Origin of the sequence: Streptomyces sp. NBC_00637, assembly GCF_045161545.1 — a bacterium.
In the GTDB taxonomy this organism is placed as follows: domain Bacteria; phylum Actinomycetota; class Actinomycetes; order Streptomycetales; family Streptomycetaceae; genus Streptomyces.
The window spans coordinates 1,601,142-1,658,812 of record NZ_CP109046.1 but is presented as its reverse complement, the minus strand read 5'-3'; the positions used below and the strand labels follow the sequence as shown (position 1 = coordinate 1,658,812).

The window sequence follows — 57,671 nt, the reverse complement described above, 5'->3', positions numbered from 1 at the left end:
CTCCTGGGCAACGAGATCGAGCTCGCCGCGCGGCTCGGCCTGTCCCGGCCGACCGTCCGCCAGGCGATCCAGTCGCTCGTCGACAAGGGCCTGCTCGTCCGCCGCAGGGGCGTCGGGACGCAGGTCGTGCACAGCCAGGTCAAGCGCCCCCTGGAGCTCAGCAGCCTCTACGACGACCTGGAGGCCGCGGGGCAGCGACCGGCGACGACGGTACTGGTCAACACCGTGGTCCCGGCGTCCGCCGAAGTCGCGGCCGCGCTCGCGGTGGCCGAGGGCAGCGAGGTGCACCGGGTGGAGCGGCTGCGCCTGGCGCACGGGGAGCCGATGGCGTACCTGTGCAACCACCTGCCCTCCGGCCTGCTCGGCCTCGACACCGACCAGCTCCAGGCCACCGGCCTGTACCGGCTGATGCGGGCGGCCGGGATCACCCTGCACAGCGCCCGCCAGTCCATCGGCGCCCGGGCCGCCACCAGCGCCGAGGCCGAGCGGCTCGCCGAGGAGGAGGGCGCCCCGCTGCTGACGATGCAGCGCACGACCTTCGACGACACCGGCCGGGCGGTGGAGTTCGGCGACCACATCTACCGGCCGACCCGCTACTCCTTCGAGTTCCAGCTGCTCGTACGCCCCTGAGGCCGTCGCCGCGATCACCCCGGCCTGGTCGCATTGTCCGGACAAGGTGAGTGATAGGCGGTCACCCACGCGACCGGATCACCCCGCCCCGCGGGACCGGCGCTCCGGACGACGGACGGCGACGGCCCGGACGGCCACCACCGCGAGCGCGCCACGAACCCGCCACCGGCCCACGGCGGGCCCGGCGAACGCGGCGGGCCGCGCCGACGCGCGGCCGCACCGGGCCTGACCGGCCACGACGCGCCCGGGCACGGCAGAGGTGGCCGCGCCCGCCGCCGCCCCGCTCGGCACCCGGCGGGACGGTGAGGCAGAATCGGCGGCGATGAGCACCTACGGCAACTTCACCGCCCCCATCGGCTCCCGCCGCGCCCCCGCACTCCGCACCGTGGGCACGAGGGAGCGCCGATCGCACCTCACCGCGCCCCGGGTGCCGACCGTGGGCATCGACATCGGTGGCACCAAGGTGATGGCGGGGGTCGTCGACGCCGACGGCAACATCCTGGAGAAGGTCCGCACGGAGACCCCGGACAAGTCCAAGAGCCCGAAGGTCGTGGAGGACACGATCGTCGAGCTCGTCCTGGACCTGTCCGACCGCCACGACGTGCACGCGGTCGGCGTCGGCGCGGCGGGGTGGGTGGACGCGGACCGCAACCGCGTCCTGTTCGCGCCCCACCTGTCCTGGCGCAACGAGCCGCTGCGCGACCGTCTCTCCGGCCGTCTCGCGGTGCCCGTCCTGGTGGACAACGACGCCAACACCGCCGCCTGGGCGGAGTGGCGCTTCGGCGCGGGCCGCGGCGAGGACCACCTCGTCATGATCACCCTCGGTACCGGCATCGGCGGCGCGATCCTGGAGGACGGCCAGGTCAAGCGCGGCAAGTACGGCGTCGCCGGCGAGTTCGGCCATATGCAGGTGGTGCCCGGCGGCCACCGCTGCCCGTGCGGCAACCGCGGCTGCTGGGAGCAGTACAGCTCGGGCAACGCGCTGGTCAGGGAGGCCCGCGAACTGGCCGCCGCCGACTCCCCGGTGGCGTACGGGATCATCGAGCACGTCAAGGGCAACATCGGCGACATCACCGGCCCGATGATCACCGAGCTGGCCCGCGAGGGCGACGCCATGTGCATCGAGCTGCTCCAGGACATCGGCCAGTGGCTCGGCGTCGGCATCGCCAACCTGGCCGCCGCCCTCGACCCGTCCTGCTTCGTGATCGGCGGCGGCGTCTCGGCCGCCGACGGACTGCTGATCAGCCCCGCGCGGGACGCGTTCAAGCGCCAGCTCACCGGCCGCGGCTACCGCCCCGAGGCCCGTATCGTCCGCGCCCAGCTGGGCCCCGAGGCCGGTATGGTCGGCGCGGCGGACCTGGCCCGCCTGGTCGCCCGCCGCTTCCGGCGCGCCAAGCGCCGCCGCGTCGAGCGCTACGAGCGCTTCGAACGGTTCACCGAGGCGGCCCGCCGCACCCAGGACAAGGACACGGCGTGACCGCCGTAACGCCCCGCCCCCAGGACATCGCATGACCGCCGCACGACCCCGCACGACCCGGGACACCGCATGACAGCATCGCTGCCCCGCCAGGCCGCGCCCCCCGACGAGCCGCACCGTCCGCCGGAGGACCGCCGGCACGTGATCCGCCGCAGGGCGCTCACCCTGCTGATCATCGTCCTGCTCATCGGTGTCCCGGCCGGTTACCTGGTGATCTCCGCCAACCAGAGCCGCGACAGCGGCAAGGACAAGGAGGCGAAGTACTCGGCGACCGGCCTGACCGAGGGCTGGCCCTCGAAGGTCCAGCGCCGCCTCTACCAGGTGCCGATCCCGCACCCCTCGAACCAGGTCGCCTACTACGAGACGAACAACTGGAAGACCAGCCGCCTGTACGCCCAGTTCCAGACCACCCAGCTCGGACTCGACGAGTTCCTCGCCGGCATCGGCGTCACCAGGGCCGACCTGAAGAAGGGCAAGATCACCATCAGCGCCCGCGACCAGGAGGTCACGGGCTGGAAGTTCAGCGGCCCCGGCTCGCGCCCCGGCGACGACTTCGGCATCGTCCACGCGCAGAAGAATCCCGAGCCGACGCTCGACGTGGTGGTGAACACCGGCAACGCGGTCTACCCCTTCGTCTACGTGGTCTCCCGCACGGTCCCCTGACCGGTCCCGACCGGGTTCGCCCGGAGCCGGGACGCCGTGCCCCGGCAGGCCTCCGGGACCGATTGTCAGACCCCGCCCGTAGAGTCGAAGACGACTGATCCGACACGCGGGCGGGAGGTGGACACAAGGCATGAGCGTGAGGACCGACGGCACGGCCGAGGCGGACCCCGTCTCCGGTTCCACCGCCGTCTGCGTGCGACTCGCCGCCGTCTTCCTGCCCGCGCCCCTCCCGCGCGAGGGCCGCGTCGCGTTCTGGGACCCGGCGGACGACCCGCTGCCCACCGCGGCCGACGCGGAGCACACGGAGCTCACCGTCGTCCGGCGCCACGGCTCCGCCATCCGCCGCCGGCAGGCCCCCGCCCTGTCCCTGCCCCTCGACAAGGCGCTGCCGCTGCTCGTGCGGGCCCGGCGCGACCCCGCCGCCCACCCGGCGACCGCCTGCTGGGGCGCGGCCGCGCTGCACGCGCTGCGGCTCACCGCCCGCGGCCGCCTGCTGCCCGGCCTGACCCCGGCGGGACTCGACGCCTGGCGGGCCGGCCCGCTGGACCCGGAGGACGTCGCGCACCTGCGCGCGGTCGCCGCCGCGCTCCCGCACGAGGGCCACGCCGTGCCGCTCCCCGGCCCCGGACCGCTGCGGCTGCCCCGGCCCGAGGCCCTGATGCGGTCCTTCCTGGACGCCGTGGCGGACACCCTGCCCCGTACCCCGGCCGCCCCGCACGCCTGCGGGAAGCCCTTCGCCGACCGCTCGCCCCAGCGGCTGCCCGGCGCGCACGACTGGGCCGCGGAGGTCGCCGCGGGCATGGACGCGGGCGTGCGGATCTCCCTGCGCCTCGACCTGTCCGCGTACGACATGTTCGACCGGCTCGACGACGGCGAGCGGACGCGCCGGGCGGGCGCCGCGATCGTCCAGGTGCACAGCCTCGCCGACCCCACCCTGATGACCGACGCGGCGGCCCTGTGGGCGGGCGAGGCCGACGCCGCCTTCGGGGCACGCGCACGCGTGGACGCGGCCCTCGCGGTACGGCGCGCGGCCCGCGTCTGGCCGCCGCTCGCCCGGCTCGCCGAACAGGACGCGCCGGACGTCCTCGCCCTGTCCGAGGACGAGCTGAGCGATCTGCTCGGGGTGGCGGCCACCCGGCTGGCGACGGCCGGGGTAGCCGTGCACTGGCCGAGGGATCTGGCACAGGACCTCAGCGCGGCCGCGGTGGTCCGGCCCGCGCCCGGCTCGGCGACCGACGGCACCGGCTTCTTCGAGAGCGAGGAACTGCTCCGGTTCCGCTGGCAGCTGGCCCTCGGCGGCGACCCGCTCAGCGAGGCCGAGATGGACACCCTGGCGGAGGCCCACCGCCCGGTGGTCCGGCTCCGTGACCAGTGGGTCCTGGTCGACCCGGCGCTCGTGCGCAAGGCCCGCAAGCGGGAACTGGGCCTGCTGGACCCGGTCGACGCCCTGGCCGTCGCCCTCAGCGGCACCGCGGAGGTCGACGGCGAGAGCGTCGAGGCGGTCCCCGTCGGCGCCCTGGCCGCCCTGCGCGACCGTCTCACCACCGGCGTACAGCCCGCCGATCCGCCCGCCGGCCTGCACGCCACCCTGCGCGACTACCAGCTGCGCGGCCTGGCCTGGCTGGACCTCATGACCTCGCTCGGCCTCGGCGGCTGTCTCGCCGACGACATGGGCCTCGGCAAGACGATCACCGTCATCGCCCTGCACCTGAAGCGGGCCCGCACCGAACCCACCCTGGTGGTCTGCCCGGCCTCCCTCATGGGGAACTGGCAGCGCGAGATCCACCGCTTCGCGCCCGGCGTCCCGGTCCGCCGCTTCCACGGCCCCGACCGCAGCCTCGCGGACCTCGGCGCCGGCTTCGTCCTCACCACGTACGGCACGATGCGCTCGGCGGCACCCTCCCTGGCCGGCCAGAGCTGGGGCATGGTCGTCGCGGACGAGGCCCAGCACGTGAAGAACCCCTACTCGGCGACGGCGAAGGCCCTGCGCACCCTCGCGACCCCCGCGCGCGTGGCCCTGACCGGCACCCCCGTCGAGAACAACCTCTCCGAGCTCTGGGCCCTGCTCGACTGGACGACACCCGGGCTCCTCGGCCCCCTGAAGTCCTTCCGCGCCCGGCACGCGCGCGCGGTGGAGAACGGCGAGGACGACCAGGCGGTGGAGCGCCTGGCCCGGCTGGTCCGCCCGTTCCTCCTGCGGCGCAAGAAGTCCGACCCCGGCATCGTGCCCGAGCTGCCGCCCAAGACCGAGACCGACCACCCCGTCCCGCTCACCCGTGAACAGGCCGCGCTGTACGAGGCGGTGGTGCGGGAGTCCCTGCTGGCCATCGAGACGGCGGACGGCATCGCCCGGCGCGGCCTGGTGCTGAAACTGCTGGGCGCGCTCAAGCAGATCTGCGACCACCCGGCCCTGTACCTCAAGGAGGAGACCGCCTCCGTCGGCGACGCCCTGGCCGCCCGCTCCGGCAAACTCGCCCTGCTGGACGAGCTGCTGGACACCCTGCTCGCCGAGGACGGCTCGGCCCTCGTCTTCACGCAGTACGTCGGCATGGCCCGCCTGATCACCGCCCACCTCGCCGCCCGCGCCGTCCCCGTCGACCTGCTGCACGGCGGCACCCCGATCCCCGAGCGCGAGCGGATGGTGGACCGTTTCCAGGACGGCGCGACGCCGGTCCTCGTCCTCTCCCTGAAGGCCGCGGGCACCGGCCTCAACCTGACCCGCGCGGGCCATGTCGTGCACTTCGACCGCTGGTGGAACCCCGCGGTGGAGGAACAGGCCACCGACCGTGCCTACCGCATCGGCCAGACCCAGCCGGTCCAGGTGCACCGCCTCATCACCGAGGGCACGGTCGAGGACCGCATCGCCGAGATGCTCCAGGCGAAGCGCGCCCTGGCCGACGCCATCCTCGGCTCCGGCGAGTCGGCCCTCACCGAACTCACGGACCGTGAACTGTCCGACCTGGTCAGGCTGCGGAGGGAGGCGTGATGGACCAACCGGAGCCGGCCGAGCCGCAGGAGACGGCTGGGGATCCGGCCGCGCCGGAGGAGACGGCAGCGGAGCCGGCCGAGCCGCGGAACACCGCATCGGAGAGGGCCGAGACCGCCACCGCCGTTCCGGTCGGGGAGCAGGGGGAGAAGTCCGCGAGCCCCGCCGACGAGGTACGCCGTGCGCTGCGGGCGGCCCGGGAGCGCTCGCAGGAACAGGAGCCGCCGGCGCAAGGACTTGCGCGAGGTGCCTCGCACGGGCCGTCGCACGAGTCCGCGGTCCGCCCCGGGCGCCCCGCCTCCCGGCCCGGCGACGCGGCCCGCGCGGCCCTGCGCCGCACGGCGGACCCCGCGCCCGCGGTCACCGCCACCGTCACGGAGTCCACCCCCGGGGAAGCCGCCCCGGTCGCCGACGCCGACCCCACCGCGACTGCTGCTCCGTCGGCAGGGGCCGCGCCGACTGACCCGGCGTCGGCGGACCTCCGTCAGGCGGACCTTCCTCCAGCGGACCTCCCCCCGGAGGCCCCCTCGTCGACCGACGCCCCGCCGACGGTCGGCGAGCCGCGAGCGCCGCGGGCCGACACCGGCTCGCGCCCCGGGGACCTCGCCCGGGAGGCCCTGCGCGCCGCCCGCGCGCAGGCCCGGCAGAGCCCGGCCGAGACCCGGACGCGGTCAGGCCGCGGGACCCCGCGCGGCGACGGCGGTCTCCGCCCCCGCACCGGCGCACGCCCCGCCGAAACCCGGCGGCACCGAAGTCCCCAGGACCAGGTCGCCGACGAACGGGCACGCGTCGTAAGGGAGTTGCTCGCGGGCGCCTTCCGGATGCCGTCGGAGGAAACGGCCCGGCCCGAGGACGGGATCGCGCCCGAGACCGAACCGGAAGCCGCCCCCGGAGCCGAGCCCGGAGCCGAGCCCGAAGCCGAACCCGGAGCCGGGCGGACCGAGCCCGAAGCCGCGCCCGAAGCCGCGTTCGAACCCGAACCCGAAACCGCCCCCGGAGCCGCGTCCGAGGCCTGGCCCGGAGCCGCCACCGAACCCGAGGCCGTGGTCGGCAACGGGGCGGCGGCCGAAGGGAGTTCGCCCGCGGGTGGTCCTCCGACCGGCGCATCCTCCGCGGCTTCCCTCGCCGTCGCCGGCGCGTCTTCCCGGTCTCCCGGACCGTCCCGCGCCCCCCGTTCCATGGCCGCCCCCGCTCGGGACGGGGACCACCGCAGGACCTTCCCCGCGTTCCCGCCGCGTACCGGCGGATCGTTCGCCGGGACCTGGTGGGGCAACGCCTGGGTCGCCGCGCTGGAAGAGGGCGCCCTCGACGCCCAGCGTCTGGCCCGCGGGCGCGGTTATGCCGAGCAGGGAAACGTCGACGCGATCACGGTGACCCCCGGGCTCGTGCTGGCGTACGTGCAGGGCAGCCGCCCCCGCCCCTACCGTGTACAGGTGCGGCTGCGCACCCTCGGCGGCGAGGACTGGGAGCGCTTCCTGGAGGCGGCCGTCGAGCGGCCCGGGCACATCGCCGCGCTGCTCGACAAGGAGATGCCCGAGTCCCTCGCCGAGTGCGGGGTGCCGCTGCTGCCGGGCCCCGGAGACCTCGAGCCGCAGTGCAGCTGCCCCGACCGCGGCCACCCCTGCAAGCACGCCGCCGCCCTCTGCTACCAGACCGCGCGGCTGCTGGATGCCGACCCGTTCGTGCTGCTCCTGCTGCGCGGCCGGGGCGAACGCGAGGTGCTCGACGCGCTGTCCCGCCGTAACGCCACCCGCGCGGCCCGCGCCGCCCAGGAGCAGGAACCGGAACCCCTGCCGGGCGTGCGGGCCGCCGAAGCCCTCGCCGAGCGGCGGCTCCCGCCGCTGCCCGCCCCGCTGCCCGTGCCCCCGCACCCCGAGCAGCCTCCGGCGTACCCGTCCGCGCCGAACGGCCCCGACTCCTTCGCGCTGGACCACCTCGCGACCGACGCGGCCGCCCGCGCCCACGCCCTGCTGACGACCGGGCACGACGAGATCGGCGGACTGGACCTGTGGCGGGACGCCGTGCGGCTCGCCGCGTCCCGCCCGGGTTCCGGGCTCACCGTCACCACCCGCGCCCTCTACGCCGCCCTCGCCTCGGCGGCCGGCCGCACCCCCGTCGAACTGGCGCGCGCGGTGGCCGCCTGGCGACAGGGCGGACCGGACGGGCTCACCGTCCTGGAGGAGACCTGGGACCCGCCCGCCGGCCGCTTCGACCGGGCCAGGCCGCTCCTCCTCGCCGCCGACCTCCCGGCCTTCCGCCCGCGCCGCAACCACCTCACCCACCCCCGGGGTCATGTCCAACTCCGTTTCGGGCGCGACGGGTTGTGGTACGCGTACGAGTCCGAACCGGGCCACGACGACTGGTGGCCCCGCGGCACCCCCGACCCGGACCCGGTGGGCGCGCTGACCGGCCTGGGCGCCTCGGACGAGTTCTGACCCGGCCGCCTCGCCCCTGCGCCTGCACCCGCCCTCGCCCCTGCGCCTGGCCCCGTCCCGCCCCGCCCCCGTCGGCGCGCGGCGCGGCCCGGCCCGCGTCCGCGCCTCACGCCCGCCCTCCGCCCCCTGTCGTCAGGGCACCGAGGCCGTCTGTACGATGCACGCGCATCGGATCTCACGGACCGCCGGAGCGGGCGGGTGAAGCCCGGTGTGAAGGATCTTCGCGGGGCTGCCACAACCTGGGACGGCTTGCACGGGGTTCCGACCCAAGCGCGTGAGAAATGGTGAGATGTGGGAGCGTGAGCCGGGTGAGCGAGAGTACGACCAACACCCTGCAATACCGCTTCGACGGGCCGGAGGACGCCCCTGTCCTGATCCTGGGCCCGTCACTGGGCACGACATGGCACATGTGGGACCGTCAGGTTCCCGAGCTGGCCCAGCAGTGGCGGATCTTCCGCTACGACCTGCCCGGTCACGGCGGCGCCCCGGCCTACCCGGTGGGCTCGGTCTCCGACCTGGCCGGGCGGCTGCTCGCCACCCTCGACCGGCTCGGGGTGCAGCGCTTCGGCTACGCGGGCTGCGCGTTCGGCGGCGCGGTCGGCGTGGAACTGGCGCTGCGGCACCCGGAGCGGGTCGCCTCCCTCGCGCTGATCGCGGCCTCGCCGCGCTTCGGCACGGCCGACGAGTTCCGGCAGCGAGGCGTCATAGTGCGCACCAACGGCCTCGACCCCATCGCCCGCAGCTCGCCCGACCGCTGGTTCACCAGCGGCTTCGCGGCCGCGCAGCCCGCGATCACCGAGTGGGCCGTGCAGATGGTGCGCACCACCGATCCCGGCTGCTACATAGCTGCCTGCGAGGCGCTCGCCGCCTTCGACGTGCGGGCCGAGATCGGTCTCGTCGGGGTGCCCACGCTGGTCCTCGTCGGCTCGGACGACCAGGTCACCGGCCCCGCCGAGGCGCGCACGCTGGTGGCCGGCATCCCGGACGCCCGGCTGGCCGTCGTACCGGGCGCCTCGCATCTGGTCCCGGTGGAGCAGCCCGCGGCCGTGACCGACCTGCTGGTCCGCCACTTCTCCACCGCCTGGCAGCCCGCCTACGACTCCGGCACCGGGCAGACCGCCGTGCCGGGCATCCCCGTCAGGGCGGTCCCGACCGCCTCCCAGCAGCCTCCGCAGCCGGTGGCCATCGCGGAGATCGCGCCCGCCCCCGTCGTCGAACCGGCGCAGGTGATGGGCCGGCCCGATCCCTACGACGCCGGTCTCAAGGTGCGCCGGGAGGTGCTAGGGGACGCCCATGTCGACCGGGCGCTGTCGCAGGCCGACGACTTCTCCGGGGAGTTCCAGGAGTTCATCACCCGCTACGCCTGGGGCGAGATCTGGGACCGGCCGGGCCTCGACCGCCGCTCCCGTTCCTGCGTCACGCTCACCGCGCTGGTCGCGGGCGGTCACCTGGACGAGCTGGCCCCCCACCTTCGGGCCGCGCTGCGCAACGGCCTCACCCCCGACGAGATCAGGGAGGTCCTGCTCCAGGCCGCCGTCTACTGCGGCGTACCCGCGGCGAGCGGCGCGTTCAAGGTGGCCCAGCAGGTCATCCGGGAGGAGACCACCCCCACCGAGTGAGCCGTCCACCGGACGCGGGGGCAGGATGGATCGCATGACGGCTCTGAAACTCACCAAGAAGACGCACGCGTGTGTCCGCCTGGACAAGGACGGGCGCACGCTCGTCCTCGACCCCGGCGCGTTCAGCGAGGCGGACGCCGCTGCCGGCGCGGACGCGATCCTGGTCACGCACGAGCACCCCGACCACTTCGACGAGGGCCGGCTGCGGTCGGCTCTGGAGGCCGACCCGGCCGTGGAGCTCTGGACCCTGAGGTCGGTCGCGGAGAAGCTCTCCGCCGCGTTCCCCGGCCGGGTGCACACGGTCGGCCACGGGGACACGTTCACCGCCGCGGGGTTCGACGTCCAGGTCCACGGCGAGCTGCACGCCGTCATCCACCCCGACCTCCCGCGCGTCACCAACGTCGGCTTCCTCGTCGACGGGGGCCGCGTCTTCCACCCCGGAGACGCGCTCACCGTCCCCGAGCACCCGGTGGAGACCCTGCTGGCCCCGGTCCAGGCCCCCTGGAACAAGATCTCCGAGGTGATCGAGTACGTCCGCGAGGTCCGGCCGCAGCGCGTCTACGACATCCACGACGCCCTCCTCACCGACCTCGCCCGCCCGATCTACGACACCCACCTGGGCAACCTGGGCGGCGCCGACCACGGCCGGCTGGCGCCGGGAACCTCGGCGGAGGTCTGAGGGACGGCGTTGTCGGACCCTCCGGGTAGGTTGTGAGGCATGCGTATCGCGACCTGGAACGTGAACTCGATCACCGCCCGCCTGCCGAGGCTGCTGGCCTGGCTGGAGAGCAGCGGCACCGACGTGCTGTGCCTCCAGGAGGCCAAGGTCGCCGAGGCGCAGTTCCCGCTCGACGCGCTGCGCGAACTGGGTTACGAGGCGGCGGTGCACGCCACGGGCCGGTGGAACGGCGTGGCGGTGATCTCCCGCGTCGGTCTGGCGGACGTCGTCAAGGGTCTGCCGGGTGACCCCGGCTACGAGGGGACGACGGAGCCCCGCGCCATCTCGGCGACCTGCGGCCCGGTCCGCGTCTGGTCGGTGTACGTGCCGAACGGCCGCGAGGTCGAGCACCCGCACTACGCCTACAAGCTCCAGTGGTTCGAGGCCCTCAAGGCCGCCGTCGCGGGCGATGCCGCGGGCAGCCGCCCCTTCGCGGTGATGGGCGACTACAACGTGGCGCCCACCGACGACGACGTGCACGACGTGGCCGCCTTCGAGGGCCTCACCCATGTGACCCCGGCCGAGCGGGCCGCCCTCGCGTCGCTGCGGGAGGCCGGCCTGTCGGACGTGGTCCCGCGCCCCCTGAAGTACGACCACCCCTTCACGTACTGGGACTACCGCCAGCTCTGCTTCCCCAAGAACCGCGGCATGCGCATCGACCTGGTGTACGGCAACGAGCCGTTCGCCAAGGCCGTCAAGGACTCCTACGTCGACCGCGAGGAGCGCAAGGGCAAGGGCGCCTCGGATCACGCTCCGGTCGTGGTCGACCTCGAGGTGTAGCGCGCGCCGGGGCCCGTCCGTCTCCGCGCGATGCCCGCCGGGACGGGCGGTCCGGCCGCCTGTGTATGCCAGCGCGCCTGTGGTGCGTACGCCGGTGTGAATGTCACGCTGGGCTTATGAACATCCCTTTCCTGGGCAACAGGAGCAAGAAGCACCCTGTGGCGGTGCTCGCCGAGGACCTCGAGGGGATCGCCGAACTCCTCTCCGAATGCGAGCTGTTGCGGGCGCACGCGGCCCGGCAGGGGATCGGACTCGACGACACGGCCGCCTCGTTGGAGGCGCTGGACCAGCTCCCGCCGCGCTGGCGCGAGGACGAGGAGACCCTGCCCTGGTTCGGTCACGACGCCGGGCTCTATCTGGGGACGGTCGTCGTCCGCACGGTGCCCGGCGCCGTCTGGGTGATCTGGCCCGGCGGGGAACCGGCCGTCCGGCTGGTGTCCGGCCGGGAGGTCGACGTGGTCACCGCCGGGCGTGAGTGGGCCGCGACCGGGACGCCCGAACTGTCCCAGCTGTACGCCGAGGTGGCCGAGAACTGAATTGCGAGCGCGTAAATACGGCTAATGGCGCAGAAGTGCGTGTCGTGACCCGACTCCGGCCTCGTGTGGATAGTTTGCGGCGACCGCGACACAGCTGAAAGTGAGTAGGGCTGCGCATGGCCGTCGATCCGCTGATCGAGCTGCGTGACGTCAACAAGTACTTCGGGGAGCTGCATGTCCTCCAGGACGTCAACCTCACCGTCGGCAGGGGGGAGGTGGTCGTGGTGATCGGCCCTTCGGGGTCGGGGAAGTCGACACTGTGCCGCGCGATCAACCGGCTGGAGCCCATCCAGTCCGGTTCGATCACGCTCGACGGACAGCCGCTGCCCGAGGAGGGCAAGGCGCTGGCGGGACTGCGTTCCGAGGTCGGCATGGTCTTCCAGTCCTTCAACCTCTTCGCCCACAAGACCGTTCTGCAGAACATCTCGCTGGGCCAGGTGAAGGTACGCGGACGCAAGAAGGACGAGGCAGACCGGCGCTCCCGTGAACTGCTCGACCGGGTGGGCCTCGCCGACCAGGCCGACAAGTTCCCCGCACAGCTCTCCGGAGGTCAGCAGCAGCGCGTGGCCATCGCCCGCGCCCTCGCCATGGACCCCAAGGCGCTCCTGTTCGACGAGCCCACCTCCGCCCTCGACCCCGAGATGATCAACGAGGTCCTCGAGGTCATGCAGCAGCTGGCCCAGGAGGGCATGACCATGGTCGTGGTCACCCACGAGATGGGTTTCGCGCGCTCGGCCGCCAACCGCGTGGTCTTCATGGCCGACGGTCGCATCGTCGAGGACCGCACCCCCGAGGAGTTCTTCACCGACCCGCGCAGCGACCGCGCCAAGGACTTCCTCTCCAAGATCCTCAAGCACTGAGCGACGGCGTCGGCCACGGCCACAGCGCCCACCCGCCCCGGCGACGGCCGGAGATCACTGCTCGCGCAGCGGAACCGACACGTACGACGGGTCGTTCGCCGGCGAGGAGAAGGTCAGCCGCGCGCCGGACGGGTTGTGCTCGATGTAGAGCGGGTCGACCGTGTCGACGACCAGGGCGAGCCGGTGCCCCGCCGGGACGTCGTAGGCCGTGGAGAACAGGTCCAGGTCGAGACCGAAGGGCTTGCCGGGCGTCCGCCCGTGGAACGTGTACGGCGCGTGGGAGACCAGCTTGCCGAGGCCGAGCGGCCCCACGTCGTAGAGGTAGGCGACGAGGGTGCCGCTCTCCTCGGTCGGGGTGACGGTGGTGTGCACCTGCGCGGTGCCGCGCACCCGCTGGGTGGTGGCGTACTTCCCGGACTGCCACACGGCGGCCCAGCGGCGGGGGAGTAGGGGGATCGCGGCGACCGGGGGCAGCCGCGCCACCTGGTCGAGGATGCTGGACAGGAAGACGATTCCGCCGTCCGCGCCCGAGTCCACGTTGGTGTGGATCGTGGTGGAGCCCGCGAGGTCGATCTTCTTCCGGGTCGCGGTCGCCGACTTCCAGTCCGGATATCCCTCGTAACCGCTGGTGGAACGGGACTTGAGGCGGACGGGCTGTTCACGGTCGATGCCGTTGTCCTCGCCCTTGAGGTAGTGGTCGAACCAGCGCTCGGTGTCGGTCCACACGTCGTTGGGCACCCCGAACAGGCCCGTGATCTCGGCGGTCGCGTGGTCGCCGGGGCGGAACTCCAGCCGCTTCGGGCCGGTCAGCCGTTCGTAGAAGGCGGCGGACTGGTTGGGCGGGAAGATCGTGTCGCCCCAGGCGCCGGCGAGCATGATCGCCGCCCCGTTCTTGTTGAGCTGGTCCAGATAGGTCGTGGGGGAACGTTTCTGCCCCCAGGCGACGATGTCCTTCTCCTTCGACAGGTCGGAGGAGTAGAAGGCCGAGAAGACCTCCTGGGACTCGGCGCTGCGGCGACCGGCGACCATGCCGACGGTGTCGAGCACGGCGGCGGCCTGGACGTGCTGGGTGCGGCCGGAGTAGATCGAGTCGATCAGGTCGCCCCAGCCGCTGAGCGAGGCGACGGCCTTGACGCGCGGGTCGTGGGCGGCGGCCAGCAGGCTGATCCCGGCGCCGTAGGAGACGCCCGCCATGCCGACGTTCTCCGGGTCGCTCGGGGTGTGGGCGAGTGCCCAGTCGACGACCTTGGCGGCGTCCGCGACGTCGTGCGGACCGGCCACGTCGATGTCGCCGCCGGACTGCCAGAAGCCGCGCACGTTGTAACTGAGCACGACATAGCCGGAGTCGGCGAGCCGTTGCGCCTGGGCGAGGTACTCGACCTGCGGGAAGCCCCAGCTCGTCGGCAGCACGATCAGCGGGTGGCGGCGGGTGCCGTCGGTGTCGGCGGGGGTGACCACGTTGGCCTTGAGGACCGTGCCTCCGTCCCCGGCGATGTCGACGTACCGGACCCCGCCGGTGGCGGCCTGGGCGGCGGGCGTCAGGCCCAGCACCCCGCCGGCGACCAGGGTCGCGGAGACGGCGCCCATGGCGGTCGTACGAAGGGCCAAGCGCTGCGGTCGTCCCACGGGTCACTCCTCTTGCCTGCGCCATCGCAAAGTGACCTGACCGTAACCGTTCCGCCCCGACGCAGGTAACCGTCGGTAAGTTACGTGGGAGTAACAATTGTCGTGTCCGGCAGGGGAGCCTGCGCCGCCCGGGTCACGTCCTCGACCAGTTCGACCACATCGGGGCCGTATGCCTGGGAGTTGATGACTTTCAGCAGCAGCACGAAGGAGCCGTTCCCGTGTTTGCGTGCCAGCCGCTCGTGGTTGCGGACCAGATAGCGGGTCGCGGCCTGGTTGTTGATCGCGCGCTGGCCGCAGAACAGGAACACCGGCCGCGCCTCGCGCCGGTGGCCCGCGGTGAGCCGGGCCAGCAGCACGTACTCGGTGACGCCCGGGTCCATGCGGTGGTGCTCGCCGCCTATCTGGAACGCCAGCCGGTCCGGGCCCGGTTCGCGATCGGTGTTGACCCGTACCCCGGGCAGCATGGCCTGGATGTGGGCCGCCATCCTCCGATTGGACCCGGGGCCGCCGACACAGAACTCGGTGCGCTCGCCGAAACCCTGCCGGGCCGCGTCCTGGGTGACCACCTCGGCGCCCGCGCCGCAGTCCTTGATGAGCGCGGCGAGTTCCAGCAGCGCGAACACGTCGTGGCGGTGCACCGCGAGGTCGGGGCCGCCCGCGTCGCGGTTCACGACGAGCAGGCACTCCGAGTGCTCGGGCAGCCCGAAGAAGGCCTGCTTGCGCCGGAGTCTGCGCTTCCACAGGTAGGTGCGGGTCAACCAGCCGAGCGCGGCACTGATGCCGGCCGCGACCACGCCCAGGACGATATTGCGCACGTCGTCGTTCATGGGCGCGCATGCTAGCGGGCGGGCACGGTCGGGGCGTACCCGTGTTCGAGGTGTGGCAGTCGTATGACAGTGCCCGGAAGGAGGCTGTCGGGGCCCCCGGAATCTGGTTACGCTGCGCGGACGTTCCCGGACTGGAGGTACGGATGCGTCGCCCTGTCGCGCGGAAACTGGCGGTCCTGGCTGTCTCGGCCGCCGTGGTCACGGTGGGGGCCGCGGCGCCACCCGCCGCCGAGAGAGCCGGTGTCGCGAAGGTCCCGGTCGCCGTCGGCTACGGCGGCGCGGTCGCCAGCGTCGACGCGGACGCCTCCGCCGCCGGCATCGAGGTGCTGCGCAAGGGAGGCAACGCCGTCGACGCGGCCGTGGCCACCGCCGCCGCGCTCGGCGTCACCGAGCCCTACTCGTCCGGCATCGGCGGAGGCGGCTACTTCGTCTACTACGACGCCGACTCCCGCACGGTGCACACCATCGACGGCCGCGAGACCGCCCCGCTGACCGCGGACTCCGGTCTCTTCCTGGAGGACGGCAAGCCCCTCGCCTTCGCCGACGCCGTCACCAGCGGCCTGGGCGTCGGCACACCAGGCACTCCCGCCACCTGGGCGACCGCGCTGAAGGAGTGGGGCAGCGAGAAACTCGGCACGGTCCTGAAGCCCGCCCAGCGCATCGCCCGCGACGGCTTCACCGTCGACGACACCTTCCGCACCCAGACCGCCGCCAACGAGACCCGCTTCCGCTACTTCCCCGACACGGCGAAGCTGTTCCTGCCCGGCGGTCGACTCCCCGTCGTGGGATCGACGTTCAAGAACCCCGACCTCGCCCGCACTTACGAGGAGCTGGCCCGCAAGGGCGTCGGGGCGGTCTACCGCGGCGACCTCGGCGAGGACATCGTCTCCACGGTGAACAAGCCGCCCGTGGACCCGGGTTCGGGCTGGAACGCCCGGCCGGGCGAGTTGTCCGCGAAGGACCTCGCGGCCTACCGCGCCAAACTCCAGGCGCCCACCAGAACGTCGTACCGCGGGCTGGGCGTCTATTCCATCGCGCCCTCGTCCTCGGGCGGCACGACGGTGGGTGAGGCCCTCAACATCCTGGAGCGGACGGACCTCTCGAAGGCGAGCGAGGTCCAGTACCTGCACCACTACCTCGAAGCGAGCCGGATCTCGTTCGCCGACCGAGGGCGCTGGGTCGGCGACCCCGCCTTCGAGGACGTCCCCACCCGGCAGCTGCTGTCGCAGAAGTACGCCGACTCGCGCGCCTGCCTCATCAAGGACGACGCGGTCCTCACCAGCCCCGTGGCGCCCGGCGACCCGCGTCACCCGGCCGCCTGCGGCACGGGCGGCACGGCGGCTCCGACGACGTACGAGGGCGAGAACACCACGCACCTCACCGTCGCCGACAAGTGGGGCAACGTGGTCTCCTACACGCTCACCATCGAGCAGACCGGCGGCAGCGGCATCACCGTGCCCGGCCGTGGCTTCCTCCTCAACAACGAGCTCACGGACTTCTCCTTCGCCCCCGCGAGCCCGGCCGTCCACGACCCGAACCTGCCGGGCCCGGGCAAGCGGCCGCGTTCGTCGATCTCACCGACGATCGTGCTCGACCGGCACGACAAGCCGGTGGTGGCGCTGGGCTCACCCGGTGGCGCGACCATCATCACGACCGTGCTGCAGACGCTGATCGGCTTCCTCGACCGCGGGCTGCCGCTCGTCGACGCGATCGCCGCCCCGCGCGCCAGCCAGCGCAACGCCGCCCAGACGGAGTTGGAGCCCGCTCTCTACGACGACACCAGCCCTGACGGACTGCGGGCCCGCCTGGAGGCCCTCGGGCACTCCTTCAAGCCCAACCCCGAGATCGGCGCGGCGACCGCCGTGCAGCGGCTGCCGAACGGCAAGTGGCTGGCCGCCGCCGAAACCGTACGGCGCGGCGGCGGTTCGGCCCAGGTGGTGCGTCCGGCGCGCTAGACGGCCCCGGCCCTGCCCCGGCCCCCCCGGGGCCGTGGTCGCTTCAGGGTGCTCAGAGTTCGGGGGCGGGCGGTTCGCCGGTGTTCGTACGGAACGCGAGCCGCCCGTCCTCCACCCCCACCGTCACCCGGTCGCCCTCCTCGGCCCGCCCGTCCAGCAGCAGCCGGGACAGCTGGTTGTCGACCTCGCGCTGGATCGTGCGGCGCAGTGGCCGGGCGCCGTACTCGGGCTGGTAGCCGCGCTCGGCGAGCCAGTCGACGGCCGCGTCGGTGAACTCGGCCGTGATGCCCCGGGCCTGCACCAGCCGCCGCGTCCGCTCCAGCAACAGGTCCGTGATCCGCCGCAGTTGCTCACCGGTGAGCTGGCGGAACACGACGATCTCGTCGATCCGGTTGAGGAACTCCGGCCGGAAGTGCTCCCGCAGCGGCCGCAGGATCCGCTCGCGCCGCGCGGCCTCGTCGGCGTCCGCGCCACCCGAGCCGAAGCCGATGCCGGCGCCGCGCCGGGTGATCGCCTCCGAACCCAGGTTGCTGGTCATCACGATCACCGTGTTGGTGAAGTCGACCGTGCGCCCCTGCGCGTCGGTGAGCCGGCCGTCGTCGAGCACTTGGAGCAGGATGTTGAAGACGTCCGGGTGCGCCTTCTCCACCTCGTCGAGCAGGAGCAGCGAGTACGGGTTGCGGCGGACGGTCTCCGTCAGCTGTCCGGCCTCCTCGTGGCCGACGTAGCCGGGCGGGGCGCCGATCAGGCGGCTCACCGTGTGCCGCTCCTGGTACTCGCTCATGTCGAGCCGGACCATGCGCTCCTCGCTGCCGAACAGCGACTCGGCCAGGGCGCGGGCCAGTTCGGTCTTTCCGACGCCGGTCGGACCGAGGAACAGGAAGCTGCCGATCGGCCGGTCCGGGCTGGCGAGCCCGGCGCGCGAGCGCAGCACGGCGTCCGCGACGACCCGTACGGCCTCCTCCTGGCCGACGACCCGCTCGTGCAGATGCTCCTCCAGGGCGAGCAGGCGGTCCTTCTCCTCCTGGGTGAGGCTGGCGACGGGGATGCCCGTCTGCCGGGACACCACCTCGGCGATCGCCTCCGCGGTGACCTCCAGGTGCCGGCCCTCGTCGGAGGTGACCTCGCCGCTCGCGTCCGCGATGCGCTGCTTCAGCTCCACGATGCGGTCCCGCAGCCGGGTGGCCTGCTCGTACTGTTCGTCGGCGACGGCCTGGTCCTTGTCGCGGGCCAGCTCCTCCGCCTCGCGCTCCATGGCCCGTACGTCCGTGCCCTTGGTCCGGGCGCCGAGCCGCACCCGGGCGCCGGCCTGGTCGATCAGGTCGATGGCCTTGTCGGGCAGCCGGCGGTCGGTGAGATAGCGGTCGGACAGCTCCACGGCCGCGACGAGCGCCTCGTCGGTGTACCGGACCTGGTGGTGGGCCTCGTAGCGGTCGCGCAGCCCGCGCAGGATCTCCAGCGCGTCCGCGACGGACGGCTCCGGGACGAGGATCGGCTGGAAGCGGCGGGCGAGCGCCGCGTCCTTCTCGATCCGCCGGTACTCCTCCAGCGTCGTCGCGCCCACGATGTGCAGTTCGCCGCGGGCCAGGGCCGGTTTGAGGATGTTGCCGGCGTCCATCGACCCGCTCTCGCCACCGCCGCCCGCGCCGACGACGGTGTGCAGCTCGTCGATGAAGACGATCAGCCGGTCGGAGTGGGCGCGGATCTCGTCGACGATGGTGTTCAGCCGCTCCTCGAAGTCACCGCGGTAACGGGTGCCCGCGACCACGCCCGTCAGGTCCAGGGCGACCACGCGCCGTGCGACGAGGACGTCCGGCACGTCGCCGTCCGCGATCCGCTGGGCCAGTCCCTCCACGATGGCGGTCTTGCCGACACCCGCGTCACCGATCAGCACCGGGTTGTTCTTGCCGCGCCGGGAGAGCACCTCGATGGTCTGCTCGATCTCGTCGTCGCGGCCGATCACCGGGTCGATCCGGCCCTGGCGGGCCAGTTCGGTGAGATCCGTGCCGTACTTGTCCAGCGTGGGCGTGCCGGTGTGCCGCGGCGGGTCACCGGGGCGGGGGGCCTGCGCGGTGTCCGGGGGGTCGTTCGGCAGGCCCGCGGCGGCGAAGCGGGCCGCGTTGAGGATGTGCCCGGCCGCGGAGTCGGGGTTCGAGGCGAGGGCGCTGAGCACGTGTTCCGGGCCGATGTAGCCGGCGCCGCGCGAACGGGCCAGGTCGTGCGCGTCCAGCAGGGCGCGTTTGGCGGCCGGCGTCAGGGACAGCGAGGTGGGCGGTGGCACCTCGCCCGGCGGGTGCTGGACCGGGCCCGAGCGCTCGTCGATCTCGGAGGCGAGGGCCTCGGGGTCGGCGCCGGCCCGGCTGAGCAGCGAGCGGGTCGGCTCCGCGCCGAGCGCCGCGCGCAGGAGGTGCTCGGTGTCCAGGTCGCGGCTGCCGTGCTCGGCCGCGTACTGGGCCGCTCCGCGTACGAGCTCCCTGGCGGGCCGGCTGAGGAGCTGGCCGATGTTGATCTGCCGGGGGCCGGGGCGGGGTCCGCCGAAGAAGCGGGCCAGGAATTCGCCGAAGGGGTCGCCGTACCCCTCCGGGCTGGAGAAGCCGCTGGTCATGGCGTTCCGTTCGATCGACGTGCGCTGCCGGTCGCGGACGGGGCTCCTGTCCGTGCCGGGCTACACCACGATGGCACGATCCGCAGGGTGTGGCATGTCCTGGGACCTGCCGCCGTACGGGGGCCGCGGACCGCGCGTGGCCGGTCGCACCGGCGGGCACGGAGCGGCGGTTCGCCACGGTTCCGCGCCCGCCGGCGGGACGGTCCTACAGTCGCTCGGTGAGGATCCTCGGTCCGCTGTCCGTGATCGCCACCGTGTGTTCCGCGTGGGCCGCCCTCGACCCGTCGTTGGTGCACAGGGTCCAGCCGTCCGGCGCCTCGTGGTAACCGTCCTGGCCGCCGGCGATCAGCATCGGCTCGATCGCGATGACCATGCCGTGACGCAGGGGGTAGCCGCGGCCCGGGCGGCCCTCGTTGGGGACCCCGGGGTCCTCGTGCATGTGGCGGCCGATCCCGTGGCCTCCGAAGCCGTCCGGGATGCCGTAGCCCGCCGTCCGGCACACCGTGCCGATCGCGTGCGCGATGTCGCCGATGCGGTTGCCGACGACCGCCGCCTCGATACCGGCCGCGAGGGCGCGCTCGGCGGTCTCGATCAGCCGCACGTCCGCCGGACGCGGTGTGCCCACGGTGAAGCTGATCGCGGAGTCGCCGACCCAGCCGTTCAGCGAGGCGCCGAAGTCCGCCGAGACGAGGTCGCCGTCGCGCAGCCGGTACCCGGTGGGGACGCCGTGCACGATCGCGTCGTTCACCGACGTGCAGAGCACCGCCGGGAAGGGCGTCGCGGCGAAGGACGGGCGGTAGCCGAGGAAGGGGGACGTCGCGCCCGCCCCGCGCAGCACGTCGTGTGCCAGCGCGTCCAGCTCCAGCAGGGATACGCCCACGTCGGCGGCGTCGCGTACGGCCGTCAGCGCCCGTGCGACGACCTGTCCCGCCGCGTACATGGCCTCGATCGATGTGTCTGTCTTGAGCTCCACCATGCCAATTACTATACCGGTATTAGAATGGGGTCATGGTACGTACTCCCCTCACTCCCGAAGAGCGCGAACGCGGCGAACGGCTCGGGCTGCTGCTGCGCGAGGCCCGCGGCGGCCGGAGCATGGCCGGCGTCGCCGCGAGCGCCGGCATCTCCGCCGAGACGCTGCGCAAGATCGAGACCGGCCGGGCCCCCACGCCGGCGTTCTTCACCGTCGCCGCGCTCGCCCGCGTGCTCGATCTGTCGATGGACGAGCTGGCGGGGCTGTGCGTGCCCGCCCCCGCGTGACACCCTGGGGGCGCTGTCCGCGCCCCGTTCGGGAGCGTGCGCGCACGTCGTCGCGTCGGTTTCGAAAACCGGCCGTAGCCGCGCTGTAACACGGTTGGTGTTTCCTACGAACCGGAGTGTTCCGGTCGGGCGGGAGTCGAGCGATGGCTGTGGATCAACTCCCGGGCCGGGTACGGGAGTTCGCGAGCTACCTGAACGGGTTGCTGTCGCGCCTCGATCAGGGCGCCGGCTGGTGCGCGGTCTTCTGGCAACGCGATCCCGACGGCATGCGGGCCTGCCTCGACGGACGCGAGGTGCCGCCCTGGGACGTGGTCGAGGCGGTGCTCCAGGACCTCGCCGCCGAGTACGGGACCGCGGTCGCCGCCCAGCAGGCGGAACGGGTCCGGCCGTTGCACGCCGCCGCCCTCGCCGCCCACGACGCCCGGCCCGGTGGCCGCGACGCGCTCGGCGACCGGCTGGACGTGATGCTCCGCGAACAGCGCTACGCCGCCGAACGGGTGGCCGAGCTGGGGCGCCGGCTGCCGTCCGCGGCCACCCACGAGCAGGCCGAGGCCATCCGTCTCGACCTCGCCTGGGCCCACGACGACCACGAGCGGGCCACCGCCCGGTGCGCCGAACTCCGTTACCGGATGGCGCAGTCGGACCGGCTCCGGACAGCCGGCAGAAGCCCTGATCCCGCCCCGGACACCGCTGCCGCCGACGCCGCCCACGAGTCGCCCGCGGAGTACGGCGCTCCCGCGGCGTACGACGCCCCGGCCGGCTACGACGCCGCCGAGCCCCCGGCCGAGCCCCCGGCCGAGCGGCCGGCCGACGGGTACGGGACCGAGGCGCCGGCGGCCGGCGCCCCCGCCCCGCGATCGGCCCCCGCCGAGGACGTCCCCGCCGAGGCCGCCCCCGTTCCGAAACAGCGCAAGCGCCGCCGCGGGAGCGCCCGTTTCGCCGGTATGACCGAGGACGAGGACGCCACCTCCGTCGGCGTGCCGCCCGGCACCGAACCGGTGCGGCCCGCGCCGGCCCCGACCGGCCGCCGCGGCCCGCGCGGCGCCCGCTTCGCCGGGGCCGCCCAGAACGTCGAGCGGCGGTCCGAACCGCGGCGCGAGCCACTGGACACGGCGGCCCGGCGGGAGACCGTCGAGACGGTCGAGCGGCTGGTCCGCCTGCGCGGCGAAGGCCGCAGCGGCGAGGCGCACGGCCTGCTCGTCGAGCTCGCCTACTGGCCGGCCGCCCGCATCCCGCTGCTCGCGGCCGAACTCCAGCGCGCCGGGCTCACCGCCGACTGGACCACCCTGCTCTGGGAGGCGGCCTCGCTGCCCGCCGACCGGCTGGTCGCCGCGGCCGACGCGCTGGTCGCGGTGGGGCGCACGGCCGACGGCGAGCAGATCCTGCGCCAGGGCGTCGCCCGGCCGGCCACCGAGATCGGGCAGGCCGTCCTCGGCCTGGTCGAGGAGGGCCGCCGACGCGAGGTCCGCGCGCTGCTCGACGCCTACGTCCGGGTCCGCACCCCCGAGGAGGCCGCCCGCAGCGTCGCCCCGGCCCCGGAGACCCTCGTCCCCCTCGTGCTGGAGGCCGCCCGGACGGTCTCGGAGGAACGTCACTGGGACCTGGTGCACGCCCTGCGGGTCGCGGGCTTCACCGCCTGACCGGGTCACCCCTTACGCCGTACGGCCCCCGACTCACCCACCTGAGTGTGAAACGCGATCGACTCGGCGGGTTAACGACGATGGTCTTGGCAAGCCCGTCCTGGAGGCTTACGTTCGACCCTCTACGACCTTCGTCTACGGGCGTAGAGGCTCTGACGTCCCGTCGAAGGAGCAGCTCATGGCCAACGTCGTACGTGCCGCACTGGTTCAGGCCACCTGGACCGGCGACACCGAGTCCATGGTGGCGAAACACGAGGAGCACGCCCGCGAGGCGGCCCGCCGGGGCGCGAAGATCATCGGGTTCCAGGAGGTCTTCAACGCTCCCTACTTCTGTCAGGTCCAGGAGCCGGAGCACTACCGCTGGGCCGAGCCGGTCCCCGACGGACCGACCGTGCGTCGTATGCGGGACCTCGCGCGCGAGACGGGCATGGTCGTCGTCGTGCCGGTCTTCGAGGTCGAGCAGTCCGGTTTCTACTACAACACCGCCGCCGTGATCGACGCCGACGGCTCCTACCTCGGCAAGTACCGCAAGCACCACATCCCGCAGGTGAGGGGTTTCTGGGAGAAGTACTACTTCAAGCCCGGAAACGTCGGCTGGCCCGTCTTCGACACGGCCGTCGGCAAGGTGGGCGTCTACATCTGCTACGACCGCCACTTCCCGGAGGGCTGGCGGCAACTCGGTCTCAACGGCGCCCAGTTGGTCTACAACCCGTCCGCCACCCACCGGGGCCTCTCCGCCCACCTCTGGCAGCTGGAGCAGCCCGCGGCCGCGGTCGCCAACGAGTACTTCGTCGCCGCGATCAACCGGGTCGGCGTCGAGGAGTACGGGGACAACGACTTCTACGGGACGTCGTACTTCGTCGACCCGCGCGGGAAGTTCGTCGGCGAGGTCGCGAGCGACAAGGACGAGGAACTCGTGGTCCGCGACCTCGACTTCGACCTGGTCGAGGAGGTCCGCCGGCAGTGGGCCTTCTACCGGGACCGCCGCCCCGACGCCTACGACGGGCTGGTGCGGCCGTGAACGATCTCCACGCCCGCCACCGGAAGGTCCTGCCGGACTGGCTCGCCCTCTACTACGAGGACCCGCTGGAGATCACCCACGGCGAGGGCCGGCACGTCTGGGACGCCGCCGGCAACAAGTACCTCGACTTCTTCGGCGGCATCCTCACCACCATGACCGCGCACGCCCTGCCCGAGGTCACCAAGGCGGTGAGCGAGCAGGCCGGGCGGATCATCCACTCCTCGACGCTCTACCTCAACCGGCCCATGGTCGAGCTCGCCGAACGCATCGCCCACGTCAGCGGCATCCCAGACGCCCGCGTCTTCTTCACCACCTCGGGCACCGAGGCCAACGACACGGCGCTCCTGCTCGCCACCACCCACCGGCGCAGCAACACGATCCTCGCGATGCGCAACAGTTACCACGGCCGTTCCTTCAGCGCGGTCGGCATCACCGGCAACCGCGGCTGGTCGCCGACCTCCCTGTCCCCGCTCCAGACGCTCTACGTGCACGGCGGGGTGCGCGGGCGCGGCCCGTTCGCCGGTCTCTCCGACGCCGAGTTCGTCGAGGCCTGCGTCGAGGACCTGAAGGACCTGCTCGGTCACACCCGCCCGCCGGCGGCCCTGATCGCCGAGCCGATCCAGGGGGTCGGCGGGTTCACCTCGCCGCCGGACGGACTGTACGCGGCATTCCGTGACGTGCTGAACGCGCACGGGATCCTGTGGATCGCCGACGAGGTACAGACCGGCTGGGGCCGTACCGGCGAGCACTTCTGGGGCTGGCAGGCGCACGCCCGCAGCGGGCCGCCGGACATCGTCACCTTCGCCAAGGGCATCGGCAACGGCATGTCCATCGGCGGGGTCATCGCCCGCTCCGAGATCATGAACTGCCTGGACGCCAACAGCATCTCCACGTTCGGCGGCACCCAGGTCACCATGGCGGCCGGTCTCGCCAACCTCTCCTACGTGCTGGAACACGACCTCCAGGGCAACGCGCGGCGGGTCGGCGGCCTGCTCATCGAGCGGCTGCGGGGCGTCGCCGCCCAGGACCCGGGAGTACGGGAGGTGCGCGGGCGCGGGCTGATGATCGGCGTCGAGCTGACGAAGCCCGGCACCGACCGAGCCGACCCGGACCGGGCGGCCGCCGTGCTCGAGGCGGCCCGCCTCGGCGGGCTGCTGATCGGCAAGGGCGGCGGCCACGACACCAGCGCCCTGCGCGTCGCCCCGCCGCTGTCCCTGACCGTGGCGGAGGCCGAGGAGGGCGCCGCGATCCTCGAAGGCGCGCTGAGGAGCACGCAGTAGCGCAGGTCCGAGCCAAGGGAACACAACGCCATGACCATCACCCTGGAGCCCTGGGGGCCGGTAGAGCCCCTGGAACCCGCCCTGTCGGTCCGTCAGGTCCTGGCCCTGGAAAGGGTGCTGGCCGGGGAGCCCGAGGTGGTGGCCGGCGCGGGTCAGCTCGACCGGCCGGTGCGCTGGGTGCACGTCGCCGAGGCCGCGGACGTCGGCGTGATGCTCAGCGGCGGCGAGATGGTCCTCACCACCGGAGTGCTGCTCGCCGGTGACGAGAACGCGCAGACCGAGTACATCCAGTCCCTGCACCGCGCGGAGGCCGCCGCCGTGGTGCTCGGACTGGGACGGGCGTTCCCCGCGCCGCCGGCCGTGATGCGGCGCGCCGCCGAGCGGTGCGGGCTGCCGATGGTCGTGCTCCACCGCCCTTTCCCCTTCGCCGAGTTGACGGAGGAGGTCCAGTCCCGGCTGGTCCGGCGGAAGTTCGCCGCCGTCAGTCTGTCCGAGGCCGTACGGACCGCCCTCACCGCGCTGATCACCGCCGGCGCCCCGCTCCAGCTGCTGCTCGACGAGGTCGCCCAGCACGCCGCCTGTCCCGTCGTCGTCACCAATCTCGCCCACCGGGTCCTGGCGACGGCGGGGGAGCGGTCGGCCGTCGACGACGTGCTGCGGGACTGGGAGCGCATCGCCCGCCAGGCCGGCGGCAGCGAGGGCGACGGCTGGATCCGCGCCGAACTGGGCGGACGCGGCGAGCGGTGGGGGCAGATCGTGCTCTGCGGCCACCGCGGCGACACCGCGGGCGGACGGCTCCTCGCCGACCGGGCGGCCGAGGCCCTCGTCCTGCACCGCATGCTCGGCGGCGTCTCCGCCCACAGCTGGGAGGAGCAGTCCGCGCAGAGCCTGCTCACCGACCTGGTCTCCGGCGTCGTGCCCGCCCGGCAACTGCTGCCCAGGGCCCGGGCGGCCGGGCTCCCCGTCAACCGGCGCACCTTCGTCCCCCTGGTCGTCCGAGACGGCGATCCCGCTCAACTGGAGCGCATGCTGCGCCTGTTGGGGATGCCCGGACTGGTGGCCGAGCTCGCCGACGGGGCCACCGCCGTGCTGCTCAGTCTCGCCCGCGACCAGGACGCCGCGGCGCTCGCCGCGCACTTCGCCGCCCGGCTGCGGACCGAGTCCGGCGACAGCCGTACGGTCGTCGCGGCGGCGGACCCGCGCACCGTCTGGGACGACGTGTCCGCCGGGCTGCGCGAGGCCCGGCATGTCGCGGACGCCGTGGCCGACTCCGCCGCCGCCCTCGACCTGCCGGCCGTCGTCCGCCTCAGGGACGTGCATCTGCGCGGCCTCGTCCGGCTGCTGCGGGACGACCCGCATGTGCAGTCCTTCGCCGAGCGGGAGCTGGACGGGCTGCTGTGCGCGGCCGGGGACGACCTGCTCGCCGTGCTGCGGACCTACCTGGCCACGGGCCGCAACAAGTCCCGCACCGCCCAGCTCCACCATGTCTCCCGGCCCGCGCTGTACCGCCGGCTGGAGGCGATAGAAGAACGGCTGGGCGTGGACCTCGACGACTTCGAACAGGCCGCCTCGGTACACATCGCGCTCCTCGCGCACGACGCGCAACAGAGCTGACCGCGGGCCGCGGGCAACAGCTGCGAAACATGGAACGACCAGGGAAAACGGTGGTGAAACATGGGTCCGGGAAGACGTGACACGGTGGCACGCCGGACACCCGCAGGCGTGACACCGTGCAACTCAGAGCAGGCTCGCCGGCTTCCTAGGCTCCTCGTACACCGAGCGACCGGAGGTCCCGATGAGCAGAGTGATCCGTGCCGCCGTCTTCCAGACGGCCTGGACCGGCGACAAGGAATCGATGATCCAGGTACACGAGCAGGCGGTCCGCGACGCGGCCGCGCAGGGTGCTCAGGTCCTGTGTTTCCAGGAGCTGTTCTACGGACCGTACTTCTGCCAGGTCCAGGACCCGCAGTTCTACGAGTACGCCGAGCAGATACCGGACGGCCCGATCGTCAGGCGTTTCCAGGCGCTCGCCGAGGAGCACGGCATCGTCCTGGTGCTGCCGATGTACGAGGAGGAGCAGCCGGGCGTCCTGTACAACACCGCCGCCGTGATCGACGCGGACGGCTCGTACCTCGGCAAGTACCGCAAGCACCACATCCCACAGGTGAAGGGTTTCTGGGAGAAGTTCTACTTCCGGCCCGGGAACGTGGGCTGGCCGGTCTTCGAGACGGCCGTCGGCAAGGTGGGCGTCTACATCTGCTACGACCGCCACTTCCCCGAGGGCTGGCGTGCGCTGGGCCTGGAGGGCGCCGAGATCGTCTTCAACCCGTCGGCGACCTCGCGCGGCCTGTCCGCGTACCTGTGGCAGCTGGAGCAGCCGGCGGCGGCCGTCGCCAACGAGTACTTCGTCGGCGCGATCAACCGGGTCGGTGTCGAGGAACTCGGCGACAACGACTTCTACGGGACCTCGTACTTCGTGGACCCGGAGGCCCAGTTCGTCGGCGAGGTGGCGAGCGACAAGGAGAGCGAACTCGTCGTCCGCGACCTCGACACGGCCAAGCTGCGCGAGGTCCGCGACCGTTGGCAGTTCTACCGGGACCGCCGCCCGGAGGCCTACGGCCCGCTGACCGCCCCGTAGGACCCGAGGCCCCCGCGCCCCGGCCGGGGGCGCGGGGCGCCGCCCGTGCGCGGCTCCGCCGCGGGGCACGACCGGCCTCGAACGACCCGTACGTCACGACCACAACCCAGCGGAGCGTCCACGCATGAGCACCCGTACCGTCATCCGCGGCGGCCTCGTCGTCACCGCGTCCGACGAGATCCACGCCGACGTCCTGATCGAGGACGGCCGCATCGCCGCCCTCGCCGCCTCCGGCACCCCGGCCGCCGGGGCCTGGACCGCCGAGCGGGTCATCGACGCCACCGGGAAGTACGTGATCCCGGGCGGAGTCGACGTCCACACCCACATGGAGCTGCCGTTCGGCGGCACCTCCGCCTCCGACACCTTCGAGACCGGCACCCGGGCGGCCGCCTGGGGCGGCACGACGACGATCGTCGACTTCGCCGTGCAGAGCGTCGGACGCAGTCTGCGCGACGGGCTGGACGCCTGGCACGCGAAGGCCGAGGGCAACTGCGCGATCGACTACGGCTTCCACATGATCGTCTCCGACGTGAACCAGGACACGCTGAAGGAGATGGACCTGCTGGTCGAGGAGGGCGTCACCTCCTTCAAGCAGTTCATGGCCTATCCCGGCGTCTTCTACAGCGACGACGGTCAGATCCTGCGCGCCATGCAGCGCTCCGCCGACAACGGCGGGCTGATCATGATGCACGCGGAGAACGGCATCGCCATCGACGTCCTGGTCGAACAGGCGCTGGCCCGCGGCGAGACGGATCCGAGGTACCACGGCGAGGTCCGCAAGGCGCTCCTCGAGGCCGAGGCCACCCACCGCGCCATCAAGCTCGCCCAGGTGGCGGGCGCTCCGCTGTACGTGGTGCACGTATCGGCGATGGAAGCGGTTGTGGAACTGGCCAGAGCGCGCGACGAGGGGCTGAACGTCTTCGGCGAGACGTGCCCGCAGTATCTGTTCCTGTCGACGGACAACCTCGCGGAACCCGGCTTCGAGGGCTCGAAGTACGTGTGCAGCACCCCGCTCCGGCCGAAGGAGCACCAGGCCAAGCTCTGGCAGGGCCTGCGGACCAACGACCTCCAGGTCGTCTCGACCGACCACTGCCCTTTCTGTTTCGTGGGTCAGAAGGAGCTCGGCCGGGGTGACTTCTCGAAGATCCCCAACGGTCTGCCGGGCGTCGAGAACCGGATGGACCTGCTGCACCAGGCCGTCGTCGACGGGCACATCAGCCGCCGCCGCTGGATCGAGATCGCCTGCGCCACCCCGGCCCGCATGTTCGGCATGTACCCGAAGAAGGGCACCATCGCCCCGGGCGCCGACGCCGACGTGGTGATCTACGACCCGCACGCGGAGCAGGTCGTCTCCGCCGAGACGCACCACATGAACGTCGACTACTCGGCGTACGAGGGCAGGCGGCTCACCGGCCGCGTCGAGACGGTCCTGTCGCGGGGCGAACTCGTCATCACCGAGCGGGAGTACACCGGACACGCCGGTCACGGCGCCTACACCCCGCGCTCCACCTGTCAGTACCTCAACTAGGAGCAGCGCACATGGACTTCGGACTCGTCCTACAGACCGACCCGCCGGCCTCGAAGGTCGTCGAGCTGATGAAGCGCGCCGAGGGCAACGGCTTCACGTACGGCTGGACCTTCGACTCCGCCGTGCTCTGGCAGGAACCGTTCGTGATCTACAGCCAGATCCTGGCGAACACCAGCAGCTTGACGGTCGGCCCGATGGTGACCAACCCGGGCACCCGCACCTGGGAGGTCACCGCCTCCACCTTCGCCACCCTCAACGACATGTTCGGCAACCGCACGGTGTGCGGCATCGGCCGCGGCGACTCCGCGATGCGCGTCGCGGGCCGGGCCCCGAACACCCTCGCCCGGATCAGCGAGGCCATGAAGGTCATCAGGGCACTCGGCTCGGGCCAGGAGGCGGACCTCGGCGGCACGGTCGTCAGGTTCCCGTGGATCAAGGACGACGCGCGCCTCCCCGTCTGGATGGCCGCGTACGGCCCCAAGGCGCTGAAGATGACGGGCGAGGAGGCCGACGGCTTCATCCTCCAGCTCGCCGACCTCTACCTCACCGAGTACATGGTGAAGGCCGTCAAGGACGCCGCCGTCGCCGCCGGCCGTGACCCCGCAGAGGTGAAGATCTGCGTAGCCGCCCCGGCCTATGTCACCGAGGACGACTCGCCCGAGGCGCTCGCCCACGCGCGTGAGCAGTGCCGCTGGTTCGGCGGCATGGTCGGCAACCACGTCGCCGACCTCGTCTCCAAGTACGGCGAGCACTCCGCCGCCGTACCGGACGAACTCACCGACTACATCAAGTCCCGTGAGGGGTACGACTACTCGCACCACGGGCGGGCCGACAACCCCGACACCGCGTTCGTACCCGACGAGATCGTCGACCGCTTCTGCGTCATCGGACCGGTCGAGAAGCACATCGAGAAGCTGGAGGCGCTGCGCGCTCTGGGCGTGGACCAGTTCGCCGTCTACGACATGCACGACGCGCGGGAGGCCACCATCGACGCCTACGGGGCCCGGGTGATCCCGGCCGTCAACGGCTGACCCGCGCGCTCGGAGCGCCGTACGACCTGGGAAAACCGTAGAAACCGCTCGACTCCCCATCCCCCCACTCCAGTTCTCCCCTCCTCCGACGTCCCGGGGGAGGGGGCCGGAGCCCGCACGGCCTTTCCGGATCCGCCCCTCGTTTGATTGGCCTGCCCATGACCGACACCGCTCCCACGGCCATACCGCCGACCTCCCAAGTCACCCTCGCCGACGGCCGGGTGGAGATCGCCCCTGGTTCGCCGCAGCCCAGCGGCCCCTACGCCAACGAGGACCTGCTTCCGGTCCCGGTGGAGAAGCGCACCTGGACCACGTACAACTTCTCCGCGCTGTGGGTCGGCATGGCCCACAACACGGCGTCCTGGACGCTCGCCTCCGGTCTGATAGCCGTCGGCATGGACTGGAAGCAGGCGGTGTTCACCATCGCCCTGGCCAACGTCATCGTGCTGGTCCCGATGCTGCTCACCGGCCACGCGGGGCCGAAGTACGGCATCCCCTTCCCGGTCTTCGCCCGCGCCTCCTTCGGCATCCGCGGCGCCAACCTCCCCGCCGTCGTCAGGGCGTTGGTGGCATGCGGCTGGTTCGGCATCCAGACCTGGATCGGCGGCGAGGCGATCTACTTCCTCGCCGGGAAACTGATCGGAAACGGCTGGAGCGACGCCGGTGAGATCGGCGGCTACGCCTGGACGATGTGGCTGTCGTTCGCGATCTTCTGGGCGATCCAGGTCGCGATCATCTACCGGGGCATGGAGACGATCCGGCGCTTCGAGAACTGGGCCGCTCCCTTCGTCCTCGTCGGCGCGCTGGTGATGCTGATCTGGATGAGCAACAAGGCAGGCGGCTTCGGTCCGTTGCTCGACCAGCCGTCCAAGCTCGGCTGGGGCGGCGACTTCTGGAAACTGTTCTGGCCGTCGCTGATGGGCATGATCGGTTTCTGGTCGACGCTGTCGCTGAACATCCCGGACTTCACGCGGTACGGAAAGTCGCAGAAAGCGCAGACCTGGGGACAGGCACTCGGTCTGCCGACCACCATGACGCTGTTCGCGCTGCTGTCGGTGATGGTCACCTCCGGTTCGCAGGCGGTGTACGGCGAGACGATCTGGGATCCGGTACAGCTCGCCGCCAAGACGGACAACGTCTTCGGGCTGCTGTTCGCGCTGGTGACCGTGCTGGTGGCGACCCTGTCGGTGAACGTCGCGGCCAACCTGGTCTCGCCGGCCTTCGACTTCTCCAACATCGCGCCCCGGAAGATCAGTTTCCGTACCGGCGCCCTCGCCACCTGCGTCCTCGGGGTGCTGATCTTCCCGTGGAAGCTGTACTCCGACCCGCAGGGCTACATCTTCACCTGGCTCGGTCTGGTCGGCGGACTGCTGGGCACGGTCGCCGGCATCCTCATCGCCGACTACTGGATCCTGCGCCGCGGCAAGCTCGACCTGACCGATCTGTACCGCACCGGCGGCCGTTACTGGTACGACGGCGGCTGGAACTGGCGGGCCGTGGTGGCCTTCGTGACCGGTGGAGTGCTCGCCGTCGGCGGCGCCAGCTTCGAACCGCTGGTCGACGGACGGCCGGTCCCGGCGCTGGAATCCCTCGCCGACTACGGCTGGGCGGTCGGGCTCGGCACCTCGATGGTGCTGTACCTGGCCCTGATGCTGCTGCTGCCCGCACGGCAGGAAGAGCACGCGGACGCCGTCTGACGGGTGGCGCGAGAACGGCCGGAGGAGCGAGTGCGCTCCTCCGGCCGTGCTGTGCCTCGATCCGTGCTGTGCCTCGATCCGTGCGGTGCGCGGCGGGGAGCGGATCGCTCAGCTCTTCGGGCCGCTCGACAGGGCGGCCACCACTTCCTTCGCGGCCTTGATCGCGCCCTTGTTGATCTCGTCGGTGCTCGGCGCCTTCTTCGTCTCGAAGTCGCTGCCGTTGTAGTTGACGATCACCAGCGCGTTGGACACCCGGGCGATGACGACGCCCTCACGCGTCTGCTGCTTGTCCTCGGTCGTGAGGTTCACCACCGAATAGGCCTCGTTGCCGAGGCCCGGGACCGCCCCGCCGCCGCTCTTCTCGCCGGTGCGCTCCTTGTAGGAGGTCTGGGCCGCCTCGTCCGACTCCGTGATCTCGAAGGAGACGTCGAGCCACCGGTAGTCGTATCCCTTGAGCGCGTTCCAGGAGCAGGTGCGGCGCAGATCGGTGTCCGTGGACGGGATCTCCTTGCCCGCGGTCTTGGCGCCCGGCACGAGTGCGGTGACCGTCTTCGCGGCCACGCTGGTGCACGGGGCGGGCGCGGCGGAGTACGTCTTGGACACCGCCGTGGAGGAGGGGCCGGACGTCTTCTCGGACCGGGTCTTCTGCGTCTCCTTGGCCGCGGTGTCCTGCTTTTCGGTGAGCGGGCCGGACGACATCGCCCAGCCCGCGCAGGCGAGCACGACCACGGGGGTCAGGCGCGCGGTGAGGGCGAGCGGCAGTGGGAGTGAGCGCACGGCGCACTTTCGTGGGGGACGGTGCGGACGGAGTCCGCGGTGCGGACAGTGGACGCCAGTGTCACACGACTCCCTGTGGGGCGGAAGTGTGAACTCGCTCCGTGGCCGGGCGGTGACGAAGGGGCCCCGCACAAGCGGGACATCACGGTTCTTCATGGGGCAGGGGCGGCAGGGCACGCGGTGGGCGGGACGGTGTGCGGGGGGTCGGTGCGTACGATCCCGGGAGTGGCCGCAGCGCAGTGAGGAGCCTTCCGTGTTCACCACCCGCCCCACCCTCCAGGGCACCTTCGGCATGGTGTCCTCCACCCACTGGCTGGCCTCCCAGTCGGCGATGGCCGTCCTGGAGCGCGGCGGCAACGCCTACGACGCCGCCGTCGCCGGTGCCTTCGTGCTGCACGTCGTCGAACCGCATCTCAACGGCCCCGCGGGCGAGGTGCCCATCCTGCTCGCTCCGGCCGACGGCGAGGTGCGGGTGCTGTGCGGGCAGGGAGTCGCGCCCGCGGGCGCCACGGTGGCGCACTACCGGGCGCTCGGCCTGGACCTCGTACCCGGCACCGGACCGCTGGCCGCGGCCGTGCCCGGCGCTTTCGACGCCTGGATGCTCCTCCTGCGCGATCACGGCACCAAGTCCCTGGACGACGTACTGGAGTACGCCATCGGGTACGCCGAACACGGGCACGCGCCCGTGGAGAACGTGGGCGCGACCGTCGAGACCGTGCGGCAGCTGTTCGAGACGGAGTGGACCTCGTCGGCGGAGGTGTACCTGCCGGGCGGGACGCCGCCGCGGCCCGGCGCGCTGCTGCGCAACCCCGCCCTCGCCGCCACCTGGCGGCGGCTGCTCGCCGAGACCGCGGGGGCGGGTGACCGGGAGGCCCGGATCGACGCCGCGCGGGAGGTGTGGCGGAGCGGGTTCGTCGCCGAGGCCCTCGTCCGGCAGGCCGCCCGGCCCACCCTGGACACCAGCGGGGAGCGCCACACCGGCACGCTCACGGCCGCCGATCTCGCCGCCTGGTCCGCGTCCTACGAGGCGCCGGCGACCTACGACTGGAACGGCTGGACGGTGTGCAAGGCCGGCCCCTGGAGCCAGGGCCCGGCCCTCCTTCAGCAGCTCGCCCTGCTCCCGCCCGAGCTGCCCGCGTACGGCTCCGCCGACTACGTCCATCTCCTGGTCGAGGGCTGCAAGCTGGCCATGGCCGACCGCGAGGCCTGGTACGGCGACGCGGCCGAGGTCCCGCTGGGCGAGTTGCTCGCCGCCGGTTACAACGCGGACCGGCGACGGCTGATCGGCGACAAGGCGTCGTACGAGCTGCGGCCCGGCAGCCCCGGCGGGCGGACCCCGCGACTGAGCACGCACGCGTACGTGGTCGTCCCCGACGACCCCGGCTTCGACCCCATGGGTGCCGGCGAGCCCACGGTCGCCAAGCACTCCACGTCCCCCGTGCCCGGCGAGCCGGAGGTCGGCGCGCAGGGGGCCACCCGGGGGGACACCTGTCATCTGGACGTCGTCGACCGCTGGGGCAACATGGTCGCCGCCACGCCCAGCGGCGGCTGGTTGCAGTCCAACCCGGTCGTGCCCGAGCTGGGCTTCCCGCTCGGCACGCGGCTTCAGATGACCTGGCTGGAGGAGGGGCTGCCGAACTCGCTGAGCCCCGGCCGCCGCCCCCGCACCACCCTCACCCCCTCGATCGCGCTGCGCGACGGCGTGCCGGTGCTGGCGTTCGGCACCCCCGGGGGCGACCAGCAGGACCAGTGGCAGCTGCACTTCCTGCTGGCCGTCGCGCTGCGCGCGCGGGTGCGCGGCGGTCTCGACCTGCAGGGCGCGATCGACGCCCCGAACTGGCACAACGACGCCTTCCCCGGTTCCTTCTACCCGCGCGGCATGCGGCCGGGGAGCGTCACCGTGGAGTCCCGGATGCCGGCCCGGGTGGTGGAGGAGCTGCGGCGGCGCGGCCATGACGTGACCCTCGGCGACCCGTGGTCCGAGGGGCGGTTGTGCGCGGTCGCCCGGGACCCGGAGACCGGGATCCTGCTCGCGGCCGCCAACCCGCGCGGGATGCAGGGTTACGCGGTGGGCCGCTGACGCCGTGAGCGGCTCGGCTCTCGGCGGCGCGAGGACCGTGGGCCGCTGACGCCGAGCGGTCCGGCTGTCGGCGCGTGTGCGGGGCGGCCGTTGACGGGGGTGAGCGGAGCGATGCGTTCCTGTTCTTCATCCCGATTCCACCCGGGATGCACCGGGCGGGTGGGGATTGTCAGTGGGGCGTGCTCTCATGGAGGCATGATCGAAGACACGGAAACCATCGACGAGTTTCTCGCCCGCCACTCCGCCGACGTGGAGGAGGCGGTCCGCAAGGCCGCCGCGGCCGAGATCATGCCCCGCTTCCGCCGGCTCGGCGCGCACGAGGTCGACCAGAAGAACGGACCGCACGACCTCGTGACGGACGCCGACCGCAATGCCGAGCTCTACCTCACCCAGGCCCTCGGCGCCCTTCTGCCCGGCTCGGTCGTCGTCGGCGAGGAGGCCGTGCACGCCAATCCGGCCACGTACGAGGCGATACAGGGCGACGCGCCGGTCTGGATCGTCGACCCCGTCGACGGCACACGGCAGTTCGTGCACGGCGACGACGGGTTCTGCACCCTGGTCGCGCTCGTCCGCCACGGGGCCGTGCTCGCCTCCTGGACCTACGCTCCGGCCCGCGACCAGCTGGCCACGGCCGTCCGCGGCGGCGGCGCCTTCCTCGACGGCGAGCGGCTGTTCGCCGGCCCGCCCGAGCCGGGCCGCGACCTCAGGGTGGCCACCTCCCACCCCGACTACACCACCGACGAGCAGAAGCGCGCCCTGCTGGGACTGTGGACGGACGGGGTCGCACCGCGCGCGTGCGGCTCGGCCGGCCTCGAGTATCTCGCCATAGCCCGGGGCGAGTTGGACGCCACGGCGTTCTCCTGGGAGGCGGCCTGGGACCACGCGGCCGGGATCCTGCTGGTGGAGGAGGCGGGCGGCGCCCACCTCACCCTCGGCGGCGCGCCGTTCCGGGTGGTGGGCGGCAACGTCCTGCCCTTCACGGCGGCCCGGGACGCGGCGACGGCCCGCCGCGTGGTGGAACTGCTGTCGGGCAGCGGGACGGACCTGGGCTGAGGCGACCCGGGGAGGTTGCGGGTCAGGGAAGGCCACGGCGCCGAAGTCACTCCGGCCGGGCGCGAGCGACCCCCTGCCGCGACGGGAGACCCCGGGCCCCGGCCGTAAACCCTGGGCCCCTTCCGGTCGCCCACGCGGAGAACCCTCCGGCAGACGCCCCCCCCGGGGCCGCTCGATCGAGGCATGGGGATGTTTCGAGGCCCCGCGCCGCCGGGGTCGTCGTACCCCCGGCATATCCTGATCGCGGGGGCCACCGGTCTACGGAGGTCACCGGCTGACGAAGGGGTCGAAGTGCCGTCGATGCTCGATGCGGTCGTGGTGGGAGCGGGGCCCAACGGGCTGACCGCGGCGGTGGAGCTGGCCAGACGCGGCTTCTCCGTGGCGATCTTCGAGGCGCGCGACACCGTGGGCGGGGGAGCGCGCACCGAGGAACTCACCCTGCCGGGCTTCCACCACGATCCGTGTGCCGCCGCCCACCCCCTCGGCATCAACTCACCCGCGTTCCGCGCACTGCCCCTGGAGCGCTACGGCCTGGAGTGGCTGCATGCCGAACTGCCCATGGCCCACCCCTTCCCCGACGGCAGCGCCGCGGTGCTGTCGAGATCGGTCGCCGAGACCGCCGCCTCCTTCGGGCCGCGCGACGCGGGTACCTACCGCCGGCTGGTGGAGCCCTTCTTGCCCAAGTGGGACACCCTGGTCCGCGACTTCATGTCACTGCCGCTGACCGCGCTCCCGCGCGACCCGGTCACCCTGGCCCGTTTCGGTCTGGCGGGCCTGCCCCCGTCCAGCTGGCTCACCCGACGCTTCCGTGACGAGCGGGCCAAGACCCTTTTCGCCGGACTCGTCGGGCATGTCATGGCCCCGCTGAGCGGCTTCGCGACCGGCGCCATCGGCCTGGTCTTCGCCCTCGCCGCGCACGCCCGCGGCTGGCCGGTGGTCCGTGGCGGCTCCCAGTCCCTCTCGGACGCCCTCGCCGCCTACCTCGAGGATCTCGGCGGCAGCATCCACACCGACTACGAGGTCAAACGTCTCGACGACCTGCCGCCGGCGCGCGCCTACGTCTTCGACACCTCACCCACCGCGCTCGGCCGCATCGCGGGCTTCGGCAACTACTACGAGGGCTACCGGTACGGACCCGGCGTCTTCAAGATCGACTACGCGCTCGACGGTCCGGTCCCGTGGACCGCGAAGGAGGCCCGCGCCGCCGGCACCGTGCAGATCGGCGCGAACAGCGCGGAGATCGGCGCCGCCCTCAGAGCGGTCTCCCGCGAGAACCGGGCACCCGACCGGCCCTTCATGATCACGGTGCAGCCCGGCGTCGTCGACCCCGGCCGCGCCCCGGCCGGCCGACACGTCTTCTGGGCGTACGGCCATGTGCCCAACGGCTGGACGGGCGACCTCACCGACGCCATGGAACGCCAACTGGAGCACTTCGCCCCGGGGTTCCGCGACCGGGTCCTCGCCCGGGCGAGCGCGGGTCCCGCCGAACTCGCCGCCCGAAACGCCAACTACGTGGGCGGCGACATCGCCGCCGGCGCGGTCTCCGGGCTCCAGATCCTGCTGCGTCCCAAGCTGACCGCGTTCCCGTACGCCACTCCGCACCCGGCCGTCTTCATCTGCTCCTCGGCCACCCCGCCCGGCCCGGGCGTGCACGGGATGTCGGGCCACAACGCGGCGAAGGCCGTATGGCGGACGCTGCGGCAACAAAGGTGAGCGGACGGCAGCTTCCCGTTGGTATACACACGGTCATGACCACGATCACCCTCGTCCGGGGCGACATCACCCGGCAGTCCGTGGACGCCGTCGTCAACGCGGCCAACTCGTCCCTGCTCGGCGGCGGTGGCGTCGACGGCGCCATCCACCGCCGGGGCGGCCCCGCGATCCTCGCCGACTGCCGTCGGCTGCGCGCCTCTCATCACGGCAAGGGCCTGCCCACCGGCCAGGCGGTCGCCACGACCGCGGGGGAACTGGACGCCCGCTGGGTGATCCACACCGTGGGCCCCGTGTACCAGGCCTCCGGCGGCGACCCCTCGCTGCTGGCCTCCTGCTACCGCGAGTCCCTGAAGATCGCGGATGAACTGGGCGCGCGCACCGTCGCGTTCCCTGCCGTCTCCACCGGCGCGTACGGCTGGCCCATGGCCGACGCCGCCCGTATCGCCGTCGAGGCGGTGCGCGCGGCGGATACGGCGGTCGAAGAGGTGCGGTTCGTGTTGTTCGACGACAGCGCGTACCAGGCCTTCGCCGAGCTGATCGGCTGACCGAGCGGGCGGGGCCCGGCGACCGCGCCCGGCGACGGGACCGCGGGTGACGCCGGACGGCGTCACCCGCGGAACCAGGTGATGGTGGACGGGCGGACGACGGACCGGGCCGGGCCCGGGTCAGCCCTCGATGCGGTGGGTGGTCCAGAACGACGTCAGGTCCGTGGTCGTGGCGGCCTGTGCGGCCGCCTTGAACTCGGCCGTGGTCGACACGCCGTACCAGTGCGAAGTGGCGTAGTCCTTCAGCAGCTTGGCCATCGCGGTGTCGCCCAGGAGCCTCCGCAGGTCGTGCAGGGCGCACTTGCCGTAGCCGTAGACGACGGTGGAGTACCGGGAGGAGTGGGTGTCCCAGTAGGCCATCGAGTTGGTGATCTTCTCCGCCGACGAGGCCCACGAGACGCTGCTCCAGCAGCTGGTGCCCGTCTTGCCCAGCGCCAGATCGGTGGCGTAGTCGGTGAACGACTCGTCCAGCCAGGGGCTGTTGTACTCGTCGTCGCCGACGATCCCGTAGAACCACTGATGGCCGATCTCATGGGTGAGGGCCGTGGTGCTGACCAGGTCGAGGACGAAGCCGGGGTACTCCATGCCGCCGAACCAGAAGCTGTTGTCGATGACCGCGTCCAGCTCGCCGTACGGATAGGCGCCGAAACGGGAGGAGTGGGCGTCCACGGCGGTCTTGGCGGTGGTGAGCATCGACTGGGCGTTGGCCGAGCTGATGCCGGTGACGGAGTAGACGTTGATCGGGGTCCCGGCGGTCGAGGTGCCGGAGATCTTGCTGAACGGGCCGGCCGCCCAGGCGAAGTCACGGACCTTGGTGGCGGTGGCCGTGGTGACGGTGCGGCCGCTGCCGCCGGCGGTGTCGACCGAGGCCCCGGTGGCCGGCACCAGGAGGGTGGTCGGATGGTCGAGGGTCACCTTGAAGTCCGCGGCGAGTGAGTAGAACGACTCGCCGTTGTTCGTGTACGGGTCCAGGTGCCAGCCCGCCCCGTCCTTCACCGCCAGCAGGGGCAGCGCGTTGCCGATGAAGCTGAACGCTCCGTCGTAGCCGAACCGGTCGGCGCCGCTGGGAACGGTGATGCCCAGGTCGAAACCGATCGTGGCGCTCTGCCCCTGGGCCAGGGGACTGGCGAGCGTGACCTGGAGGGCCGTGCAGCCCACCGACAGGGCGCCCGCGGTGCCGCCGGTGACGTTGCTGACCGCGATCGGCATCGAGGTGCAGGTGCCGTGGTAGTTGTCCCAGAGCCGCAGGTACACCTCGCCGAGCGCGGTCGACGAGGCGTTGGTGAAGGTCGCGCTCTCGTGTCCGGTCCAGACCGTGCCGGCCGTGTTGCTGGTCAGACTGACGGTGTACGAGGGTGCCGCCGGGGTGCGCGTGGAGTCGGCGGGCGGGGTGGTGCCGCCGGAGGTGTTGAGCGCGAGGTCGTCGAGGACGAAGCTCGACTGGAGGCTGGAGTCCTCGGTGCCGGTGAAGGAGAGGCTCACGGTCTGGCCAGCGAAGGCCGACACGTCGAACGACTTCTGGACGTAGCCGGTGTTCTTGTCGAGGTTCGAGTACGTGGCCAGTGTCGTCGTGCCGATCTTGGCCGTCAGCTTGTCGTACGCGGTCGACGAGGTCGTCTCGGCCGTGTCGATGTGCAGCCAGAACGTGAGACCGGCGGCGGAGCATCCGGCCGGGATCGTGACGCTCTGCGACAGCGTGTCGGTGTGGGTGCCGCCCACCCCGTCCAGCCAGGCGAAGGCGGTGCCGCCGTGGGCGCTCTGCCCGGTGCGGCTGGTGATCACACTCGTAGAGGACTGGGTCCACGGCGAGACGCCGCTCTCGAAGCCGGCGTTGGTGATCACCTGGGCCGGCGTGCAGGCGTCGGCGGCGGTTGCCCTCGCGGGTGCGACGGCGGTCCCGGCCGCGGCGACGCCTGTGGAGGTGATGCCGTCCGGTGCGACGGCGGCCGCCGGGGCGGTGCCGGACGCGACCGAGACGGTCCGCTCCGGCGTGGCCGCCGCGGGCGTGGCGGGGAGCGAGACGGCGGCCAGCGCCGCGAGGGTGAGCGCGCTCGCGGCGAGGGCCTTGCGGGGGGTGGGTCTCACACGTGGCTCCTTTGTGGCGGCCGGGTTGTCCGGCCTGCTCGGTGGCTGTCCCTGACGGCGTGGGTGTGCCGGAGGGCGGTGCGCGACGGCTGCCGGAAGCCTGACAGATTTGACGCGGGCATGCCATCAGGCAATGGCAAAGGGTCCGCCCCGGAAGCGGACGCGACGCCCCCGCTCGCGGCCTCGGGCTCCCGTGTGCGCCGACCACGCCTCACGCACCCTCAAGAAGCGGTGCCAGGTGGGGAGATCGGTTTTGAACGTGTTCAACTACGGGCGTACGCTACCCCCATGAGTGAGCGAGCCGCCCTGGTGAAGGGCATCCGCGCATGGCTGGGGTTCTTCGTCGTCTGTCTGGTGCTCAGCGGTGCCACCGCCTTCCCGCTGGTGCACGAACTGCGCTGGACCGAGGATCTGCTGCGTCAGCTGTCCGTCGCCGAGCAGCTGCCCGGCCTCATGGAGTGGGTCACGCGGGTCCGGCAGGGGCTCGACACGGCCGACGCCGACCATCCCTTCCTCCTCTACGGCACGGACTGGCTGGCCTTCGCCCATCTCGTCATCGCCGTGGCCTTCTACGGCCCCTACCGTGACCCGGTGCGCAACATCTGGGTCGTCGAGTTCTCGATGATCGCCTGCGCCGGGATCATCCCGCTCGCGCTGATCTGCGGGCCGCTCCGGGGGATTCCCTTCTGGTGGAGCGTGATCGACATGTCGTTCGGGGTGTTCGGGGCGATCCCGCTGTACGTGGTGCGGAAGAAGATCAAGCGGTTGGAGGCGACGTCCCACGGGGTCCCCGCGCCGGTCGTTGCCTGAGCGGCCGTTCCTGTGCGGGGAGCCCGTGTCCTGCCACTCCTCGGTCCCGACTCCATCGGCGGCGAGCGCTCGAACGCCGTACGCGACCGGCCGGCAGGATCGCCTCGTCCGGGGCTGCGGTCCGGGCGGCGGTCTTCCGCTGACGAGCCCCCCCCGCGGTGGCGGCGTGGGCCGTGCCGGGGCCAGGTGTTCGAAGGCCACCGCTCTCTGGCCAACGCGCGTAGAGGTCGGGCACCATCTCTCTGCACCGCCCGCACAGCAGGTCCACAGCAAGCACGGCCGTCCGCAGGAAGGGATCCTCATGAAGTTCCGCTCCGCACTGACCGCCCTCGCGCTCGTGGTCGCTCCCGGCATCGCCGTCGTCGGCACCGCGACCGACGCCTTTGCCGCCACCAAGGTCGGCCACGCCACGGCCACCGCGATGTTCCGCGAGGTGGGGATCACCTGGTCCTCGTCCGGCAACTGCTCCGACCGCAACAACTCGACCTGTACGTCCTTCGAGCAGCTGAACCTGGCCACGGCCCAGGGCGCGCAGACGCTGAAGCGGGCCACCGGCTGCGCGCTCAACATCACCGGCGGCACGGAGACCGGCCACGCGAGCGGCACCTACTCGCACTGGAACGGCTACAAGCTCGACTACGGCAAGAACACCTGTGTCACCAACTACGTCAAGAACACCTTCACCTACATCGGCCTGCGCGGTGACGGCGCCCCGCAGTACCGCTCGGGCTCCGGCAACATCTACGCCGACGAGGGCAACCACTGGGATGTCCTCTACTACAACTGCGGCGGCTGCTGAACGCCGCGCCGCGTGCCCGGTGCGCCACACGGGCGCCCCGGGCACGCGGTTTTTGAGCTCTTTCGGACGCGCAGGCCGGCCGTCGCTCACTTCGGGTGTCCCGGCAGGTGGTGCGTGCACCGAAGACCTCACGTTCACATATGTAGACAAGTGAGGGACGGAGTGCGGGCCGGTGTCGGCCTGGTCCCGCGCCTGTCTGTCGTGCGCCGCACCGCCTATACGGGCTTGGCCGGGCAGCGGCAGAAGTCCGACCGGTCGATCGACGTTCACATACTTGTCACCCCGTGACGGCCGCCCTATCCTCACGTGGAGAAAGCGCTTTCCCGGTGGCGGTCGACCTCGGCCGTGCCGCGGGAAGCGGCCCGCGGTATCGGCCGTGGGGCAGCTCGCGCGCCGCAACCGATCCGGCGCACGGCTGGCCAGGGCTGACCGCACCCAGGTGCCGACGCGCCAGGACTCCGGGACGCGCTCCGGGGCGCGAACGTATCGCGCACGTCGCCGTGGCCACGGGGGCGGGCACCCGCACCAAGGGCCGGCCGGGCCTCCGCGGTCCCGTGTCCCCGGTCGTCCCGCCCTCGGTGGTGTCCCCACCTGCGTCGCCTCGGCATGCGTGCGCCCTGACCCGCCACCCCCGGTCGCGCCGCCCGCATGACCGTCGTGCCGCCGCCGTGGGGCTCCGCCCGCACCGCATCGACACCACCGTCCCGTCCCTGAAAGCCCTTACCGAGAACGACACCCGCACGGACCGGCAGGGGGCTGCACGGACACCCTTAGTGGCATGTACATGGCATGGGTGCGCGATCTCGACGGCCCTCGGTCCGGGCACGGACGCGCGCGTGGCACCCCCGGTACGCGATGAAGAAAGACGAGGCAAGATGAGAAAGCCAGTCGCTCTGCGACTCTCCGCGGCACTCGGCACGCTGGCCCTGGCGGCGGCGACAGGAGTGATCCTGTCCATGCCCACCGCGTCGGCCGCCGCCGCCGGCGCGACCGGGTTCGCCACCCAGAACGGCGGCACCACCGGCGGCGCCGGCGGGACGACGGTCAAGGCCACCACGGGCACCCAGATCCACCAGGCCCTGTGCGGCCGGGCCAGTACCAGCACCCCGATCACCATCCAGGTCGAGGGAACCGTCACCGTCGGCAACACCGCGAAGGTGTCGGGTACCGGATGCAACACCGCCGCCGGCGTGATCGAACTGAAGGGCATCAGCAACGTCACCCTCATCGGCGTCGGCAGCGGAGCCGTGTTCGACCAGATCGGCATCCACATCCGCCAGTCCAGCAACATCATCGTCCAGAACGTGACCGTCCAGAACGTGAAGAAGTCGGGCTCGCCCACCTCCAACGGCGGCGACGCGATCGGCATGGAGTCCGATGTGCACAACGTGTGGGTCGACCACGCCACACTGATCGCCTCGGGCGGCGAGTCGGAGGGCTACGACGGCCTCTTCGACATGAAGGACAACACCCAGTACGTGACCCTGTCCTACAGCATCCTGCGCAACTCCGGCCGCGGCGGTCTCGTCGGCTCCAGCGACAGCGACCTCGCCAACGGGCCCGTCACCTTCCACCACAACCGGTACGAGAACATCGACTCCCGGACTCCCCTCCTGCGCGGCGCCACGGCCCACATCTACGACAACTACTACGTCAGCCTGAACGAGTCGGGCATCAACCCCCGGGCCGGCGGCAAGGCCAAGGTCGACAACAACTACTTCAAGGACTCCAAGGACGTCCTCGGCACCTTCTACACCGACCTGCCGGGATACTGGCAGGTCAGCGGAAACATCTTCGACAACGTGACCTGGTCGGCGCCGGGCGAGGACAACAACCCCGCCGGACCGAACCCGACGTCGAACACGACCGTCAGCATCCCCTACTCCTACACCCTGGACGCCGCGTCCTGCGTGCCGTCGATCGTGACCGCGACGGCCGGCGCCGACAACGGCCTGAAGGTGTCGGACGGCAACTGCGTCGCGACGACGCCCACCGCGACCGCCACGTCGACTCCCACGCCGACCGCCACCGTCACCGCCACGCCGACCGCGACCGCGACGTCGACACCCGCCGGCACCAACCTGAGCATCGGCGCCGACTCCGACGGTTCCAGCAAGGCGGCCGGCACCAGCTACGGCAATGTCCGGGACGGCGACACCGGCACCTACTGGTCGCCGAGCGGCGCGACCGGCTCCATCTCGATCAAGTGGGGCTCGGCGACCACCCTGTCCAGGATCAACATCCGGGAGGCCTCCGGTGCCACCGGCGCCATCGGATCCTGGCGGGTACTCAACGCCGACACCGGGGCGGTGCTCACCTCGGGCAGCGGAGCGGGCGCCATCTCCTTCACCTCCACCTCGCTGAAGAAGGTCACCTTCGAGATCACCGGTTCGAGTGCCACCCCGAGGGTGGCCGAGTTCGAGACCTACGCCTGAGGTCCGCCCGGCCCGTCGTACGGCCTTCGCTCGATCAGCTCCATCAGCTCCATCAACGCGTCCTCTCGGGCCTCGGCCGGGGAGGACGCGGTGATCTGTGGGACGCGGAGCGGGAACGGCCGCGACCGTTCCCGCCCGTGAGCGTCCCCTGTCCGGACAGCGTGCGCCGGCACGACAGCATGACGACCGGAAGTCCACGCGGCATCGCACACCCGGGCCCGCGCGATCAGGCGGGCCGCGAGGTCCGTTCCCGCTCCCCGTCGACGCCTCCACGCCCTGCCGGGCGATCACTCCACGCGCGCCGGGCGGACGTCTCTCGGCATCTGCCGGCGCAGCCGGTCGCGGCGCGTGGGACGGGCGCCGTACGGTCGTCCTCCGTCGCACACCGACGCGGGACGACGAACACGTCGACGGTCCGCACGTCACCACCGCCGGTGTCTACTGCGTGCCACCGTGATGCGCCGCGTCGCTCCGCTCCGGCACCGCTCGCGCACCCGGAAACCGTCCCCGCGCACCCGGAAACCGTCCCCGCGCGGCGGGAAACCGGCCCGGCGCCGCCCTCGCACCGTCCCGCGCGGACGCGGAACGTGCCCGCGCGCAGCCCCGGGTAGCCTGCCCACCTGCGACGGCGGCGGCTCGCTCACATCCGCCCGCCCCCCGGTGTGCGGCGGGCTTAACTCCTGGTGGCCGGTCGGGGAGACACCTGTGTAATGCACGGTTCGTACCGTCACAGAGGCTTGCAGAGGCTGTCATCAGGCTGATCGTCAGAAGGAAAGGGGCGCCCGTGGCCGCGTCGGACCCGCGGACCGGCAGTGCGAACACGACCGAGGTGCGTACGGTCTGCTCGTACTGCGGTGTGGGCTGCGGCATGCTCCTCGACATCGGGCTCGGACCGGACGGACGCCGTACGGTCCTCAAGGCGTCGGGCGACAAACGGCATCCGGCGAACTTCGGCCGGCTGTGCACCAAGGGCGCGACCACCGCCGACATGCTCGCCGCGCCCGGCCGGCTGACCGGCGCGCTCGTCCGCGCGGACCGCGGCGCGGCACCGGAGCCCGCCCCCGTGGACACGGCGATCGCCGAGACGGCCCGGCGCCTGCGGGCGATCGTCGACGAGCACGGCCCCGACGCGGTCGCCCTGTACGTGTCCGGACAGATGAGCCTCGAAGCGCAGTACCTGGCCAACAAGCTGGCCAAGGGCTACCTCCGCACCAACCAGATCGAGTCGAACTCCCGGCTGTGCATGGCCAGCGCGGGAACCGGTTACAAGCTGTCTCTGGGTGCCGACGGCCCGCCCGGCTCGTACGAGGACCTCGACAAGGCGGACGTCTTCCTCGTCATCGGTTCCAACATGGCCGACTGCCACCCGATCCTGTTCCTGAGGATGATGGACCGGGTGAAGGCGGGGGCCAAGCTGATCGTCGTCGACCCGCGCCGCACGGCCACCGCGGCGAAGGCCGACCTGTTCCTCCAGGTCGCGCCGGGCACCGACCTCGCCCTCCTCAACGGCCTGCTCCACCTCCTGCACGAGAACGGCCACACCGACCCCGACTTCGTCGCCGCGTACACCGAGGGCTGGGAGGCCATGCCGGAGTTCCTCGCCGACTACGCGCCCGCGGCGGTCGCGGAGATCACCGGCATACCGCAGGACGACCTCCGTGCGGCGGCCCGGCTGATCGGCGAGGCGGGGGAGTGGACCAGCTGCTGGACCATGGGCCTCAACCAGTCCACGCACGGCACCTGGAACACCAACGCGCTCATCAACCTCCACCTCGCCACCGGCAGGATCTGCCGTCCGGGCAGCGGCCCCTTCTCCCTCACCGGCCAGCCCAACGCGATGGGCGGCCGGGAAATGGGTTACATGGGTCCGGGGCTGCCGGGCCAGCGCTCCGTCCTCGTCGAGGGCGACCGCGCCTTCGTCGAGGAGCTGTGGGGACTCGCGCCCGGCACGATCAGGCCCGACGGTGTCGGCAAGGGCACCATCGAGATGTTCCGGAAAATGGCCGACGGCGACATCAAGGCCTGCTGGATCATCTGCACCAACCCGGTCGCCTCCGTCGCCAACCGCAGGACGGTCATCGAGGGGCTGGAAGCCGCCGAGTTCGTCGTCGCGCAGGACGTCTTCGCCGAAACGGAGACAAACGCTTACGCCGACGTCGTCCTGCCCGGCGCGCTGTGGACGGAGACCGAGGGCGTCCTCATCAACAGCGAACGCAACCTCACCCTCGCCCGGGCCGCCGCCGACCCGCCCGGCGAGGCCATGGCGGACTGGCGGCTCATCGCGGAAGTCGCCTGTGCCATGGGTTACGAGAGCGGTTTCACCTACGACTCCGCCGAGCAGGTCTTCGAGGAGATCAAGCGCGCCCACAACGCGCAGACCGGATACGACCTGCGCGGAGTCACGTACGACCGGCTGCGTGCCACCCCCGTGCAGTGGCCGGCGGCCACCGCCGACGGACCCGACCGCAACCCGATCCGCTATGTGAACGAGGACGGCTCGCTCACCTTCCCCACGGCCTCCGGCCGCGCGGTCTTCCACCCGCGTCCGCATGTCCCGCCCGCCGAGATGCCGGACGACGACTACCCGTTCTTCCTGAACACCGGCCGCCTCCAGCACCAGTGGCACACCCTGACGAAGACCGCGCGGGTGGCCAAGCTCAACAAGCTCGATCCCGGCCCGTTCGTCGAGGTGCACCCCGAGGACGCCGCCGCGCTCGGCGTGGGAGACGGCGACTCCGTGGAGGTCGCCTCGCGGCGCGGCCGGGCCGTGCTGCCGGCCGTCGTCACCGATCGCGTGCTGCCCGGTTCCTGTTTCGCGCCGTTCCACTGGAACGACCTGTTCGGCGAGTACCTCAGCGTCAACGCGGTCACCAGCGACGCCGTGGACCCGCTGTCCTTCCAGCCCGAGCTGAAGGTGTGCGCGGTCTCCCTGACGAAGGTGTCGACACCGGTCACCGTGCAACCGCCGGCCACCCGGGCCCCGGTGCCGCAGAACCCGCTCGGGACCGCGCCGGGTACCCGCGCCCCGGTGCCGGACGGGCCTGGAAATGCCCTCGTGCCGGCCGCCCTCGCACCGACGGCCCTGGCCGTGCCCGCCGTCCTGCCGTCCGCGGCCGAGGTCTTCGGCCTGCGTCCCGCGCCGCCGCCGGTCCTGACCGAGCGCGAACGGCAGTACCTGGTCGGCTTCCTCGCCGGTGTCCCGGCCGGCGCCCCCGGCGTACCGGTGCTGCCGGCGGACGCGCCCTTCAGCCCCGAGCACGCGCTGTGGGTCAACGGCACCCTCGCCGGCATGTACTCCCGCACCGCCGCCGCACCCCCGGCGGCCCCGGCGCGCCGGGTGGTGATCCTGTGGGCCTCGCAGACCGGCAACGCCGAGGACTTCGCCACCACCACCGCCGCACGGCTCACCGCGGGCGGTCACCCGGCGTCCCTCGTCGCCATGGACGAGGCCGACCCCGCCGCGCTGCCCTCCGACGCCGACCTGCTGCTGATCACCAGCACCTTCGGCGACGGCGACGCCCCCGACAACGGCGCCGGCTTCTGGGACGGCCTCGACGCGCTGGACACCGGCCGTCTGGAGGGCCGCCGTTACGCCGTCCTCGCCTTCGGGGACTCCTCGTACGACGACTTCTGCGGGCACGGCCGGCGGCTGGACCGCCGGCTGGACGAACTCGGCGCGGTCCGGCTGGCGCCCCGCACCGACTGCGAGCCGGACTACGAGACGGAGGCGGAGGCCTGGCTCGACCAGGTGGCCACCGCCCTCAAGGAGGCCACGGAACGGCTGCCCGCGTCCCCCGCCCGCCAGGTTCCGGCCGTCGGGGTTCCCGCCCCCGTCCACCCGCCGGTGACCGTTGCGGAAACCGTTTCCGTCACGGTGCCGAAGGCCCCCGCCGCTTCCCGTCCCAGGCGTCCCGCTCCCGTCGTCGCCCGCCTGACCGGCAACCGGTTGCTGAGCCTGCCCGGCTCGGGCAAGGAGGTCCGCCGCTTCACCTTCGACACCCGCGACAGCGAGACCCCGCTCGTCTACGAGGCGGGCGACGCACTGGCGGTACGCCCCCTCAACTCCCCGGCGGTGGTGGCGGAGTGGCTGAGCGTCACCGGCCTCGACGCGCACACGCGCGTGCAGGTCGACGGCGTAGGAGAGGTCCCGCTCGGTGAGGCGTTCCTGCGCCACCTCGACATCACCCGGATCACCCCGGCCCTGCTGCGCTTCACCGCCGACCGCACCCGCGACCCGCGTGAACTGCGCAAGCTGCTGCGCCCCGACAACAAGGGCGAGCTGGCGAAGTGGTCCTGGGGGCGCCAGGCCGTCGACGTGGCGGCCGAGTTCGGGGTCCGCGCCGACGCGCAGGAGTGGGCCGACCTGCTGGGGCGGCTGCAGCCGCGGCTGTACTCCATCTCGTCCAGCCCGCTGACCGACCCCCACCTCGTCTCGCTCACCGTCTCCGTCGTGCGGTACGAGAACCTGGCCGGCCGCCCCCGGCAGGGCGTCTGCTCGCCCTTCCTGGCCGACGCCGAGCCCGGCACGGAGGTGGCCGTCCATGTGCAGCGCTCCCCGCACTTCCGCCCGCCCGCCGACCCGGCCACCCCGATGGTGATGGTCGGCCCCGGCACCGGGGTGGCGCCCTTCGTCGGCTTCCTCCAGGAGCGGCGGGCACGCGGGCACCGGGCCCCCAACTGGCTGTTCTTCGGCGAGCAGCACCGGGCGACGGACTTCTACTACGAGGAGGAGCTGGCCGCCCTGAGGGAGGAGGGCACCCTCGCCCGGCTGGACACCGCGTTCTCCCGCGACCAGCGCGCCAAGGTCTACGTCCAGGACCGGATCCGCGAGCACGGCTCGCACCTGTGGTCCTGGCTCCAGGACGGCGCCCACTTCTACGTCTGCGGCGACGCCTCCCGGATGGCGAAGGACGTCGATCTGGCCCTGCGCGACGTCGCGGTCCTGCACGGCGGTCTGACCGAGCCGGAGGCGGCGGCCTATGTGAAGCAGCTCGCCTCCGACAAGCGGTACGTGCGGGACGTCTACTGACGGGAGTCACCAAAAAAGCCCGTGGGAGGCAGGGGCACCAAGTGGCGTTGCGCCGAAGAGAGTTGATATTCGGCCATCGCGGCGCGTCCATGTTCGTTTTTTCAACAGGAGTGGACAAGATCTGACGCACCCTCCGTCCGTGCGAAGCCGCACGGGTCGCCCCGAGGAAGGTCGTGGTCATGTCGCACCCGCATGTGTCGTCCATGGACCGGCCGGACCGTCCCCAGTGGACGGATCCGGACCACCCCCCGCGGACGGTCGTCAGCCGTCGTCGTCTGCTCGAAGGGTCGGCCGCCGTTCTCGGCGCGCTCGCCCTGTCCGCTCCGTCCGCCGCCCACCGGGCCGTCGCGGCGGACGGCACCCCGGAGTGGAACGGCGCCATCGACGTCTTCCGGCTCGGTACCGAAGCCCCGCACACCACCCTCATGCCGTACGCGGACCTCGCCCAGGCGCTCGCCGCCGACCGCACCCGCTCGCCCTACCGGCTGAGCCTCGACGGCACCTGGAGGTTCGCCCACGCCGACCGTCCCGAGGACCGGGACCCCGACTTCCACCGCCCCGATGTCGACGACAGCGGCTGGGACACCATCCCGGTGCCCGCGGCCTGGCAGTTGCACGGATACGACCGCCCGATCTACGTCAACATCACCTACCCGTGGTGGGGCGCCAACGGGCTGGGGGAGGAGGCGCAGCCGCCCGCCGCCCCCACCCGCTACAACCCCGTGGGCCAGTACCGTCGCACCTTCACGGTCCCGCGCGGCTGGGCGGGGCGGCGCACGTTCCTCCACTTCGAAGGGGTCAAGTCCGCCCACTACGTGTGGATCAACGGCGAGTTGGTCGGTTACCACGAGGATTCCTACGACCCCGCCGAGTACGACATCACCCCGCACCTCAAGCCGGGGACCAACCGGATCGCGGTGGAGGTCTACCGCTACTCGGACGGCGACTGGCTGGAGGACCAGGACATGATCCGGCTGAGCGGCATCTTCCGCTCGGTCTACCTGTACTCCACACCGGCCGTCCATCTGCGTGACTTCAGACTGGACACCCCGCTGAGCGACGATCACGGGACGGCCGAGCTGTCGGTCACCGCGAACGTGCGGGACTACGGCGGACAGGGCGGCGGCCGCTACTCCGTCGAGACCCAGTTGTACGACGCGGGCGGGCACCCGGTGTGGCCGCGGCCCCTGCAACAGGCCGTCGTGCTCGGCTCGGGGGAGGAGACGGCCGTACAGGCCGCGAAGGCCGTGCCCGCGCCACGCCTGTGGTCGGCGGAACATCCGTACCTCTACACCGCCGTGCTCCGCCTGCGCGACCCGTCGGGAAAGGTGATCGAAACCCTTTCCCACCGCGTGGGCCTGCGTGAGTTCGCGCTCAAGGACGGCCTGATGCGCATCAACGGCAAGCCGGTTTCCTTCCGGGGCACCAACCGGCACGAGATGCACCCGACCCGCGGCTCGGCCCTCACCCGGGCCGACCTCGTCGAGGACATCGGGATCATCAAGCGGCTGAACATCAACACCGTCCGCACCTCGCACTACCCCAACAACCCGCTCTGGCTCGAACTCGCCGACGAGTACGGCCTGTACCTCGTGGACGAGACCAACCTGGAGACCCACGGCATCCGGGGCGAGTACCCCGGCAACCACGCCGAGTGGACGACGGCGTGCCTGGCCCGTGCCCAGAACATGGTCCACCGCGACAAGAACCACGCCTCGGTCGTCATCTGGTCCCTCGGCAACGAGGCGGGCGGCGGCACCACGTTCAACGCCATGCACGACTGGATCCGCTCCTACGACGCCACCCGCGTCATCCAGTACGAGGGCGACGACCGCCCCGGGATCAGCGACATCCGCTCCGAGATGTACGACACCCCCGCCCGCGTCGAGGCGCGGGCCGAGGACACGAGCGACACCCGGCCGTACGTGATGATCGAGTACTCCCACGCGATGGGGAACTCCAGCGGAAACCTCAAGAAGTACTGGGATCTGATCCGTCGTCACGAGGTGCTCCAGGGCGGCTGGATCTGGGACTTCGTCGACCAGGCCCTCGACTGGCCCACCCCCGTGCGCAAGCTGTTCACCGAGACCGGGCCCGCCGCGCTCAAGGGCGAACTCATCGCCTCCAGCGGCACCTTCACCCGCGCCGAGGGCATCTCGGGCGGAACCGTCTTCGCCCGCGACGCTTCGCTCGACCTCACCGCCTCCCTCACGCTGGAAGCCTGGATCACCCCGCGCGTAACCGGTTACCACCAGCCGATCATCGCCAAGGGCGACACCCAGTACGCCCTGAAGCAGACGAACAGGACCCTCGAGTTCTTCATCTACGGCAGCGGCCAGTGGATCACGGCGAGTTGGGCGGTGCCGGCCGACTGGACCGGCTCCGAGCACCATGTCGCGGGCGTCTTCGACGCGGCGACCGGCACCCTGACCCTGCATGTCGACGGAGTGGTCCGGGCCACCCGCACCACCACGGTGCGCCCCGCGATCAACACCGCGCCCCTGTCCCTGGCCACCGACGTCGACAACCCGACCCGGGAGTTCAGCGGCACCGTCCGCCGGGCCCGGGTGTACGCCCGGGCGCTCGCCGCCGCCGAACTGGCCGCCACCGGCCGCGGTCCCGGTGACGACGGCGTACGTTTCTGGTTCGACGCCGCCACCGTCGGCCTCACCGAGAAACGCCCCCGCGAGAAGTCCTTCCGCGCCTACGGCGGCGACTGGGGCGACAACCCCAACGACGGCGCCTTCTCCGGCGACGGCATCGTCACCGCCGATCGCGGGGCCACCGGCAAGTCCGCCGAGGTCAAGCGGATCTACCAGTCGGTGCACGCCGCACCGGCGTCAGGCGAGCTGCTCGCCCCGGGCGCGGCGGTCACCCTCACCAACGAGTACCTCTTCACCAACCTTCGTGAGTTCGACGGGCGTTGGGAACTCGCGCGGGACGGGGAAGTGGTCCGGCGCGGGAAGCTGAGCCGCGACCGACTCGGCGTGGCCGCACAGTCGAGCAAGGACATCACCGTGCCCTTCGAACTGCCGGACCACCCGGCGCCGGGCGCCGAGTACTTCCTCCGGTTGTCGTTCACCACCCGGGAGACGACGAAGTGGGCGAAGGCCGGCTTCGAGGTGGCCGCACAGCAACTCGCCGTCGCGGCCGGGAGCCCCGCCGTCACGCCCGTGCCCCTGGCCGGCGTCCCGGCGCTCCGACACCGGGACAGCGCCGGGTCGGTCACCGTCGAGGGCGGGAACTTCTCGGTCACCGTCGACAAGGCGACCGGCGTCATCACCTCCTACGAGGCCCACGGCGCCCGGCTGATCTCCTCGGGGCCGGCCCCCAACTTCTGGCGTGCCCCCACCGACAACGACCGGGGAAACGGACAGCACACCCGCAACCAGACGTGGCGCGACGCCGGCGCGCGTCGCAAGGTGACCGACGTGAGCGTGCGGGCCCTGCGCGACCGGGCCGTGGAGATCAAGGTCGCCGGCACGCTGCCCACCACGACGCAATCGACGTACACCACCACCTATACCGTTTTCGGAAACGGTGAGATCAAGGTCGACAACACGCTGCACCCGGGCGCCGCTTCCCTGCCGTACATCCCGGAGATCGGCACGCTGCTGTTCCTGCCCGCCCGCCTGGAGAAACTGCACTACTACGGCCGGGGTCCCGAGGAGAACCACTGGGACCGCAACGACGCCACCGACGTGGGCCGTTACTCGGGAACCGTCACCGGGCAGTGGACCTCCTACCTGCGGCCCCAGGAGAACGGCAACAAGACCGACGTCCGCTGGGTCGCCCTCACCGACGGCGACGGCGCCGGCCTGCTGGTCTCCGGCGAGCCGCTGCTGGAGTTCAACGCCTCGCACTTCACGCCCGAGGACCTGTCCGTCGGAGCCCGTCACGACTACCAGCTGACCCCTCGCAAGGAGGTCGTACTGCGCCTGAACCACCGGCAGATGGGCGTCGGCGGTGACAACAGCTGGGGCGCGCACACGCACGACGAGTACAAGCTGTTCGCCGACCGCGACTACGCGTTCACCTACCGGCTCCGGCCGTTGACCGACGTCGACAAGGCGACGGCCGCCTCGCGGCGGCCGACGGCAACCTCCGAGTAACCGTTTCCACGGTTTCCACCGCTTCCCCCGCTGTCTGCGGTACGGGCACGGGTACGGCCGAAGACGCCGTACCGCGTGTCCGTACCGCGTGCCCGTACCGCCGGCGCGCTTCGGGCGCCTCAGCCGGAACGCGGCGGGGCCTCGCCGGCCGAGGCCGGTGCGGCGAGGCCTTCCCGCAGCCACCGGTCGTCCTCGAACTCCGGCGGCACCTCGTCCTGCCCGGGGTCGATCCCCAGCGCATCGAGCGCGTCGAACCACCGGTCCCGCTGCGACCGAGGCAGACGTGCCCCGCACCAGGGACAGAAGGCGATCTCCCGGGAGGCCGAGCCTCCGTCGTGGACGATCAGTCCGTACTCCCGGAACCTCGGTTCGAACCGCACCAGCGCGTCCGGGCAGGCGAAGACGTCGGGGTGCTCCCGGCACCGCCAGCCGGCCTGGCGGGTCATCTCGTCGCAGCAGTGATCGATCACTCACACATTCTCCCCGCCGGCGCGCGAGAATCGGATCGGCAGCACGCATCACCCGTATCGCACTCCACGGAAAAGGAAACGAATCCATGACCGAGCAGGACGAACGCTTCGACGTCGTGGTCCTAGGCGCCGGTCCGGGCGGCTACGTCGCCGCGGTCCGTGCCGCCCAGCTGGGCAAGCGCGTCGCCGTCGTCGAGGAGAAGTACTGGGGCGGCGTCTGCCTCAACGTGGGCTGCATCCCCACCAAGGCCCTCCTGCGCAACGCCGAACTCGCCCACATCTTCACCCGCGAGGCGAAGACCTTCGGCATCAAGGTCGACGGCGAGGTCTCCTTCGACTACGGAGAGGCCTACCGGCGCAGCCGCAAGGTCGCCGACGGCCGGGTCAAGGGCGTCCACTACCTGATGAAGAAGAACAAGATCGCCGAGTTCGACGGCCGCGGCGCCTTCGTCGACGACCACACCCTCCGGGTGACCGGTTACGACGGGGAGACCCGCACCCTCGGTTTCGACCACTGCGTCATCGCCACCGGCGCCACCCCCAAACTGCTCCCCGGCACCCGCCGGACCGCCCGCGTGGTGACCTACGAGGAGCAGATCCTCGCCGACGACCTTCCGCAGTCGATCGTCATCGCGGGCGCCGGCGCCATCGGCATCGAGTTCGCGTACGTCCTGCACAACTACGGTGTGAAGGTCACGATCGTCGAGTTCCTGGACCGCGTCGCTCCCCTGGAGGACGCCGAGATCTCCGCCGAACTGGCCAAGCAGTACCGCAAGTTGGGCATCGACGTGCTCACCTCCACCCGGGTGGAGTCCATCGACGAGTCCGGTCCGCGGGTCCGCGTCACGGTCACCGGCAAGGACGGGGCCCAGCAGGTCCTGGAGTCCGACAAGGTGCTCCAGGCGATCGGCTTCGCCCCGAACGTCACCGGCTACGGCCTGGAGAACACCGGGGTGAAGGTCACCGAGCGCGGCGCGATCGACGTCGACGGCCGTTGCCGCACCTCCGTTCCGCACATCTACGCCATCGGAGACGTCACCGCGAAACTGATGCTCGCGCACGCCGCCGAGGCCATGGGCGTCATCGCCGCCGAGACCCTCGCCGACGCGGAGACGATGGAGCTGGACTACGCCATGATCCCGCGTGCCACCTACTGCCAGCCCCAGGTCGCCAGCTTCGGCTACACCGAGGCCCAGGCGCGGGAAAAGGGTTACGACGTCAAGGTGGCGAAGTTCCCGTTCACCGCGAACGGCAAGTCGCACGGCCTCGGCGACACCACCGGTTTCGTGAAGCTGATCAGCGACGCACGGTACGGCGAACTCATCGGCGGCCATCTGATCGGCCCCGATGTCACCGAACTGCTCCCCGAGCTGACGCTCGCCCAGCAGTGGGACCTCACCGTCCACGAGGTCGCCCGCAACGTGCACGCCCACCCGACGCTGGGCGAGGCCGTCAAGGAAGCCGTCCACGGCCTGGCCGGGCACATGATCAACATGTAGCCCGGCTCCGCACGCCGCACGCGCGGGGCCGTTCACCCGAACGGCCCCGGCTCGCTCGCCGTCGTCGCCCGGCCGGGATGTGCTGGACCCCACCGGACCGACCCCGGGCCGGACCCGACGGCGAGGGAGTCCGCCATGCCGGAAAGCGGTGTTCCCGCCGACGCGGAACTGCAGGCTCTCCGGGCCCGCATCGCCGCCCTGGAGGCCGAGCGGTCCCGTCGCCCCACACACCACCGGGTCCGCTCGATCGTCGCGGTCGTCCTCATCGTCCTCGGCTGTGTCCTGGCCCCGCTGGGCCTGGTGGCGGCCTGGACCTCCAGCATCGTGGGCGACACCGACCGCTACGTCGACACCGTGCGCCCGCTGGCCGCCGACAAGGACATCCAGAACGCGGCCGCCAACCGCGTCACGAACGCGCTGATGGAGCGGATCGACCTCACCGCCCTCCTCCAGGACGCCGCCCCGGCCCAGCGGCCGCTGCTGGAGAAGGCCCTCGGCAGGCTCGGTCCCTCGCTGGAAGACGCCGTCCGCAGCTTCGTGCACGACAAGGCGCAGGCGGTCATGGCCTCCGACGCCTTCCAGAAGATCTGGAACGACGCCAACCGCAGGATCCACAGCTCCGTCGAGAAGGCCCTCACGGGCAGCGGCGGCGGCGCGGTGAAGATCGAGAACGACACGGTGACCCTCGACCTCGCCCCGGTCGTCGACCAGGTCAAGCAACGCCTCGTCGACTCCGGAATGACGGTCGCGGGGAAGATCCCCCAGATCCACACCGACTTCACGGTCGTCGAGTCCGAGGACATCGGCAAGGTCAAGACCTACTTCCGGGTGCTGCAACTGGTCGGCTTCTGGCTGCCCGTCGTCGCGGTCCTGCTGGTGGCGGCCGGGGTCCTGCTCTCGACCCACCGCCGCCGCGTCCTGATCGTGGCCGCCCTCTGCTTCGCCTTCGCCACGCTCCTCCTGGGCGTCGCGCTGACCGTCTTCCGGGTCGTCTACCTCGACGCCCTCCCGGCAGGCGTCTCCCAGCCGGCCGCCGGGTCCGTGTACGACACGCTCACCCGTTTCCTGCGCACCTCCGTACGGTCGGTGGTCGCGCTCGGTGTGGTGATCGCCATCGCCGCCTGGCTCACCGGGCCCGGCCGCCATGCCGCCCTGGTGCGGCGGCTGTGGCACTCGGGTATCGGCGCCGTGCGCGCGACCGCCGATCACGCCGGGATGCGCACCGGCCCTGTCGGACCCTTCGTCGACCGCTACCGCACCTGGATCACCTGGATCCTGGCGGCGGGCGCCGTCCTGGCCTTCGTCCTGTGGCCGTATCCGACCGGCTGGGTCGTGGTCGGCCTCGCCCTCGCCCTGCTCTTCGCGCTGGGGATCGTCGACTTCCTCGCGACCCGGCCCGGCCGAAAGGACAGCCCCGCATGAGCTCGCACTCGCCGACCGGAGAGCCGCACGGTGACATAGGCACCGCCTGGTCCACGCCGCCCGGCGGCCCGTCCGGGCCCGCCGCCCACGACAGCCGGGCCGGCGGCGTCGTCTTCGCCGGCGTCCTGCTGCTGTGCAGCGGGGTGCTCGCCGTTCTCCAGGGCATCGCGGCCATCGCCGAGGACGACGTCTACGCCCGCGTCGGCTCGTACTCCTACGAACTCGATCTCACCGGCTGGGGCTGGATCCACCTCGTCCTCGGCGTGGTCGCGGCGGCGACCGGCGCGGCTCTGCTCAGGGGCATGGCCTGGGCGCGCTTCGCGGGCATCTTCCTCGCCGCGCTCAGCCTGGTCGCCCAGTTCCTGTTCCTGCCGTACGAGCCGCTGTGGTCGATCGTCGTGATGGCGATCGACGTGTTCGTGATCTGGGCGTTGGTGACCTGGCAGGAGAGGACGGGCTGAGCTCCTGAGGTCCTGAGCTCCTGGGGTCCAGAGGGGCTGGGGGCCCGAGGGTCCTGAGGCCTGCGGCACGGCGGACCGGACCCGGTACCCTCCGGGGGAGCGGGGGCTGCGGGCGGTGCAGGCCGCGCGAGGTCGATGTCGGATTCTCGCCAGCACCGGACCGCCGACCGGTCGATGCTGGACGTATGCAGAACGGGATGTACACCGATCGCGAGCGCTGTGTGCGCGCCGTGCGGTCCAAGGACGCGCGGTTCGACGGCTGGTTCTTCACGGCGGTCCTGACGACAGGCATCTACTGCCGGCCCAGCTGCCCCGTCGTGCCGCCCAAGCCGCAGAACATGGTCTTCCACCCGAGTGCCGCCGCCTGCCAGCAAGCCGGTTTCCGCGCCTGCAAGCGCTGCCGGCCCGACACCACGCCGGGCTCACCGGAGTGGAACCAGCGCGCCGATCTGGTCGCCCGCGCCATGCGGCTGATCGCCGACGGTGTCGTGGACCGTGAAGGCGTGCCCGGACTCGCGGCCCGCCTCGGCTACAGCACCCGCCAGGTCGAACGCCAACTCCTCGCCGAA

At 72.1% G+C, this 57,671-nt stretch carries 40 protein-coding genes (2 of these 40 cut by a window edge); 33 read left to right on the top strand and 7 right to left on the bottom strand.

Annotation, left to right across the window (positions count from 1 at the left end; translation table 11 throughout):
• The 10 genes from OG440_RS07155 to OG440_RS07110 form a co-directional block, all read left to right on the top strand.
• Positions 1-630, top strand: the 3' portion of a protein-coding gene (locus tag OG440_RS07155; protein WP_406011286.1) for a GntR family transcriptional regulator. The gene continues 108 nt to the left of window position 1, outside the view; 630 of the gene's 738 nt are visible here — the last part of the coding sequence; its start codon lies beyond the left edge, outside the window; its stop codon occupies positions 628-630.
• A gap of 322 nt (positions 631-952) precedes the next feature.
• The gene (locus OG440_RS07150) at positions 953-2,107 is read left to right on the top strand and encodes an ROK family glucokinase (protein ID WP_406005979.1); all 1,155 of its coding nucleotides are present in this window, start codon (positions 953-955) and stop codon (positions 2,105-2,107) included.
• Positions 2,108-2,176: 69 nt separating this feature from the next.
• Positions 2,177-2,770, top strand: a complete 594-nt coding sequence (locus OG440_RS07145; RefSeq protein WP_406005978.1) for a sugar kinase — start codon at positions 2,177-2,179, stop codon at positions 2,768-2,770.
• Positions 2,771-2,900: 130 nt separating this feature from the next.
• A complete protein-coding gene (locus tag OG440_RS07140; RefSeq protein WP_406005977.1) occupies positions 2,901-5,756 on the top strand; it encodes a DEAD/DEAH box helicase in 2,856 nt (951 codons plus the stop codon).
• On the top strand, positions 5,756-8,191 hold the full coding sequence (locus OG440_RS07135) for an SWIM zinc finger family protein (protein WP_406005976.1): 2,436 nt from the start codon (positions 5,756-5,758) through the stop codon (positions 8,189-8,191). Before OG440_RS07140 ends, OG440_RS07135 begins: the two co-directional genes overlap by 1 nt.
• A 308-nt stretch (positions 8,192-8,499) precedes the next feature.
• Entirely contained in the window at positions 8,500-9,810 is a 1,311-nt protein-coding gene (gene pcaC, locus OG440_RS07130) for a 4-carboxymuconolactone decarboxylase (RefSeq protein WP_406005975.1), read from the top strand.
• A 43-nt stretch (positions 9,811-9,853) separates the two neighbouring features.
• Positions 9,854-10,489, top strand: coding sequence for an MBL fold metallo-hydrolase (locus OG440_RS07125; protein ID WP_406011285.1), 636 nt, complete (start codon positions 9,854-9,856; stop codon positions 10,487-10,489).
• Between the two features lie 39 nt (positions 10,490-10,528).
• On the top strand, positions 10,529-11,308 hold the full coding sequence (locus tag OG440_RS07120) for an exodeoxyribonuclease III (protein ID WP_406005974.1): 780 nt from the start codon (positions 10,529-10,531) through the stop codon (positions 11,306-11,308).
• Positions 11,309-11,424: 116 nt separating this feature from the next.
• Complete coding sequence (locus OG440_RS07115) at positions 11,425-11,844, top strand: DUF6278 family protein (RefSeq protein ID WP_406005973.1); 420 nt, start codon at positions 11,425-11,427, stop codon at positions 11,842-11,844.
• A gap of 116 nt (positions 11,845-11,960) precedes the next feature.
• Positions 11,961-12,704 (top strand): amino acid ABC transporter ATP-binding protein, encoded by a 744-nt coding sequence (locus OG440_RS07110; protein ID WP_406005972.1) that lies wholly within the window; start codon positions 11,961-11,963, stop codon positions 12,702-12,704.
• A gap of 54 nt (positions 12,705-12,758) precedes the next feature.
• Here the strand turns inward: OG440_RS07110 and OG440_RS07105 are convergent, their stop codons facing one another.
• Entirely contained in the window at positions 12,759-14,291 is a 1,533-nt protein-coding gene (locus tag OG440_RS07105; RefSeq protein ID WP_406011284.1) for an alpha/beta fold hydrolase, read from the bottom strand.
• Between the two features lie 119 nt (positions 14,292-14,410).
• Positions 14,411-15,157, bottom strand: coding sequence for a hypothetical protein (locus OG440_RS07100; RefSeq protein ID WP_406005971.1), 747 nt, complete (start codon positions 15,155-15,157; stop codon positions 14,411-14,413).
• Positions 15,158-15,300: 143 nt separating this feature from the next.
• On the opposite strand from OG440_RS07100, the gene ggt reads away from it, so the two are divergent.
• Entirely contained in the window at positions 15,301-17,112 is a 1,812-nt protein-coding gene (ggt, locus tag OG440_RS07095) for a gamma-glutamyltransferase (protein WP_406005970.1), read from the top strand.
• Positions 17,113-17,164: 52 nt separating this feature from the next.
• Here ggt and OG440_RS07090 read toward each other — a convergent pair whose 3' ends face one another.
• Both OG440_RS07090 and map read right to left on the bottom strand, forming a co-directional pair.
• Positions 17,165-19,717, bottom strand: coding sequence for an ATP-dependent Clp protease ATP-binding subunit (locus tag OG440_RS07090; RefSeq protein WP_406005969.1), 2,553 nt, complete (start codon positions 19,715-19,717; stop codon positions 17,165-17,167).
• A 205-nt stretch (positions 19,718-19,922) separates the two neighbouring features.
• Entirely contained in the window at positions 19,923-20,693 is a 771-nt protein-coding gene (map, locus tag OG440_RS07085) for a type I methionyl aminopeptidase (RefSeq protein ID WP_406005968.1), read from the bottom strand.
• Positions 20,694-20,725: 32 nt separating this feature from the next.
• On the opposite strand from map, the gene OG440_RS07080 reads away from it, so the two are divergent.
• The 9 genes from OG440_RS07080 to OG440_RS07040 all read left to right on the top strand — a co-directional run bounded on the left by OG440_RS07080 (position 20,726) and on the right by OG440_RS07040 (position 31,812).
• Positions 20,726-20,977, top strand: coding sequence for a helix-turn-helix domain-containing protein (locus OG440_RS07080; protein WP_406005967.1), 252 nt, complete (start codon positions 20,726-20,728; stop codon positions 20,975-20,977).
• A gap of 143 nt (positions 20,978-21,120) precedes the next feature.
• Positions 21,121-22,617, top strand: a complete 1,497-nt coding sequence (locus OG440_RS07075) for a hypothetical protein (RefSeq protein ID WP_406005966.1) — start codon at positions 21,121-21,123, stop codon at positions 22,615-22,617.
• Positions 22,618-22,795: 178 nt separating this feature from the next.
• Positions 22,796-23,638 (top strand): nitrilase-related carbon-nitrogen hydrolase, encoded by an 843-nt coding sequence (locus OG440_RS07070; protein WP_406005965.1) that lies wholly within the window; start codon positions 22,796-22,798, stop codon positions 23,636-23,638.
• Positions 23,635-24,918, top strand: coding sequence for an aspartate aminotransferase family protein (locus OG440_RS07065; protein WP_406005964.1), 1,284 nt, complete (start codon positions 23,635-23,637; stop codon positions 24,916-24,918). Before OG440_RS07070 ends, OG440_RS07065 begins: the two co-directional genes overlap by 4 nt.
• Positions 24,919-24,948: 30 nt before the next feature.
• Positions 24,949-26,532 carry a PucR family transcriptional regulator gene (locus OG440_RS07060; RefSeq protein WP_406005963.1) on the top strand — a complete coding sequence of 528 codons (1,584 nt, stop codon included), beginning with the start codon at positions 24,949-24,951 and terminating at the stop codon, positions 26,530-26,532.
• 181 nt (positions 26,533-26,713) lie between these two features.
• Entirely contained in the window at positions 26,714-27,556 is an 843-nt protein-coding gene (locus tag OG440_RS07055) for a nitrilase-related carbon-nitrogen hydrolase (protein ID WP_406005962.1), read from the top strand.
• A gap of 124 nt (positions 27,557-27,680) precedes the next feature.
• On the top strand, positions 27,681-29,084 hold the full coding sequence (gene hydA, locus OG440_RS07050; RefSeq protein ID WP_406005961.1) for a dihydropyrimidinase: 1,404 nt from the start codon (positions 27,681-27,683) through the stop codon (positions 29,082-29,084).
• Between the two features lie 11 nt (positions 29,085-29,095).
• Positions 29,096-30,115 (top strand): TIGR03842 family LLM class F420-dependent oxidoreductase, encoded by a 1,020-nt coding sequence (locus OG440_RS07045; RefSeq protein WP_406005960.1) that lies wholly within the window; start codon positions 29,096-29,098, stop codon positions 30,113-30,115.
• Positions 30,116-30,273: 158 nt separating this feature from the next.
• A complete protein-coding gene (locus OG440_RS07040) occupies positions 30,274-31,812 on the top strand; it encodes an NCS1 family nucleobase:cation symporter-1 (RefSeq protein ID WP_406005959.1) in 1,539 nt (512 codons plus the stop codon).
• 108 nt (positions 31,813-31,920) lie between these two features.
• Here the strand turns inward: OG440_RS07040 and OG440_RS07035 are convergent, their stop codons facing one another.
• Positions 31,921-32,589: a hypothetical protein gene (locus OG440_RS07035; RefSeq protein WP_406005958.1), complete on the bottom strand. Its 669-nt coding sequence runs from the start codon at positions 32,587-32,589 to the stop codon at positions 31,921-31,923.
• A gap of 253 nt (positions 32,590-32,842) precedes the next feature.
• Between OG440_RS07035 and OG440_RS07030 the strand changes: the two genes are divergently transcribed.
• From OG440_RS07030 to OG440_RS07015, 4 genes are all read left to right on the top strand, one after another.
• Entirely contained in the window at positions 32,843-34,669 is a 1,827-nt protein-coding gene (locus OG440_RS07030; RefSeq protein WP_406005957.1) for a gamma-glutamyltransferase family protein, read from the top strand.
• 195 nt (positions 34,670-34,864) lie between these two features.
• A complete protein-coding gene (locus OG440_RS07025) occupies positions 34,865-35,722 on the top strand; it encodes an inositol monophosphatase family protein (protein ID WP_406005956.1) in 858 nt (285 codons plus the stop codon).
• A gap of 300 nt (positions 35,723-36,022) precedes the next feature.
• Entirely contained in the window at positions 36,023-37,435 is a 1,413-nt protein-coding gene (locus OG440_RS07020; RefSeq protein ID WP_406011283.1) for a phytoene desaturase family protein, read from the top strand.
• A gap of 35 nt (positions 37,436-37,470) precedes the next feature.
• Complete coding sequence (locus OG440_RS07015; RefSeq protein ID WP_406005955.1) at positions 37,471-37,980, top strand: O-acetyl-ADP-ribose deacetylase; 510 nt, start codon at positions 37,471-37,473, stop codon at positions 37,978-37,980.
• Between the two features lie 120 nt (positions 37,981-38,100).
• Here OG440_RS07015 and OG440_RS07010 read toward each other — a convergent pair whose 3' ends face one another.
• Positions 38,101-40,065, bottom strand: coding sequence for a M1 family aminopeptidase (locus OG440_RS07010; RefSeq protein ID WP_406005954.1), 1,965 nt, complete (start codon positions 40,063-40,065; stop codon positions 38,101-38,103).
• A gap of 288 nt (positions 40,066-40,353) precedes the next feature.
• Here OG440_RS07010 and OG440_RS07005 point away from each other — a divergent pair, with 288 nt between their 5' ends.
• The 5 genes from OG440_RS07005 to OG440_RS06985 all read left to right on the top strand — a co-directional run bounded on the left by OG440_RS07005 (position 40,354) and on the right by OG440_RS06985 (position 53,250).
• Positions 40,354-40,875, top strand: a complete 522-nt coding sequence (locus tag OG440_RS07005; RefSeq protein WP_406005953.1) for a hypothetical protein — start codon at positions 40,354-40,356, stop codon at positions 40,873-40,875.
• A gap of 301 nt (positions 40,876-41,176) precedes the next feature.
• On the top strand, positions 41,177-41,674 hold the full coding sequence (locus tag OG440_RS07000; protein WP_406005952.1) for a hypothetical protein: 498 nt from the start codon (positions 41,177-41,179) through the stop codon (positions 41,672-41,674).
• 875 nt (positions 41,675-42,549) lie between these two features.
• Entirely contained in the window at positions 42,550-44,109 is a 1,560-nt protein-coding gene (locus tag OG440_RS06995) for a polysaccharide lyase family 1 protein (protein WP_406005951.1), read from the top strand.
• Between the two features lie 868 nt (positions 44,110-44,977).
• Positions 44,978-49,138, top strand: coding sequence for a molybdopterin-dependent oxidoreductase (locus tag OG440_RS06990; protein WP_406011282.1), 4,161 nt, complete (start codon positions 44,978-44,980; stop codon positions 49,136-49,138).
• Between the two features lie 179 nt (positions 49,139-49,317).
• Positions 49,318-53,250, top strand: a complete 3,933-nt coding sequence (locus OG440_RS06985) for a glycoside hydrolase family 2 TIM barrel-domain containing protein (protein WP_406005950.1) — start codon at positions 49,318-49,320, stop codon at positions 53,248-53,250.
• A 119-nt stretch (positions 53,251-53,369) separates the two neighbouring features.
• Here the strand turns inward: OG440_RS06985 and OG440_RS06980 are convergent, their stop codons facing one another.
• A complete protein-coding gene (locus tag OG440_RS06980; protein ID WP_406005949.1) occupies positions 53,370-53,720 on the bottom strand; it encodes a DUF6980 family protein in 351 nt (116 codons plus the stop codon).
• An 86-nt stretch (positions 53,721-53,806) separates the two neighbouring features.
• Here OG440_RS06980 and lpdA point away from each other — a divergent pair, with 86 nt between their 5' ends.
• From lpdA to OG440_RS06960, 4 genes are all read left to right on the top strand, one after another.
• Positions 53,807-55,219, top strand: a complete 1,413-nt coding sequence (lpdA, locus tag OG440_RS06975; protein WP_406005948.1) for a dihydrolipoyl dehydrogenase — start codon at positions 53,807-53,809, stop codon at positions 55,217-55,219.
• A gap of 135 nt (positions 55,220-55,354) precedes the next feature.
• Entirely contained in the window at positions 55,355-56,641 is a 1,287-nt protein-coding gene (locus OG440_RS06970) for a hypothetical protein (RefSeq protein ID WP_406005947.1), read from the top strand.
• A complete protein-coding gene (locus OG440_RS06965) occupies positions 56,638-57,102 on the top strand; it encodes a hypothetical protein (RefSeq protein ID WP_406005946.1) in 465 nt (154 codons plus the stop codon). The genes OG440_RS06970 and OG440_RS06965 overlap by 4 nt, the downstream gene beginning before the upstream one ends.
• Positions 57,103-57,287: 185 nt before the next feature.
• Positions 57,288-57,671, top strand: partial view of an AlkA N-terminal domain-containing protein gene (locus tag OG440_RS06960; RefSeq protein ID WP_406005945.1) — the beginning only. The gene runs 1,107 nt beyond the window's last position; only the first 384 of its 1,491 coding nucleotides appear in the window; the start codon lies at positions 57,288-57,290; the stop codon falls past the right edge of the window.

Excerpts from the sequence above, each read along its gene's own strand:
- OG440_RS06965 (WP_406005946.1), top strand. The coding sequence starts at position 56,638 with ATGAGCTCGCACTCGCCGACCGGAGAGCCGCACGGTGACATAGGCACC.
- OG440_RS07020 (WP_406011283.1), top strand. The coding sequence starts at position 36,023 with ATGCTCGATGCGGTCGTGGTGGGAGCGGGGCCCAACGGGCTGACCGCG.
- OG440_RS06990 (WP_406011282.1), top strand. The coding sequence starts at position 44,978 with ATGCTCCTCGACATCGGGCTCGGACCGGACGGACGCCGTACGGTCCTC.
- OG440_RS07060 (WP_406005963.1), top strand. The coding sequence starts at position 24,949 with ATGACCATCACCCTGGAGCCCTGGGGGCCGGTAGAGCCCCTGGAACCC.
- OG440_RS07115 (WP_406005973.1), top strand. The coding sequence starts at position 11,425 with ATGAACATCCCTTTCCTGGGCAACAGGAGCAAGAAGCACCCTGTGGCG.
- OG440_RS07120 (WP_406005974.1), top strand. The coding sequence starts at position 10,529 with ATGCGTATCGCGACCTGGAACGTGAACTCGATCACCGCCCGCCTGCCG.
- OG440_RS07040 (WP_406005959.1), top strand. The coding sequence starts at position 30,274 with ATGACCGACACCGCTCCCACGGCCATACCGCCGACCTCCCAAGTCACC.
- OG440_RS07005 (WP_406005953.1), top strand. The coding sequence starts at position 40,354 with ATGAGTGAGCGAGCCGCCCTGGTGAAGGGCATCCGCGCATGGCTGGGG.
- OG440_RS07045 (WP_406005960.1), top strand. The coding sequence starts at position 29,096 with ATGGACTTCGGACTCGTCCTACAGACCGACCCGCCGGCCTCGAAGGTC.
- lpdA (WP_406005948.1), top strand. The coding sequence starts at position 53,807 with ATGACCGAGCAGGACGAACGCTTCGACGTCGTGGTCCTAGGCGCCGGT.
- OG440_RS07070 (WP_406005965.1), top strand. The coding sequence starts at position 22,796 with ATGGCCAACGTCGTACGTGCCGCACTGGTTCAGGCCACCTGGACCGGC.
- OG440_RS07000 (WP_406005952.1), top strand. The coding sequence starts at position 41,177 with ATGAAGTTCCGCTCCGCACTGACCGCCCTCGCGCTCGTGGTCGCTCCC.
- OG440_RS07090 (WP_406005969.1), bottom strand. The coding sequence starts at position 19,717 with ATGACCAGCGGCTTCTCCAGCCCGGAGGGGTACGGCGACCCCTTCGGC.
- OG440_RS07150 (WP_406005979.1), top strand. The coding sequence starts at position 953 with ATGAGCACCTACGGCAACTTCACCGCCCCCATCGGCTCCCGCCGCGCC.
- OG440_RS07110 (WP_406005972.1), top strand. The coding sequence starts at position 11,961 with ATGGCCGTCGATCCGCTGATCGAGCTGCGTGACGTCAACAAGTACTTC.
- OG440_RS07135 (WP_406005976.1), top strand. The coding sequence starts at position 5,756 with ATGGACCAACCGGAGCCGGCCGAGCCGCAGGAGACGGCTGGGGATCCG.
- OG440_RS07075 (WP_406005966.1), top strand. The coding sequence starts at position 21,121 with ATGGCTGTGGATCAACTCCCGGGCCGGGTACGGGAGTTCGCGAGCTAC.
- OG440_RS07055 (WP_406005962.1), top strand. The coding sequence starts at position 26,714 with ATGAGCAGAGTGATCCGTGCCGCCGTCTTCCAGACGGCCTGGACCGGC.
- OG440_RS06995 (WP_406005951.1), top strand. The coding sequence starts at position 42,550 with ATGAGAAAGCCAGTCGCTCTGCGACTCTCCGCGGCACTCGGCACGCTG.
- OG440_RS07145 (WP_406005978.1), top strand. The coding sequence starts at position 2,177 with ATGACAGCATCGCTGCCCCGCCAGGCCGCGCCCCCCGACGAGCCGCAC.
- OG440_RS07080 (WP_406005967.1), top strand. The coding sequence starts at position 20,726 with ATGGTACGTACTCCCCTCACTCCCGAAGAGCGCGAACGCGGCGAACGG.
- map (WP_406005968.1), bottom strand. The coding sequence starts at position 20,693 with ATGGTGGAGCTCAAGACAGACACATCGATCGAGGCCATGTACGCGGCG.
- OG440_RS06970 (WP_406005947.1), top strand. The coding sequence starts at position 55,355 with ATGCCGGAAAGCGGTGTTCCCGCCGACGCGGAACTGCAGGCTCTCCGG.
- OG440_RS07025 (WP_406005956.1), top strand. The coding sequence starts at position 34,865 with ATGATCGAAGACACGGAAACCATCGACGAGTTTCTCGCCCGCCACTCC.
- OG440_RS07105 (WP_406011284.1), bottom strand. The coding sequence starts at position 14,291 with ATGGGCGCCGTCTCCGCGACCCTGGTCGCCGGCGGGGTGCTGGGCCTG.
- ggt (WP_406005970.1), top strand. The coding sequence starts at position 15,301 with ATGCGTCGCCCTGTCGCGCGGAAACTGGCGGTCCTGGCTGTCTCGGCC.
- OG440_RS07015 (WP_406005955.1), top strand. The coding sequence starts at position 37,471 with ATGACCACGATCACCCTCGTCCGGGGCGACATCACCCGGCAGTCCGTG.
- OG440_RS07100 (WP_406005971.1), bottom strand. The coding sequence starts at position 15,157 with ATGAACGACGACGTGCGCAATATCGTCCTGGGCGTGGTCGCGGCCGGC.
- OG440_RS07140 (WP_406005977.1), top strand. The coding sequence starts at position 2,901 with ATGAGCGTGAGGACCGACGGCACGGCCGAGGCGGACCCCGTCTCCGGT.
- OG440_RS06985 (WP_406005950.1), top strand. The coding sequence starts at position 49,318 with ATGTCGCACCCGCATGTGTCGTCCATGGACCGGCCGGACCGTCCCCAG.
- hydA (WP_406005961.1), top strand. The coding sequence starts at position 27,681 with ATGAGCACCCGTACCGTCATCCGCGGCGGCCTCGTCGTCACCGCGTCC.